At 66.7% G+C, this 44,943-nt stretch carries 38 protein-coding genes and 1 pseudogene (1 of these 39 running past the window's edge); 20 read left to right on the plus strand and 19 right to left on the minus strand.

What is annotated here, in order from left to right; genetic code table 11:
* Together xylB and QNJ30_18025 are read right to left on the minus strand one after the other, a co-directional pair.
* Window positions 1–36, minus strand: the 5' end (the start) of a protein-coding gene (gene xylB / locus QNJ30_18020; protein MDJ0945370.1) for a xylulokinase. Its footprint begins 1,488 nt before the window's first position; 36 of the gene's 1,524 nt are visible here — the first part of the coding sequence; its start codon is at window positions 34–36; its stop codon lies off the left edge, out of view.
* 7 nt (window positions 37–43) lie between these two features.
* Window positions 44–817: an SDR family oxidoreductase gene (locus tag QNJ30_18025; GenBank protein ID MDJ0945371.1), complete on the minus strand. Its 774-nt coding sequence runs from the start codon at window positions 815–817 to the stop codon at window positions 44–46.
* Between the two features lie 132 nt (window positions 818–949).
* On the opposite strand from QNJ30_18025, the gene QNJ30_18030 reads away from it, so the two are divergent.
* Both QNJ30_18030 and QNJ30_18035 read left to right on the plus strand, forming a co-directional pair.
* Window positions 950–2,278 (plus strand): glutamine synthetase family protein, encoded by a 1,329-nt coding sequence (locus tag QNJ30_18030; protein MDJ0945372.1) that lies wholly within the window; start codon window positions 950–952, stop codon window positions 2,276–2,278.
* Window positions 2,279–2,371: 93 nt separating this feature from the next.
* Complete coding sequence (locus QNJ30_18035) at window positions 2,372–3,247, plus strand: hypothetical protein (GenBank protein ID MDJ0945373.1); 876 nt, start codon at window positions 2,372–2,374, stop codon at window positions 3,245–3,247.
* Window positions 3,248–3,269: 22 nt separating this feature from the next.
* On the opposite strand, the gene QNJ30_18040 is transcribed toward QNJ30_18035, so the two are convergent.
* The 4 genes from QNJ30_18040 to QNJ30_18055 form a co-directional block, all read right to left on the minus strand.
* A complete protein-coding gene (locus tag QNJ30_18040; protein ID MDJ0945374.1) occupies window positions 3,270–3,446 on the minus strand; it encodes a hypothetical protein in 177 nt (58 codons plus the stop codon).
* Window positions 3,446–3,667 (minus strand): ribbon-helix-helix protein, CopG family, encoded by a 222-nt coding sequence (locus QNJ30_18045; GenBank protein ID MDJ0945375.1) that lies wholly within the window; start codon window positions 3,665–3,667, stop codon window positions 3,446–3,448. Before QNJ30_18045 ends, QNJ30_18040 begins: the two co-directional genes overlap by 1 nt.
* Window positions 3,668–3,812: 145 nt before the next feature.
* A complete protein-coding gene (locus QNJ30_18050) occupies window positions 3,813–4,301 on the minus strand; it encodes a YtoQ family protein (GenBank protein ID MDJ0945376.1) in 489 nt (162 codons plus the stop codon).
* 74 nt (window positions 4,302–4,375) lie between these two features.
* Entirely contained in the window at window positions 4,376–4,882 is a 507-nt protein-coding gene (locus QNJ30_18055) for a GNAT family N-acetyltransferase (protein ID MDJ0945377.1), read from the minus strand.
* An 89-nt stretch (window positions 4,883–4,971) separates the two neighbouring features.
* Between QNJ30_18055 and QNJ30_18060 the strand changes: the two genes are divergently transcribed.
* Window positions 4,972–5,616: a glutathione S-transferase gene (locus QNJ30_18060; GenBank protein MDJ0945378.1), complete on the plus strand. Its 645-nt coding sequence runs from the start codon at window positions 4,972–4,974 to the stop codon at window positions 5,614–5,616.
* Window positions 5,617–6,045: 429 nt separating this feature from the next.
* Here the strand turns inward: QNJ30_18060 and QNJ30_18065 are convergent, their stop codons facing one another.
* Together QNJ30_18065 and QNJ30_18070 are read right to left on the minus strand one after the other, a co-directional pair.
* A complete protein-coding gene (locus QNJ30_18065; GenBank protein MDJ0945379.1) occupies window positions 6,046–6,837 on the minus strand; it encodes a DeoR/GlpR family DNA-binding transcription regulator in 792 nt (263 codons plus the stop codon).
* On the minus strand, window positions 6,834–7,499 hold the full coding sequence (locus QNJ30_18070; GenBank protein ID MDJ0945380.1) for a hypothetical protein: 666 nt from the start codon (window positions 7,497–7,499) through the stop codon (window positions 6,834–6,836). The genes QNJ30_18065 and QNJ30_18070 overlap by 4 nt, the downstream gene beginning before the upstream one ends.
* Before the next feature lie 253 nt (window positions 7,500–7,752).
* On the opposite strand from QNJ30_18070, the gene QNJ30_18075 reads away from it, so the two are divergent.
* From QNJ30_18075 to QNJ30_18100, 6 genes are all read left to right on the plus strand, one after another.
* The gene (locus tag QNJ30_18075; protein MDJ0945381.1) at window positions 7,753–8,889 is read left to right on the plus strand and encodes a PotD/PotF family extracellular solute-binding protein; all 1,137 of its coding nucleotides are present in this window, start codon (window positions 7,753–7,755) and stop codon (window positions 8,887–8,889) included.
* Between the two features lie 85 nt (window positions 8,890–8,974).
* Window positions 8,975–10,030, plus strand: coding sequence for an ABC transporter ATP-binding protein (locus QNJ30_18080; GenBank protein MDJ0945382.1), 1,056 nt, complete (start codon window positions 8,975–8,977; stop codon window positions 10,028–10,030).
* Window positions 10,027–10,938 carry an ABC transporter permease gene (locus tag QNJ30_18085; protein MDJ0945383.1) on the plus strand — a complete coding sequence of 304 codons (912 nt, stop codon included), beginning with the start codon at window positions 10,027–10,029 and terminating at the stop codon, window positions 10,936–10,938. Before QNJ30_18080 ends, QNJ30_18085 begins: the two co-directional genes overlap by 4 nt.
* On the plus strand, window positions 10,935–11,741 hold the full coding sequence (locus QNJ30_18090; protein MDJ0945384.1) for an ABC transporter permease: 807 nt from the start codon (window positions 10,935–10,937) through the stop codon (window positions 11,739–11,741). Before QNJ30_18085 ends, QNJ30_18090 begins: the two co-directional genes overlap by 4 nt.
* Window positions 11,738–12,775 (plus strand): 2-oxoglutarate and iron-dependent oxygenase domain-containing protein, encoded by a 1,038-nt coding sequence (locus QNJ30_18095; protein MDJ0945385.1) that lies wholly within the window; start codon window positions 11,738–11,740, stop codon window positions 12,773–12,775. The genes QNJ30_18090 and QNJ30_18095 overlap by 4 nt, the downstream gene beginning before the upstream one ends.
* Before the next feature lie 177 nt (window positions 12,776–12,952).
* Entirely contained in the window at window positions 12,953–13,384 is a 432-nt protein-coding gene (locus QNJ30_18100) for a hypothetical protein (GenBank protein ID MDJ0945386.1), read from the plus strand.
* 25 nt (window positions 13,385–13,409) lie between these two features.
* On the opposite strand, the gene QNJ30_18105 is transcribed toward QNJ30_18100, so the two are convergent.
* On the minus strand, window positions 13,410–13,925 hold the full coding sequence (locus tag QNJ30_18105; protein ID MDJ0945387.1) for a hypothetical protein: 516 nt from the start codon (window positions 13,923–13,925) through the stop codon (window positions 13,410–13,412).
* A 566-nt stretch (window positions 13,926–14,491) separates the two neighbouring features.
* Here QNJ30_18105 and QNJ30_18110 point away from each other — a divergent pair.
* Window positions 14,492–15,637, plus strand: a complete 1,146-nt coding sequence (locus QNJ30_18110) for a TAXI family TRAP transporter solute-binding subunit (protein ID MDJ0945388.1) — start codon at window positions 14,492–14,494, stop codon at window positions 15,635–15,637.
* 57 nt (window positions 15,638–15,694) lie between these two features.
* Here QNJ30_18110 and galE read toward each other — a convergent pair whose 3' ends face one another.
* The 5 genes from galE to QNJ30_18135 all read right to left on the minus strand — a co-directional run bounded on the left by galE (window position 15,695) and on the right by QNJ30_18135 (window position 22,177).
* The gene (gene galE / locus QNJ30_18115; GenBank protein MDJ0945389.1) at window positions 15,695–16,687 is read right to left on the minus strand and encodes a UDP-glucose 4-epimerase GalE; all 993 of its coding nucleotides are present in this window, start codon (window positions 16,685–16,687) and stop codon (window positions 15,695–15,697) included.
* 182 nt (window positions 16,688–16,869) lie between these two features.
* Complete coding sequence (locus QNJ30_18120) at window positions 16,870–17,814, minus strand: glycosyltransferase (GenBank protein ID MDJ0945390.1); 945 nt, start codon at window positions 17,812–17,814, stop codon at window positions 16,870–16,872.
* Between the two features lie 34 nt (window positions 17,815–17,848).
* Window positions 17,849–19,222 (minus strand): lipopolysaccharide biosynthesis protein, encoded by a 1,374-nt coding sequence (locus QNJ30_18125; protein MDJ0945391.1) that lies wholly within the window; start codon window positions 19,220–19,222, stop codon window positions 17,849–17,851.
* Between the two features lie 95 nt (window positions 19,223–19,317).
* Window positions 19,318–20,355: a hypothetical protein gene (locus QNJ30_18130; protein MDJ0945392.1), complete on the minus strand. Its 1,038-nt coding sequence runs from the start codon at window positions 20,353–20,355 to the stop codon at window positions 19,318–19,320.
* A gap of 262 nt (window positions 20,356–20,617) precedes the next feature.
* Window positions 20,618–22,177: a sugar transferase gene (locus QNJ30_18135; GenBank protein MDJ0945393.1), complete on the minus strand. Its 1,560-nt coding sequence runs from the start codon at window positions 22,175–22,177 to the stop codon at window positions 20,618–20,620.
* Window positions 22,178–22,675: 498 nt separating this feature from the next.
* Between QNJ30_18135 and QNJ30_18140 the strand changes: the two genes are divergently transcribed.
* Both QNJ30_18140 and uppS read left to right on the plus strand, forming a co-directional pair.
* Window positions 22,676–22,981: a hypothetical protein gene (locus QNJ30_18140; GenBank protein MDJ0945394.1), complete on the plus strand. Its 306-nt coding sequence runs from the start codon at window positions 22,676–22,678 to the stop codon at window positions 22,979–22,981.
* A 293-nt stretch (window positions 22,982–23,274) separates the two neighbouring features.
* Window positions 23,275–24,015 (plus strand): annotated as a pseudogene (gene uppS, locus QNJ30_18145) (polyprenyl diphosphate synthase).
* A gap of 121 nt (window positions 24,016–24,136) precedes the next feature.
* On the opposite strand, the gene QNJ30_18150 reads toward uppS, so the two are convergent.
* The gene (locus QNJ30_18150; protein MDJ0945395.1) at window positions 24,137–24,820 is read right to left on the minus strand and encodes a YjbF family lipoprotein; all 684 of its coding nucleotides are present in this window, start codon (window positions 24,818–24,820) and stop codon (window positions 24,137–24,139) included.
* A gap of 94 nt (window positions 24,821–24,914) precedes the next feature.
* On the opposite strand from QNJ30_18150, the gene QNJ30_18155 reads away from it, so the two are divergent.
* From QNJ30_18155 to QNJ30_18190, 8 genes are all read left to right on the plus strand, one after another.
* Entirely contained in the window at window positions 24,915–27,722 is a 2,808-nt protein-coding gene (locus QNJ30_18155; GenBank protein ID MDJ0945396.1) for an SLBB domain-containing protein, read from the plus strand.
* 228 nt (window positions 27,723–27,950) lie between these two features.
* Window positions 27,951–30,461, plus strand: coding sequence for a YjbH domain-containing protein (locus QNJ30_18160; protein MDJ0945397.1), 2,511 nt, complete (start codon window positions 27,951–27,953; stop codon window positions 30,459–30,461).
* A gap of 92 nt (window positions 30,462–30,553) precedes the next feature.
* A complete protein-coding gene (locus QNJ30_18165; protein ID MDJ0945398.1) occupies window positions 30,554–31,357 on the plus strand; it encodes a VOC family protein in 804 nt (267 codons plus the stop codon).
* A gap of 236 nt (window positions 31,358–31,593) precedes the next feature.
* Window positions 31,594–32,301, plus strand: coding sequence for a DUF1045 domain-containing protein (locus QNJ30_18170; protein MDJ0945399.1), 708 nt, complete (start codon window positions 31,594–31,596; stop codon window positions 32,299–32,301).
* Between the two features lie 161 nt (window positions 32,302–32,462).
* Window positions 32,463–33,020 carry an HD domain-containing protein gene (locus QNJ30_18175; GenBank protein ID MDJ0945400.1) on the plus strand — a complete coding sequence of 186 codons (558 nt, stop codon included), beginning with the start codon at window positions 32,463–32,465 and terminating at the stop codon, window positions 33,018–33,020.
* Window positions 33,021–33,258: 238 nt separating this feature from the next.
* The gene (locus QNJ30_18180; protein MDJ0945401.1) at window positions 33,259–33,636 is read left to right on the plus strand and encodes a response regulator; all 378 of its coding nucleotides are present in this window, start codon (window positions 33,259–33,261) and stop codon (window positions 33,634–33,636) included.
* A 297-nt stretch (window positions 33,637–33,933) separates the two neighbouring features.
* Window positions 33,934–34,446, plus strand: a complete 513-nt coding sequence (locus QNJ30_18185) for a hypothetical protein (protein ID MDJ0945402.1) — start codon at window positions 33,934–33,936, stop codon at window positions 34,444–34,446.
* A 42-nt stretch (window positions 34,447–34,488) separates the two neighbouring features.
* Entirely contained in the window at window positions 34,489–35,331 is an 843-nt protein-coding gene (locus tag QNJ30_18190) for a division plane positioning ATPase MipZ (GenBank protein ID MDJ0945403.1), read from the plus strand.
* 30 nt (window positions 35,332–35,361) lie between these two features.
* Here QNJ30_18190 and QNJ30_18195 read toward each other — a convergent pair whose 3' ends face one another.
* The 4 genes from QNJ30_18195 to QNJ30_18210 all read right to left on the minus strand — a co-directional run.
* The gene (locus tag QNJ30_18195; protein MDJ0945404.1) at window positions 35,362–36,957 is read right to left on the minus strand and encodes an SPOR domain-containing protein; all 1,596 of its coding nucleotides are present in this window, start codon (window positions 36,955–36,957) and stop codon (window positions 35,362–35,364) included.
* 18 nt (window positions 36,958–36,975) lie between these two features.
* Window positions 36,976–37,665, minus strand: coding sequence for a ParA family protein (locus QNJ30_18200; GenBank protein MDJ0945405.1), 690 nt, complete (start codon window positions 37,663–37,665; stop codon window positions 36,976–36,978).
* A 507-nt stretch (window positions 37,666–38,172) separates the two neighbouring features.
* A complete protein-coding gene (locus tag QNJ30_18205) occupies window positions 38,173–38,505 on the minus strand; it encodes a hypothetical protein (GenBank protein MDJ0945406.1) in 333 nt (110 codons plus the stop codon).
* Between the two features lie 489 nt (window positions 38,506–38,994).
* Window positions 38,995–44,943: cadherin domain-containing protein (locus QNJ30_18210; protein ID MDJ0945407.1), on the minus strand; the 5,949-nt coding region annotated here is incomplete at its 5' end.

Below are 44,943 nucleotides of genomic sequence, written 5' to 3' on the forward strand. Positions count from 1 at the left end.
GATGCCGAGCAGGTAGGTCCGTTTCTTGCACGCCATGCCTGGCCTATTCCGCGGTGACGTAGGCCGAGGCAATGCCGCCGTCGACCAGCCAGCCGGCGCCGGTGACGTAGCTGGCCGCGTCGGAGACCAGGAAGAGCGCGACCTCGGCGACCTCCTCGGGCTTAGCGAAGCGGCCCATCGGCATGTGGACCCGGCGCCGCTCCAGCTTCTCCGGCGTGTCGAAGAGCGCGTCGGTCATTGCCGTGCCGACCGGGCCCGGGCAGAGCGCGTTGGCGCGGATCCCGGCACGGCCGTACTGCACGGCGATCTCCCGGGTCAGGGCCAGTACGCCGCCCTTGCTGGCGGTGTAGGCGAGCTGCGGCTCGGCGGCCCCCATGTAGGCGACCAGGGAGGACATGTTGAGGATCGCGCCGCCGCCGCTGCGCCTAAGGGCCGGGATCTCATGGCGGCAGCATAGAAAGACCCCGGTCAGGTTGACCGCCAGGGTCTTGTGCCAGATCTCGAGCGGCGTGTCCTCCGGGCCCCGGTCCTCGGCCAGCATGATTCCGGCGTTGTTGAAGGCGATGTCGAGGCCGCCCAGCGCCCCCTCCGCGGCCGCGACCATGGCCTGGGCCGAGGCCTCGTCGGAGACGTCAACTTGAATCTCTGTCGCTTCCCCGCCCGCGGCCCGGATCTCGGCGGCGACCGCCTCGACGGCCGCCAGGTCGAGGTCGGCCAGCGCGAGCGCGGCGCCTTCGCGCGCGAAACGCCGCGCCGACTCCTGCCCGATGCCGGCGCCGGCCCCGGTGATCAGGGCCCGTTTGCCTTGCAAGCGCATGTCGCCTCCCGGGTTTTCCTCGAAGCTATCTTGCGCGACTTGGCGCTTGCAACATATTGTTTGGCACATGCCAACCTGGGCGCGCAGCGGCGCGCCGCAAGGAAAAAGAAACCGCAGGGCAGGGAGGGGACCATGGCCGGCGATCAGGTCACGACGATGATGGCGGCGTTGAAGAAGATGCAGGCGCGTTACCTGCGCTTCGAGCTGCCGGATCTCCACGGTACCAGCCGGACCAAGGTGGTCCCGATCGACAAGGTCGAGGCCTATGCCCGCAAAGGGCTGAACTTCTATGGCGGCACCATTGGCCTCGACAGCGCCTCCGGCGTGATCGGCGGCACCGGCGTCGCCGAGGAGGTCGCCTACCGCGACCAGAGTCTGATCCCCGATCCTTCGAGCCTGCGCCCGGTGCCCTGGCTGCCCAGCACGGCCAAGGTGGTCTGCGATGCCCAGTGGGGCCCCGGCGCGCCGATCAAGGCGACGCCGCGCAGCGTGCTGCGCGGCCTGCTCGAGGCGGCCGCCGAGCTGGGCTACGACGTCATGATGGGCCACGAGTTCGAGTTCTACCTGCTGGACCCCGAGACCAGGCAGCCGCTGTTCGGCGGGGTGCATATCTTCAACGCGACCCGGAACCAGTACCTGCCCTTCCTGGACGGCCTGCTCGACACCCTGCAGGCGGCCGGGATCGACGTCATCACCCACAACTGCGAATACTCGCCCTCGCAGTACGAGATCAACTTCGGCCCCGGCATCGGCTTAGAGGGCGCGGACAAGGCCTTCACCTTCAAGAACGCGATTAAGGAGCTGGCCCACCGCAACGGCCTGCTGGCCACCTTCATGTCCAAGCCGGCCAGCGACATGGCCGGCTGCGGCTGCCACGTCCACGTCAGCCTGATCAACCGAAAGACCAGGAAACCGGTCTTCTACAAGAAGGGCGTGCCCGACGGCCTGAACGACGAAGTCCGGGCCTTCACCCGCGGCATCCTGGATCACGCCAAGGCGATCCAGGCCCTGATCGGGCCGACGCCGAACTGCTACCACCGCCTGAAGCCGCACACCTTCGCGCCCTCCAACATCTCCTGGGGGATCGAGGACCGGACCGCCATGGTCCGGATCAAGGACCCGGGCGAGGCCAACTGCCACATCGAGATGCGCGCCGCCTCGGGCCTCTCGAACCCCTACCTCTCGGTCGCCGCGGTGATCGCCGCCGGCCTGCTCGGTCTGAAGGGCAAGGGCAAGCTGCCGGCCCAGTCCAAGGGCCCCTCGGAAGACGATCCCAAGCACGAGAAGCTGGCTGGCAGCCTGGAAGAGGCGCTGGACGCCCTGGAGGCGGACAAGCCCCTGCGAAAGCTGTTGGGCGAGGACTTCATCCAGCTCTTCATGGCGGTGAAGCGCGCCGAACTGGCCCGCTTCCGCAGCCACGTCACAGACTGGGAACGCAACGAGTACCTCGAGGTCTACTGAGCGGCCGGAACAGCACGCCACCTCGCGACCACTCTTTCGCCGCAGTGCCCGGACAGGCTGCCTCGCCGGAATGCAAAGGAAGGCCTGTTCGAAATGAGCAAGCGATTTGGCGTCCGTGCCATCTGCATCGCCGCTGGCGCTGCAGCCTGTGCCGGGCCGCCGGCCGTCTACGGGCCCTGCCGCTTCGACACGGCGTCGATGAGCTTTGCCGGGGACGCACAGGCGCAGGCCCGCTGCCTGCTGCGTCCGGTCGGGGTCTGGAAAGAGCTGGGTCCGGTCCACGACCGTCTGCCCGAGGTGCTGGAGCGGACAGTCGATGCCCCGCTGCCGCTCGGCAAGGCGGCATTTCGGGCCTATCTGGCGCGGCAGGGCCTGTCGGAGAGCGAGCTCGGCGGATCCCTGGACAGCCGGCTGTCGCGGTCGCAGGACGATGCGCTCTGGGGCGCGCCGGCGCGCTACTTCGTGCTGCACGATACCAGTGCGCCCTATTTCGGGGCCGCGCCCTTCCCGGTGGCGCTCGACCGGGACCCGCGGGTCAACCGGCTGGACGGCTACCGCAGCGCCGAGCCGGTGGCGCATGTCTTCATCAACCGCCGGGGCGAGGTCTATCTCGGGCACGACTTCCTGGAGCCCTGGCGGGCGACCAAGCTGGAGCTCAACCGGCACGTCGGCGAGCCCGCAAAGGGCCTCTTCCTCCATGTCGAGCTGGTGCAGCCCCGCCGGCGCCATCCCGACGGCGACCCGGACAACGACGCCCTGGCGCCCGACCCAGGGTTTTCACGCCTCCAGTACCGCCGCTTGGCGGAGCTCTACCTCGCGGCCTCCCTGCGCGCCGACCGCGGACTGATCCCGGCCTTCCACGCGGTGCTGGACAAGGGCTTCGAGGACGGCCACGACGATCCGCAGAACTTCGACCTCGGCGCTTGGGCCGCCGAGATCGAGGCTGTGCTGCGCGAGGCCGGCCCTTGAGGGCTGAGGCCGGTATTGACGATCAGGACTGGTCGGTCAGGCGCCCGGTTTGCGCGATTTCGACCATGGTCTCCAGGCGCACGAGACGCTTGTCGATGTCGATGGTGCGCGCGGAAAGGGTCTCGGTGGCGGCGTTGAGGCGCGTGACCTCGTCGGTCAGCTTCAAGACGTCCAAGAGGATGTCCTTCCAGCTCGCCATCAGACCCCTCTTTTGCTGAGAGCTTGCAGGGTCTTGCTGACGGCGAAGTTGGCCCGGCGCGTCGAGGCAATCGCTTCCTGAAGACGTTCCGCGACCAAGGCCATGAGGTCAAGAGAGTCCAAGGTCTCGGCATCCTGGGAGTCGAAGGATTCAATCGCTTGGCGCAGGATTTCGGAAGCCGAGGTGCCGCGTTCGGCCGCTATGCGTTCAAGGCGTTTCACGGTTGCCGGAAAGATAAGGAACTACTTCCCAAGCATTTTCTCGACGACCGCCAAGGGACACCTCCGAGATCGAGCCGCTATCAATCATGCGCATACACATCAGTATACACACTCTGGGTGAAACTATTAACGCTGCGGGCCGCGCCTATTCCGCCGCCAGGCTGCCGCTGCGGCCAGGGAGTTCGCCGCGGATGACGTAGGCCAGGGTGCGAACGACCTGCTCGGGGGTTGCGCAGACGGCGAGGGCGGCGGCATCGACCTCCTTCAGGGCGTGGTTCAACGCGGGATCGTGGAGCGTGATCAGGGCCTTGCCCTGGGCCGCTGCCACACCGGCGTCGAAGGCGGCGTTCCATTGCCGGTACTTGTCGCCGAAACGGACCACCACGACGTCGGCCTCGCCGATCAGGGTTCGGGTCCGGATGGCGTTCATCGCCGCGCCCTTGCGGTCGTGCCAGAAGGTCTTGTCCTCAGCGCCCAGGATCACGGCGCCGCAGTCGTCGCTGTCCGCGTGGACGCAGACCGGCGCGTCCATGCGGACCGGGAGGCCGGCCTCGCGAACGCCCTCGGCGATCCGGGCCCGCCAGTCGCTGTGGATTTCTCCGGAAAGGTAGACCTTCCACTCACGCGCGCTCATGACCTTGTTGTCTCCCTTTGAAAGCCGATTAAGTCGAGCAAGACCTAATCGCAGCGCCGCCGCCGCGCAAGCGGCTAGGCCGGCAGAGACATCCGAACGATCTCTATCGGCGGCGTTTCGGCGCTGCCATGCGAGGAAAAGCCCTTGCCGGTCGCGACGAAGCCTCGCTGCTCGTAGAAGGACACGGCGTTGAGCAAGGATTCCAGGACGACGGCCCCCTCGTGGCCCTCGCGGGCCAGGCGGACCCCGATCCGCAGCAGCCGGCTGCCGATTCCACGGCCGGCCGCCTTGGGCAGGACGAAGAGGCGGGTGATCTCGCCGGGCCCGGCGTCGACGTAGCCGACGACCTCGTTGCCCAAGTCGGCGACCCGGATGCGCCCGGCCTGAACTCCTTCGCGGTAGGTCTCCGGGCTGCAACCCTGCATCCAGGCCGCGACTTGCGCCGGGGCGTAGTGCCCCTTGGCCAGGCCGGCGAAGGAGTCCCGGGTGATCTCGCAGATCGCCGCCAGATCGGCGGCGCGGCCGGGTCGGATCAGCAGGTCCGTCATCGACAGCGGATCCCGGGTCGAAGGGCTGCGCATTCGGGCTATCCTCTGCGCAGGTGCTTGAGAAGCCCTGAGGAGTCTGGGCCCGTTCCGGCACCAGGTCCAGCGCGCGGGGGAGGATAGGCATGCTCACGCTTTGGGGTCGGCGCAGCGCCTTCAACGTGCAGAAGGTGGCCTGGCTGATCGGCGAGCTGGGGCTCGCCCATCGGCAGGTCGAGGTCGGCGGCGCCTTCGGCGGTCTGGACGATCCAAAGTTCCTAGCTCGGAACCCCCATGGCCGGGTGCCGGTGATCGACGACGGCGGCAGGGTGGTCTGGGAGTCCCACAGCATCCTGCGCTATCTGGCCGCCCGCCATGGCAGCGAGGCGCTCTGGCCGCACGATCCCGGCCTCCGTTCCCTGGCCGATCGCTGGATGGACTGGGCCCAGACCACCCTGCAGCCGGACTTCATGGATCTCTTCTGGGGCTTCTACCGCACGCCCGCGGCCCAGCGCGACTGGGGGGCGATCCGGGCAGCCAAGGCGCGCCTGGAGGCCCACTACCGCGTGCTGGATCGGGAGCTCGCCGAGCGGGACCATTTGGCCGGTCCGGACTTCACCCTGGCCGACATACCTGCGGGTACGACGCTTTACCGCTACTTCGCGCTGGAGATCGACCGGCCAATGCTACCAGGCCTAGCGGCTTGGTACCGCCGGCTCTGCCAACGTCCGGCCTACCAGACCCATGTCATGCAACCTTTTGATGAGCTGCTGGGCCGACTCGACTACTGAAACCAGGCTGTGGATAACCTTGTCCCCGGTGTCTTGCAGCCCTGAATTTTTTCCTTCGATCTAACGAGACCGTCGGAAAAACCCCTTTATCCATCTGTTTTAAGGCCGATATATCGCAGGCATATTTTGTGCTCGCGTCGGGAATAAACCTTATGTACCATTGTTTATAGAGTGAAGTTCGTCGCCGGACAGATTCTTTTTGGGGTGTTTGGTCAGGGTATTGTCCGGTACCGGACTGGCGAAGGGCGCTTCCAGGAGGGAGGCGCCCTTTCGCTTGTCCGGGCGTGATCGCAGATCCCGAGAGCCGCATTGCCCGAAAGGCGAGAGCCACCGCTCACCGCTGTCAAACCATCTTCGCCCGATAGGCCGGCTTTGCCATATGACTGGCGTTGTTCGACCAGACGTGAAGGCGTCTGATCGGGAAGTGCGTTAGGCGGCCAGGGTTACCTTCACCCCGGCGGCGGCCAGGGCCTCGGCCAGGGCCGCCGGCGGGGGCCGGTCGGTGATCACGTCGGTCAGGCTGTCCAGGGGCGCCACCACCTCCAGCAGCGGAACCTGAAACTTGGCGTGGTCGACCAGGAAGACCCGCCGGGCGGCCCGCTCGAACATCGTCCGCTTGATCCAGGCCGCGTTGGAATCGACGTCGGTGATGCCGCCGCTGGTCAGGCCGCCGGCGCTGGTCAGCGCCACGTTGGCGTGGAAGCGACGCAGGAAGTCGCAGGCGTCCTGGCCGTAGACCCCGTCCTCCCGCGCCGCATAGCTGCCCGGGCAGAGGATGACCCGGATCCGGTCCCGGGATCCGAGGCTGTGGGCGATCTCGAGGCCGTTGGTGATCACTGTGATCTCGGGCTGCGCCAGGGCGAGCTGGCGGGCCAGGTGAAGGGTGGTGGCGCCGGAATCGATCATCACCACGTCGCCTGGCGAGACCATCGCCGCCGCGACCCGGGCGATGCGCTCGCGCTCCGTCACCATGGCGGTGCTGCGCTCGTGGACCGCCGGCTCGCGGCCCATGGGTGCCGCCGCCCCGCCGTAGGTCCGTGCCACCAGTCCGCGGCTCGAGAGGTCGTCGATGTCCCGCCGCACAGTCTCGGTCGAGACCCCGAAGACCTGGGCCAGGTGCGAGATGCGCACGGTCGGGTTGGAGCGCAGCTCGGCGATGATCCGCTCGTGTCGCTGGGCCTTGACCAGGCGCCCGCCGCGGCGCTGCTCGGGGCCGCTCATGCGCAGGCGGCCACGATGTCTTGGATCTGGGAGTTCAGCGCTCCCTTGCGCGGCGAGAAGGAGCCGTCGAAGGCGGCCGAGCCGATGGTGAAGGCGTCGGCACCGGCGTCGCCCAGCTCCCGGATCCGCTCCGGCGAGTTCACGCTGCCGGCGACCACCAGCCAGCCCCTGGTTGCCCCGCGCGCGGCCCGCACCAACTCGAGGGGATCGGCGTCGGTCGCCCGGTAGGCCAGCAGGTCGACGCCGGCGCAGCCGATCTCCTCGAAATGTCGGCAGTGCGCGGCGATGTCCTGGGGCGAGCCGCCGAGCTCGGTGGGATGGCCGAGCGGCCTGCCGGGAAAGGGGAAGTACTCGATGCCGCTGCCGTCCAGGACCTCGAGAATGGCTTCGGCCTGGGTCCCGCCCATGACCCGGTCGACACCGATGTCGAGCGCCGCCCGGGCCGAGGTCAGGCAGGCGGCCTCGCTCTCGCTGACGACCTCCAGGTAACTGGTCGCGCCGCTGTCCTTGATCCGGCGGTTGAGCTCCTTCAGCGTCGGCCGATCGGCGCCAATGTCCTTGAAGCCGATGTGGCGCAGGCCCGCGTGCCGGATCTGCTCGAAGACCTCCAGACAGTCCTCGACCGTCTGGTCGGCCCGGGTCAGCATGAAGATGAACTCCATCGCTCGGCTTCCCTGTGTCCCCGGACGCGGTCCCGCCTTTGCGGACCCGCAGTCGCGGATCGTGGCTTTGCGTTCTTGTTGCGCCAGTTATCGCAGATAAATGTGGTAGACACAACAATCCGTGTTGGAATCACCACGTAAATCGTGGTACTTTCATCACAAGCAAAAGGCAGGCTTGCGCTTCGTTCTGGCGGGCGCAGGATAGCTGTCAAAGGTCCGCAAGCGACCTCAGTTGAGCAGGGAGACCGACACCATGAATTTCGACCGACGGGACTTTCTCGGCCTGTCCGTGGCCGGCGGCGCCTTGGCATTGGCCGGCCCCTTGGCTCGCAACGCCAGGGCGGCGCGCGAGAAGGAGCTGAACATCCTTTGCTGGGAGGGCTACAACTCCGACGAGGTGCTGGATCCCTTCCGGCGCCAGACCGGCGCCAAGGTCTCGGCGGAAAGCGGGACCTCGGATCCCGACATGATCAACAAGCTGCGCGCCGGCGAGGTCAACGTCTGGGACGTGATCAACGTCAACCAGCCCTGGGCGCGCGAGCAGATGTGGCCGGAAAAGCTGATCAAGCCGCTCACCAAGGAGCGCTTCGAGCCCTTCTTCGGCGACATGATGGCGCCCTTCGACAAGGGCTACAAGTGGTCCTACGCCGACAGCGGGGAGCTGATCGGCATCGTCCAGCGCTTCGGCCCCTTCAACTTCGTGGTCAACACCGACAAGGTGAGCCGCGCCACGGCCGAGGACGAGGGCTTCGACCTCTTCAACGAGGCCTCCAACGCCAAGAAGTATGGCATCCTCACCTACGACAATTGGAACATCTATCACATGTGCGTCGGCGCCGGGGTCGACCCCTTCGCCAAGCACAGCCAGGCCGAGATCGACGCCTTCGAGAAGATCGCGCGGGCCTGGTTCAAGGGCGCCAAGCTGCTGACCGACGACCTGGTGGCCATGAACCTGGCCCTGATCAACGGCGAGATCGACTTCTACCTGACCGGCGGCACCTACACCGCCTCCCCGGCCCGCCTGGACGGCGCCACCAACATCCGCGGAATCACGCCCAAGCGCGGCCCGATGAACGGCAAGGGCGGTATCGTCTGGGTCGAGGTCACCTCGGTGGTGAACAACCCGCAGGTCTCGCCGTTGGCCGAGGACTTCTTGGCCTACGTGCAGGAGCCCGAGGCCTGCCACGCGGTGGCCTTCGCGGAAGGCACCTACAACCCGGTAACACAGATGGGCAATCCCAAGGTCTTCGAGCGCTTCAGCAAGGACGAACTGGACGCCATCCAGTGGGACAGCCTGGAAGAGGAGATGGCCAACTCGGTCGACTACCAGATCAACCCCGACTACGAGGTCATGGACAAGATCTACAACGCGGCCAAGCGTGAAGCCTAGACCGGTTTGATCGGGGGGACGGCAGGGGAGGGCCGCCTATGGCGGCCTTCCCTTCATTTCGCGGCGGCGGGGAGAAAGCCTAGCGATGCCTGAGCCTATCCTGCGGCTCGTCGGCGTGAAGAAGCGCTTCGGCAGCTTCGAGGCGGTGCGGGACATCGACCTCGACATCGTCGAGGGCGAGTTCTTCACCATCGTCGGCCCCTCGGGCTCCGGCAAGACCACCCTGATCCGCATGCTGGCCGGGCTCGAGGCGCCGAGCGAAGGCGACATCCTGCTGCGCGGCGCGCGGATCAATGAGCTCTCCGCCAACCAGCGCCCGACCTGCATGGTCTTCCAGTCCCTGGCCCTGTTTCCCCACAAGACGGTCGGTCAGAACATCGAGTTTCCCTTGAAGATGCGCGGCGTCGACCCGGAAGCGCGCCGGACCCGCTGCCATCAGCTGATGGACCAGCTACGCCTGCCGCGCGACTTCTACGGCAAGTCGGTCAAGCAGTGCTCCGGCGGCGAGCGCCAGCGGGTCGCCCTGGCCCGGGCCCTGGCCTTCGACCCCGAGATCCTGTTCTTCGACGAGCCGCTCTCGGCCATCGACTTCCGGCTGCGCAAGATGCTGGAGAAGGAACTGAAGGACATCCACAAGGACACCGGCAAGACCTTCGTCTACATCACCCACTCCCTGGAGGAGGCCATGGTGATGTCCGACCGCATCGGCATCATGCGGGCCGGCAGCCTGGTCCAGGTCGGGGCGCCGGACGAGATCTACAGCCGGCCGGCCAGCCGCTTCGTCTCGGAGTTCATGGGCGAGGTCAACGTCCTGGAGGTCGAGGCGAACGGGCAAGGGCTCTACTGCGCCGGCCTTCAGACCGTCCTCCAGGCCCCGGCGGCGGAGGGCTTCGAGAGCGGATTCCTGGTGATCCGGCCGGAATACCTGCGCTTCCTCGGCGAGGGCGAGAGCGCCGACAACCGGGTCGAGGGCGTGCTCTACAACGAATACGCCCTGGGTTCGCGGATCCAGTACCAGGTCCGGGTCGGCGGCCAGGTCTTCATCGTCGAGAAGCTGCGCGAGCAACGCTACCGCGGCGACCTGGACGACCGGGTCACCATCGGCTGGGACGCACGCGACAGCGTGCTGGCGCCGGAATGACCGCCCTTGGCCAGGACCTGTCGGTCTCCGCCGCGCCGCCGCGCCGCGGCGCCTGGCCGGCCTGGCTGCGCAGCCCGGGCGTGCTCTGCGCCCTGCCGATGCTGGTCTTCCTGGCGCTCAGCTTCGCCGCGCCCCTGCTGACCGTGCTCGGCTACAGCTTCCTGCCGCCGCGGACCTTCGACTTCGGCCAGGGACTGACCCTTGAGAACTACGCCGACGTCCTGGCCGAGAGCTACTACTTGTCCTTCGCCAAGTCCCTCGGCCTGGCCCTGGCGACCGTGGCCCTGCTGCTCCTGGTCTCTTGGCCGATCGCCTACGGCATGGCCAAGATTTTCGGGGCTTGGGCCAATTGGCTCACCCTTTTTCTCGTCATTCCGCTCTTCGTTTCTGAAAACATTCGGCTCTTTGGCTGGGTTCTCTTCCTGATCAAGGGCGGGGTGCTGCTCGGCGGCCTGGAGACCTGGCTGGGCATCGAGTCAGACGGCCTGATCTACAACGTCGGCGCCATCATCCTGGGCCTGGTCTACGTCTATCTGCCCTTCATGCTTTTCCCGATGGTCCTGGGCATCTCGATGATTCCCCAGGACGCGACCGAGGCCGCCGAGGACCTGGGCGCCTCGCGCTGGCAGGTCTTCCGCGAGATCGAGCTGCCGCTGGCCATGCCGGGCCTCCTGATCGGTTGCCTGCTGACTTTCATCCTTTCGTTGGGGTCCCTGGCCGAGTCCAAGATCCTAGGCGGCCAGGCGGTGATCATGATCGCCGACGAGATCGAGACCGCCTTCACTTTCGGCCAGAACTGGCCCCTGGGCTCGGCGCTCTCGGTGATCCTGATCGTTTTCTCCGGGACCCTGGTGATCACCCTGCTGCGCTGGCTCGACCTCGACCGCATCCTGGGGCGCCGGACATGACCCGGCGTCAAGCCAAGCGGCTGACCCACGGCCTGATCGCGGTCTGGACCGCCGCGATCCTGATCTTCCTCTACCTGCCGATCCTTTGCGTCGGCCTGGCCTCCTTCTCCAAGGCCCGCTACTTCCGCTTCCCGATCCTGCGCTACGACACCACCTGGTACGAGAAGGCCTTCTCCTCGCTCAGCGTGCGCGAACTGGTCTCCACCTCGCTGACCATCGCGCTGCTGGTCGCCCTGACCTCGGTCCTGCTGGCCTTCTTCGGCGCCCTGGCCTTTGCCCGCTTCGACTGGCGCGGCCGGCGGCTCTACCAGCGGATCATCCTGCTGCCGATCTTCTTCCCCCAGGCGGTCCTGGGCCTGGCCCTGCTGATCTGGTTCTCCTCGGTCGGGATCATCCCGGACTGGCGCACGGCGGTGATCGCCCACCTGGTGTGGATCACGCCGATCGTCACCCTCGTGATCTCGATCCAGGCCTACAGCTTCGATCCGGCCCTGGAGGAGGCGGCCTTCGACCTGGGCGCGAGCCGCTGGCAGACCCTGAAGGAGGTCACCCTGCCGGTCCTGGCGCCGGGCGTGATCTCCGGCGCGCTCTTCGCCTTCCTCTTGTCCTGGGGCAACTTTCCGCTGTCGCTCTTTACCACCGGCGCCGACCAGACCGTGCCGGAGTGGCTCTACGCCAAGATGGTCTCGGGCTATACGCCCCTCGTGCCGACTCTGGGGGCCTTGACGACCACCGGGGCGGCGCTGATCCTGCTCCTCGGTTACACCGTGTTCATGCTGACCAGACGGGTGCGCGGCGCATGACACCGCGGGAGAAGATCCAGCTGGCCCGAAGCCTGCGCGGCAAGAGGCTGGCCCTGGAGGCGGTCCCGGTCGTCGACTTCGGACCTTTCCTCGCCGGCGATCTCCGGGCGCGCCGGCGGGTGGCCGAGGAGATCGGCCGGGCCTGCCGCGACATCGGCTTCTTCTACCTGAAGAACCACGGCATTCCCGAGGCCCTGGTCGCGGCCAGCTTCGCCGCGGCCAAGCGCTTCTTCGACCAGCCGGCGGCGCGCAAGCGGGAGATCGCGATCGAGAACTCCGCCTGCCACCGCGGCTACTTCTCGGTCGGCGGCGAGAACCTCGATCCGGAAAAGCAGACCAAAGACGGGGACCTTAAGGAGGGAATCAAGATCGGCCGCGACCTCGGCCCGGCCCATCCGCGGGTCAGGCAGGGCTTGCCGCTGCATGGCCCGAACCAGTGGCCCGGCGGCCTCCCGGGCTGGCAGGAGGCGATGCAACGCTACTTCGATGCCCTGGAGGCTCTCGGGCGGCAGATCATGCGGGCCTTCGCGCTCGCCCTCGGCCTTGCGGAAGAGCACTTCACGCCGCTGCTGAGCGAGCCCATGACCACCCTGGGCCCGCTGCATTACCCGCCGCAGGGCGGGCGGATCACCGAGAAGCGGATCGGTGCCGGGGCCCACACCGACTTCGGCTGCCTGACCATCCTGGCCCAGGACCCGGTCGGCGGCCTGCAGGTCCGCAACGCCGCCGGCACGTGGATCGACGCGCCGCCGATCCCCGGGACCTTCGTGGTCAACATCGGTGACATGATGGCGCGCTGGACCAACGACCGCTTCGCCTCGACCTATCACCGGGTGATCAACGCCTCGGGCCGGGAGCGCTATTCCATGCCCTTCTTCTTCGACCCGAACTTCGAAGCCGAGGTCGCGGTGCTGCCGACCTGCTGCGGCCCAGACGATCCGCCGAAGTACCCGCCGACGACCGGGGGCCAGCACCTGCTGGACAAGATCAACGAGACCTTCGAGTACCATCGGGAGAGGCCCCAGCCTCGCTGACGCCGCGCAGCGGCAGGACCCGATCGCGGCGGGAATCGTCTCTGGGGACTTGACCGGACCTGGGCATCGGAGCGAGGTTTCTGGCCGGTCGGCCGCCGGCACCCCGGTGCCCCGGATGTCGGCCGACGGCAACAGTGTGATCGCGAGGCCGCGCAGCCTCGCCGCAGGGGGCAGATCTTGGCTCAAAAGGAGGTTCGCGGCGTCGTCCCGGTCAATCCAAAGCTGCTGCAGCGCGGCAGCCCTTCCGATTATCACGAGTTCATCTTCCAGTGGCTCTGCTACGAGCTCGAGCTCCTGGGCGCCGAAGGGGCGCTGACGCCGGAGCGCCGGGCCGCCGCCAAGCGCCTGGTCGCCTATGTGGAGCGCCTCTCCAGCCGGCACGTCGGCTTTGGCATCGTCCTAGCGACCCGGCGCTACCTGCCGCACGCCCGCTTCGACTGGCTACGCTTCGAGAAGGAATTCCGCAAGATCGTCCTGCGATCCCTCGACGACCTCAACGCTAAGAAGAGCCGTCTCCTGCGTGACGGCAATCCGGACGATTTCGTCTTCCACGCGGTGCGGGTGCTGCTCGACGAGGCGACCCGCGAAGCCGTGGTTGCCTGGGAGTAGCGCGCGCCGTGGCGGCTCGATGGTGTCAGCTGTCCTGGTCGTCGGGCCAGTCGCGCATGCGCGCCGTCTTCGGCTTCGGCGCGGCCCAGCCCTCGCAATGCCGCAGTTCGTGCTCGAGCAGCTCCTCGTCGCCCTTCGGAACCGCGACGATGCACCAGGGCCGCTGGCCGGCCCTCAGCTCGTGGTCCCTCGGCACCACCGAACAGGCGTGGTAGGGCGACAAGGTCACCACCGAGAAGACCGCGGAGACCGGGGAGCGCGTGCTCGCCAGCTCAAGGCACTTGCCCCAGGCGGTCACGGAATACTCGTAGAGCGTGATGTCCATGTTGTTTCGGTCGCGCGGCTCGGCGATACCGGAGATCAGGCGAGCCCTCGGCCCTTCCGTCAGGGGCATTGGTGCGACGCAGGCCGTCAGCGCGATCAGACCGGCCATCGCGAAGGCAGTCAGGCTCATGGTTGCAGCGCGGCGGCGCTCTGGAACCACTTGGTCGGAACGGTCGGTCTGTGTCGAGGACTCTCCCTGGATCGAATGGTCTGCCATCTCGTAGTCGTCCCTTCGGTCGCGTCGATCGAACAGCGGAGGACGACAAAGCCGTAGCTGGCTCGGCTTCGTCGTTGCCGGCCGAATGTTGGAAGGAGGATGGTAAACAAGTCTTTTACGCGCCCTTGACGCTAAGGGATTACCACCTCAGCGACGCGATCCTGCTTGTACGATCTCGGTGAGGATAGCGTGTCGAAGAAGTGTCGTTGGCCCAGCGGGATAGCCGCCGAAGGCGCTCTCAAGGCCGCGGCGCGCCGACTCGATTCAGGTTTGGGCCGCGTTTCCTGCACCATCAGAGCGTTGGAAGTCCTGGCATTTCAATTCATGAGGGCTGTGTCGGGTCGCTCGACGGTTGTACAGGCAGCCCCTGTGGGCGGTAGCGGAACGCGGCTCGGATGATCACAGAAAACAAAGAAACTGGGCCAAGTTTACCCTAAAGGAACTACCTCTGACGCGAATTATCCTTTGATTAAAAATCCTTAACGGATTGCTAGGGCGGATAGATATTGTTCTCGGGGATCTTTCTCCTAAAATGACGCGCGTTGGGTCGCCCACCGGAGGTTGTCGTGAATCTTTCCCGAGTCGTTACCGTCGCCACCAAGGTCCTTGGCATTCTCGCCCTATCCGCTCTTCTGACGCCCCAGGGCATGGCGCAAAACAGTCTGACCGAAGCCAAGCAGGAACGGAACCGAAGCACGGTCAGCGTCATAGGTGGCGGCATCTCCGGCACCTACATCCGCTTCGCCACGGACTTGGCTAACGTCTTGGACGACACCGAGACCAACCAGCTTCGGGTCTTGCCGATTGTCGGGCGGGGCGGCGGTCAAAACGTGCTCGACGTGCTGTTCCTGAAGGGTGTCGACATGGGGATCACCCAGCAGGACCATCTGACCTTCTTCAAGCAGGAGAATCCGGCGGTCTACGGCAGTGTCGACCGCTACGTGCACTACATCACGAAGCTCTACAACGCCGAGTTCCACCTGGTGGCGCGCAAGGAGTTCAAGAAACTCGACGACCTGCGCGGCAAGACGGTCAATTTCTGGAAGCCCTGGAGCGCCACCGACATCGGGGGCCGGACGGTCTTCAAGCTGATGGGTATCGACGCCAACATCATCAACATCGACACCCAGCTGGCGCTGGAGAAGATGAAGACGGGCGAGGTCGCCGCCACTAGCCTGCTCGCCGGCGCGCCGGTCAAGGGCTATAAGGACCTCCTTTCCGAACAGGGCCTGCATTTCATCGGCGTCGACCCCAGCGACCCCAGGTACAGCAGGCTCCTGGAAGTCTACCTTCCGGCCTCGCTCAAGCACGAGGACTATCCAGGGCTGATTCCCCAGGGCGAGGCGGTGCCGACCGTGGCCAGCGGTGCGGTTCTGGCGGTCTACAACTGGCCGGAGAACACGGCCCAGTACCGCAAGCTGTCGCGTTTCGTGAAGAAGTTCTTCGACAACTTCGAGAAGTTCCGCAAGGAGCCGCGGCATCCGAAATGGCGCGACATCAACCTGGCGGCGGAGGTGCCCGGCTGGACGCGGTTCAAGCCGGCGGAGGAGTGGCTGGCCACGAACACCAAGGCGCCGACCAGCGAGCTTAAGACCGCCTTCAACCGCTTCCTGGCCAGCTTTCAGCAGTCTTCCGGCGTGCAGAACATCTCGGACCAGCAAAGGGAGCAGCTCTTCGAGGAGTTCGTGCGCTGGTACAACACTCAGCGCTAGCGGGGCACTGGCCGCGCCTGCGAACCTTGAAACGCACGCTGCGAGCGGCCCGCTGAGCTAGGGATCACCGGCGAGCTTGCGTTCCCAGGCCAGCGCGTCGCGCACGATACCGTCGAGGTCTTCGTGGCGGGCCTGCCAGCCGAGCTGCTGGCGGATCATCGAGGCGTCGGCGACGATCTCGGCGACGTCGCCGGGCCGCCGCGGACCGCTCCGGACGTTCAGGGCGAAGCCCGCGACGCGTTCCACCGACTCCAGGACCCGCTTGACCGAGTAGCCGCGGCCGTAGCCGCAGTTCAGGGTCAGGTTCCGGCCGTTCTCCTCGAGGTCCCGAAGGGCCGCCAGGTGGGCGTCCGCCAGATCCGTCACATGGATGTAGTCGCGCACGCAGGTGCCGTCCGGCGTCTCGTAGTCTTCGCCGAAGATCTCCATGGAGGGCCGCTTGCCTGCCGCCACCTCGCAGGCGACCTTGATCAGGTGGGTGGCGCCGGGGGTCGACTGGCCGCTTCGTCCCTTGGGATCGGCGCCGGCGACGTTGAAATAGCGCAGCGCGGCATAGGACAGATCGTGGGCGGCGGCAACGTCGCGCAGGATCCACTCTGTCATCAGCTTCGAGGTCCCATAGGGACTGGCCGGCAGGGTCGGCGCGGACTCCGGGACCGGCCCGTCTCCGACGCTGCCGTAGACCGCCGCGGTCGAGGAAAAGACGAAGCGCCCCACGCCGGCTTCGACGCAGCATTGGATCAGGCCGCGGCTCTTGCAGGTGTTCTGCAGGTAGTACTTCAGGGGATCGGCGACGGATTCCGGGACCACGATGGAACCGGCGAAATGCATGACGGCGCCGACACCGCGGTCTCGAACCGTCTTTGCAACCAACTGCGGGTCGCCGATGTCCCCCTCGACGAAGGCGGCCGCCGGGGCCACGGCATCGCGACGGCCGGTCGAAAGGTCGTCGACGACCACGACAGGGTAGCCGGCCTCCAGCAAGGCGAGGACCACGTGGCTGCCGATGTAGCCCGCGCCGCCGGTGACCAGGACCGTATCCCGGGTCATCGGCCGACCCTCGCCGCCCGATATCCGGCGCTCCGGACATGACTCCTGCCGCCGGCCTCTCTCGCGTCGCGGCCGCCCGCGCCGGCAAACCCTGAGCCCGCCGGGCGAACTGAGATTTCGAAGGTCGTTGCGCGGCGCGGCGCGGCGGGAACGCAAAGGTCTTGCCGTGGTCGCATCGTCGGCTATCTCCTTGCTTCTCGGTCAGCGATCAGGGTCTCGAGGTGCGCCTCGACGCCGCTGTCGGCGATCACCCTCGGCCAGGTGAAGGGGCAGGGGTCGGGGACCGCGCTTTCTGCAATCTCTTCCGGCTCCGGCGCCGAGGCGAAGGTGTCCCCGGAGGTCACCGTCGCAAGGATGTTGTAGCGCCGTATCGTCGCCAAGTTCATCGGGCTGTCGTTTGCCAGGATGGGCCGCCCGAGGGCCGCATATTCGATCAACTTCGTCGGGGTCTGAAAGCAGTGCGGACGGTGTGACGGAAAAAAGCTGATCGCGACCTTGCTCTTCATCACGAGATCGAAGGCTTCGGCTTGCGGAACCCGGCCGGTGAAGACGACGTTCTTCCGGTCCATGAACTGCCGGACGATGTTCTCGTCGGCGGGACCGATCAGCAGAAACCTTCGGCCGCGAGGATAGCGGCGGAGGAAGGACTCGATCAGCACGTCGATCTGCCGTTCCCTGGACACGGTGCCGATGTAGACGAAGTCGTAGTCGGATACCTGCGGCGCCGATCGCCTGGCATTCTCGACCAGCGCCGAACGCACGCCCATGTCCAGGAAGAGCTCCGGCACACCGTCGGAGAATCCGATCAGGTCGCTCATGACCTCGTTCTGGATGATCCGCAGGTCTGGCTTGAAGTTGAGGAGCTTCTTCAGTCGGTCCTTGAGCGGGGCGAGCGCGCCGACGGACAGGGACCGGTAGTCGTGGATCGTCGCCAAAGCCGGTGGTGCCGGTCGGGGATAGAACCCCATGATGACCCAGAGGATGGTCCGAGCCGGGTCGCCTTGCCTCCTGTACTGGCTCAGCGAAGACTCCCGTATCTCGTAGGTGCCGGAGAAATAGTCCCGGTAGCCGTCGATATCCGGGTAGATGGCCTTGCCATCATGTATGAAGTTTATGATGTAATCCATTGATCAGGAGCCTTTATCCGTCCTGATTTCAATCTTATCGCGTTTGTACGACGACTCTCCGCCGGGCCTTAAGGAGGCAGAGTACCGTCGGGTCGATGGCGAGGTGGCGGATGGCGAAGCCCCGGATCCACATCGCCAGGGCGACCTGGCCGAGGGCGCTTCCGATCGCGGCGCCGAGCGGGCCCAGGACGGGGATCAGCAGGACCTGCGCGCCGACCATGGCCACCCGCGTGATCCCGAGAATCTTGAGGTGCTTGGTCTCGTGCCCGGTCATCGTCAGCAACACGGTGGCCGGCCCTGACAGGATCTGGATCGCGAAGCCGGCGGAAAGGACGGCGAGGATCACGTGGCCCTCCGCGAAGCCGGAGCCGAAGAGGCCGAGGATGAGGTCTCCCGCGAAGAACACGACGAGGAGGCCAAAGCCGGCAGGCAGGAACAGCAGCGCGCAGATGGTCCGGCAGATCTCCTGAACTTCATGGCGGTCGCCGGCGTGATAGGCCCTGGAGATCATCGGCGCGGTCAGCACGTTGGTCGTTGCGAAGAAGATGATGAACATCGTGGCGACCTTGAGGGCGACGAAGTAGGTTCCGGTTTCCTCCGGGCCGTAGTAGAGCCCGAGCACGACCACGTCGGAGCTTTGGCTCAGGATGCCGAGCACCCCCAAGCCCCAAAGGCCAAGACTGACGCTGCGCCAGCCGGGGATGTCCAGCTCGGCCTCGACGCCCGGCGCCTGGCGCTGCGCTTCGCGGAGGATCTTGATCGCCTGCGGGATCAGGAGGATGAGCCACAAGGCGCCCGATATCCAGAGAACGAGCTCGGCCGAGAGCCGCAGGCTGCTGCCGATGAGGTAGAGCAGCACGATGACCATGAAGCCGCGGTGGAAAATCTCCGTCGGCAGCATCGCGCGGGCGACGTATCCCAGGGCGCGCATCGCGGCACTCTGGAAGGCGGAAAGCGCGGCGGGGATGGTGAGGAACGCGGCGGCATAGAGGTAGCCGATGTCCAGTTCGGGCTTCGCGAGCTTGGCGAGAAACAAGGTCGAGAAGGCCAGGCAAAAGATGGCGCCGGTCCCGAGCAGGACCGTGACGTAGCTTCGGACTAGGGCGCCCTTGGCGCGGGCCGGATCCAGCTTGGCCTGAAACTGCGACCAGAAGCGCAGCAGCGCCGTGCTCTGGCCGCAGTTCGCGACGATCCCGAGAAACACGGTGAGGCTGATCGCGAAGCCGTAGCGACCGTATTCCGCTTCGTCGACGCTGCGGGCGAGCAGGATCAGGAAGAGGTAGCTGAGGATGACGGCCGTCAGCTTGATGACCGCTGCCGTGCTGCCGTTGGTCAGGAAGTAGCGAAACAGCGAGACCGGCGCTTTCGGCGCCGCGATGAGATCGCTGTCTGCGGATACCTGCGTCATGCCTGGGTCTTTCATGTCATTCGCGGCCCGAGGGTGATCGGGCCTGTCGGATCTCTAGGGCAGGCCCATCCCGCAACGCCTGCGCCGGGACGCAGTCACGGGAACCTTGGCGTGGCAGACCTCTGACGGTCCGCCTGCGCCAAGCGTCGGCGCGGTAGGGTGACGCTCAGTACCAGCAGTGCGGCGAGGCCCAGACCTCCAAGCGAGGCCGCGGTCAGGAGAATCAGGGGCTCAAGCCCGCTCGGCTGAAGCGGAGGGACCGGTGCCTCCAGAAGGACGGCGCCGTAAGGCTGCTCGGTCTGGGACAGCATGAGCTCGCGCTCCTGGTCGGCGAGCAGCGAGATCAGGGACTCGCGATAGATGTCGATCCGTGACTGGCCCAGCCGATCCTGCAGATAGTTTATGTTGTTGCTCAGCGAGGCGTTGCGTTCCTCGCGCATCAGGGCGCTGGTTTCCTCGAACAGCCACAAAAGGATCTGCGCCAGGTGTTCCGGATCCTTGCCCGACAGGGACACCGAGCGCATGGCGCCCCGGCTCAAGGGCGAGACATCGAGATTCTTGCGCAGATAGACCTGGACCTCCTTGGCGCGAGGCGGCTCCCAGTCGGGATATCCGAAAAGGGACCGGGCCAGGGCCTTGGCCCGAAACGCCAATCCGCCCGGGCGGTTCCAGGCCTGGCGCTCCTGGTCCCAAAGAGGTGAGAACAGGATCCGGCCGACCTGATGCTTTTGCTCCAGGATCTCGGCCACCCTGTGGGTGTGAAGCAGGACGATGAATCGCTCGAACTCCTCCGGCTGTCCGCCGCCGAAACCGCTCAGCAGCGGGCTGTCGTCCGAGAAGCTGTAGCTGTTGCCGTAGAACTGTACCTTGTTCAGGGCATCGTCGGTGATCGGCGCAACGATCATGCTGGCCGTGTAGGTCGGGCCCTTGAAGTTGACGACCGTCAGGGCGGCCAGCAGTGCCAGGGCGCCGCCCGCCAAAAGGAAGTGCCAGTTCCGGAGCAGATCTTTGACGATCAGGTCGAGCCTCAGCCCCTCGCCGGTCGCAGCCTTGGGCTTCGGCCGGACCGGCTTTGGCGGCGGGGGCGGCGAAGCGCCGGATGGTCTGCCTGCCTTCAAAGATTCAATCGCCATGGGCTTGGTGTCCTGGAGGTGCGGTTGCGCGGACTTTCGACAACAGGATTCTGCGATCATCAATCATGCACAAAGAAAGTGCAATATAACTTCTAGCAAAAATTGGATTACCAAAGTAAGGGCCAATATTCGCCTCAGATATTGTTACCGTTAAGCCAACCGCCGACCCCTAGGCAGCCGCGCTGCTCGACTTCTTCCTGGCGGCCTGGAAAGCCTGGACGCCACCCGGTGGCGAGGCCGCCATCCGGTCGGCACTTCGGCGCTAGGAGTGAGCGCGGCCGCGACCGAGCAAGAGCCGAACCGTCTTGAGCAGGATGACGATGTCGGTCCAGAGGCTCCAGTTGCGCAGGTACCAGCCGTCCAAGCGCGCCCGGTCTGGGGGCTGGGCCCTGCCTCGACCGCTGATCTGCCACAGGCCGAAGAGACCCGGCCGCGCCGTCAGGTAAGTGTGAAGGTTGCCGCCATAGTCGCCAACCTCGCGGCGCAGCAGCGGTTGCGGACCGACAAAGCTCATGTCGCCCATGAGCGCGTTCCAAAGCTGCGGAAGCTCGTCGACCCCGGTCAGCCGGAGGAGGCGACCAAGCGGCGTCAGCCCGGGCGCGCCGGCTTCGAAGGCGGCGTCCCCAAAGGCCGGCTCCTCCCCGGAAAGCTTGGCATTCGCGCTTGCCGGCTCTTCCAGGGAGCTGCCGTGCGTCGTCCGGAACTTGATCAGCCGGAAGATCTTACCGTGACGGCCGATGCGCTGCCGGGTGACGAAGACCGGGGCGCCGTCCAGGCAGCGTATCAGGACGGCGGCCGTCAGGAGGACCGGCGAGGTGACGATGAGGGCGCCTGCAGCCGTAAGAACGTCGAAGCAGCGTTTCAGGAAACGCCACTCCGGCCGCATCAGTCGGTTCTGCATCCAGACCAAGGCAAGGTCGCGCTTCAGCAGCACCTGCGTTGCCGCACCCTCGACCGCGAGCCCCACCGTCGGAAGCGCCACGCCGACCGTCGGACAGAGGCTGGCCAGGGTCGGCACCAGCTTGTCGACGGCGGCAAACTGCTCGGGCGGCGGCGCGATCAGGATGACGTGGTCGCGGAACCGCAGGAACAATGCCGCCAGGGGATCGTCGGTGACGAGGACGGGCACCTCTCTGCCGGCGACGACGGCCGTCTCGGGCTTGTCCTTGGAGTCCGGCTCCGACAGCTGGAGGATATGGGTCACGTCAAGGCCAAGGTCTTCGTCTTGGGCGACCGCTCGGGCGACCTCCCGCGCTCGCCCGCCGCCGCCCAGGACCACTGCCGGACGGCGCCACAGGCCGCGCCGTTCCAGATGGCGGCGCAGTCCGAGACGCCCTGCCAGCAGGAGCGCCGCCACCATGATCCACATTGCCAGCAGCGCCGGAAGCTGCAGGGCGCCCGGCAGTCCCTGCCAAGACGCCAGGGCCTCGGCCGCGACCAGTGTGCCGGAAACGAAGGCGAGGTCCCCGAGCCGGTCCCAGGACGAGCGGCGCCGGAGATAGTGGCCGCGGAACCAGAAGTACCACACCGCCACCGCGGCCCCGGCCAGCGCGAGGACCGACGACAGAGCGACGGCTTCGCCGGACGGAAACGGCTGTTGGAGTTGTTGGAAAGAGCCGGCCGGCCAGATACCCAGACCGCTCCAGTCGATCAGCTGCAGTGTAGGGCGCGCGAGCCCGAGGCCGCACGCAATAATCGCAAAGTCCGCCGCCAGGATCTGCCAGTCGACCTGCGCACCCTTGGTGCTTACGGATCCTTTCGGTGCTTTGCGAAGGCTGGTGGCCGAAGCCACCCCCGCCAGAGTCCTTCGCAACTCGGCCATCGTCCGAGCCCCTCCCTGTGTAAAGTCTCATCCCCCAATGAGCCATCTTTTTCTTTTACGGAAAATTAGCACTAATGCTTCGGCTTGTCTCCAATGAATCTTTCCGGATTGAAGAATTTATTTCCGAGGCCAATCTCAAAAGAGCTGCGAAGACAGCTCCCCTTACGCGGGCAGTTTTGCCGCGGTCGGCTCCGTAGTTTCGAGGGGTTAGTTCGGTGGCGACAGAGTTGGAATGAGTCTAACGCATTGAATAGAGACGAAAGTGCTCTCGGGATTCGGTGCCACGTCCCACATACGACGCGGCCCAAACCGGCGTTTTCCCGCAACGACCGGAAGGCTCTTGTATCACTCAAATGGGGTATAGGCGCGCCGGTCTCGCGTTAACCATAAGCGTGCCTGGGCAATAAACATTGCCCCCTGGTTAACGTTTTCACTTGAAATCGGATAAAATTGTGGGCAACTTAGTTCCGGAGATACCTTTAGAGGGGGCTCAGGATAATGGTTAACAGAATTTTGCTGTCGGGCTTTGCAGCCGCTGCTTTGGCGCTGGGTCCGGCACTGGCGATGGCGCAGGATGCCACGGTGAAGAAGGGCAGCCTGGAGGCGGCGGGTTCCGGGTCGGCGGCCACCGTGCAGCAGGCTCAGGATGTTTCCGATGGCGAGTTCGAAGGCGCATTGATTGCGGCGCCCTTCGTCGTCGGCGGCGGCGTGGCGGCTGCCTTGCTCCTCGGCGACGGCGGCAGCGGCGGCAACAACAGCTCGTCCACCACTTCGACCTCGACCTCGACGGCGACCTCCGACTGAGCGGTCGAACACACCGGTAACGGATCGAGGCCGGGCGCCTGAAGCGGTCGCCCGGCCTTTGGTGTTTGCATCAGCCCCGCCGCCTGGCCGGCGGCGCCGTCTTGCGACCGGCGCCCGAGCCTCGGCGGCTTTTCGACACCGCCTTAAGGCCTTGTTAACTCCGTCCGTGAAGCCTTAGCGGCGACGGGGGACGACGGGTGACATCGACAGCGGCAGACAAAGACGGCGACGGGCGGACCAGGGTCTATCCACCGGATCGGAGCAACGGGCAGGGCTCCGAACCGCGCGCCGCGCCCCGCCATGTTGGCCTGATCATGGACGGCAATGGCCGTTGGGCCAAGGCCAAGGGCCTGCCCCGTGTCGCCGGGCACCGCCAAGGGGTCGAGGCCCTGCGCCGCAGCGTGAGCGCGGCGATGCGGCTGGGATTGCGCTATTTGACCGTGTACGGCTTCTCGACGGAGAACTGGCGGCGCCCGACGGAGGAGGTGCAGCACCTCATGGCGCTCCTGCAGCGGTTCCTCCACAGCGAGATCGGGGCGCTGCGCCGTCAGGGTGTCCGGTTTCGGGCCCTCGGCGATCGGGAGCGGTTGCCGCCCGGGATCGGCGAGCTCCTGGCCGAAGCGGAAGCCGCTACGGCGGCCCAGGAGCGGCTCGATCTGATCGTCGCGTTGAGCTATGGCGGTCGGCAGGAGCTCCTGTCGGCGGCCCGGCGCTTGATCGCAGCCGTCCTGGAGGGAGGGCTGGCGCCGGACGAGATCGACGAGACGCGCTTCCGCGGCGCGCTCCAACTGCCGGATGTACCGGATCCCGAGATCATCATCCGCACCAGCGGCGAGCAGCGCCTCTCAAATTTCCTGCTTTGGCAGGCAGCCCACAGCGAGCTGATCTTCGTCGACTGCCTCTGGCCCGACTTCGGCGAGCCGCAGCTCGCAGCGGCCCTCGAACTCTACAGGCAGGGTCCGGGAGCTGAGATCGGAGGGTCTGCGCCGCGGGGCTGCGGGCTCGACAGGCTCCTGAAGGAGAGGGCGGGCTGACCGCCCGGAACCGCGTCGCATCGGCGCGTTGCAATCCAAGCTGCAGACGCGACCCACAATTTGACCGAGGGAGTCCGGCGCCGGCTCGCGGCGGTCGCCGCCGAGACGCTCGCTTCGAAGGTTACCGGGCAGGGGGCTTGAGCAGCTCCATAACGACCGGCGGCATGTCGGGGTGGAAGTACTGGACGCTCTTCCAGACCAGGCCGTACTCGGGGTCGATCCAATAATCGTTCTCGAACCGCCAGTCGATCTCCCGGGCCCGGCAGGTCTCGCGGATGTGCCGGGTGTCCCACTCGAGCTCAGCGATCACCACGGCCTCCGGCCCGAGGTCCTTGAAGCGGGAGCCGATCATGATGCCGTAGCGACTGGGCGCGTCGAGGTCGAGCAGCCGCCGGAACGCGGCGGCGGAAGCCCCCCGTGCGCCAGTGCCGAGCCCGGGTAGGGGGTCTTCGTCCAGGAGCCTGCTGCGGCGGAGGTTGCCTTGCAATCCCGCCGTCTGGACCAAGCGGCCGCCGCGGGTGACCAGGCTTTTGCGGTCCGCCGTGATCCAGTGATAATTGCCACCGTTAACTTTTCCCAAAATAATTAATGATCTAGGCCCTTTGCCGATCTTGGCGGCGATAGAAGCATATGGTATAGAATTGACCTTATCTCGACTTATGGGGGCTCCTTCTTGACCGCCAATAATTAGGCCGAAACTTTCGCTCGCTGATTCAACAGTTTCCGAGCAGGCCGAAAGAAAGAAGCTTGAAACGGTCAACAAAGCGTGGCGTCGGGATAGGGAGAATGGGGGGGAATTGGTCATGTTTCTACATGGTCCGAAGTTCTGGCGATCGGCTAATGGTAATGGTGCTTCCCGCGTCGCAAGGCTGATACTTAGCTTCGCCATATTGGCGGTCTTGCTTCCTCCTGTCGACTACGCGATCGCGCAGTCGATCAGCGATGAACTGAGGCGCCTCGATCCCTCACTGCAGCAACGTTTCGGCGGGACTCAGCAGCCCCTGCTCAACGAGACGACCAGGGAGATCGTCTCGCCGGTCGACTCCCTGGAGCTAGAAGGCCGGGTCGACACTCAGCTCGGCTACCCGATGCTGCCTGAGGAGCACTCACGCCTCGAGGAGGACTACGCCGAGCGGATCTCCGTGCAGGCGCCGGAGTTCGGCAAGAGGCCGCTTGAGCAGTTCGGCTACGGGCTCCTGGGCAGCATGTCGGGCCTGCAGGAGCCGGGCACCGGCGGGGCGATCAACGACAGCTATCGGCTGGGCATCGGTGACGAGCTGATCGTCACCTTCCGCGGCCAGAGCAACGAGAGCTATCGCACGGCGGTCGACCGCGAGGGCCAGATCTTCCTTCCGAACATGCCGCCGGTGCCGGCGGCCGGCCTCAGCTTCGGCCAGTTCCGCGAGGAGCTGGAACGCCAGGCGGAAGTCACCCTGCTGCGCACGGACGTCTTCGTCTCGCTGGGGCGGGTGCGCAATTTTCCGGTCATGGTGCTGGGCCAGGTCAGGCAGCCCGGCGTCCACCGCATGACCGGCGTGGCCAGCGTCTTCGACGCCATCGCGGCGGCCGGCGGAGTCCAGAAGTCCGGCTCGATGCGGCACATCCAGCTGATCCGTGGCGGCCGGTCCTTCGGGGTCGACCTCTACGACCTGCTGCTGACTGGCCAGCTCGACGAAGACCTCGCCCTGATGGAGGGGGACCGGGTCTTCGTGCCGCCGATCGGCAAGACCATCGGCATCGCCGGCGACGTCCAGCGTCCGGGGATCTACGAGGTCAACGGCCGGGCCGACGACATGAGCGTCGGGGAAGCCGTCGACATGGCCGGCGGCACCTTGCGCCCCTCGGGCTACCGCTACCTCGTGATGACCTCCGACGTGGAGGGCGGCGACACGGTGGTCGAGGTCGAGGATCCGCAGGGCGCGCCGGTGCGGCGCGGCGACATGATCCTGGTCGCCAAGATGGGTTACTCCTGGGAAGGCGCCTTCTTCGTCGACGGCCACGTCTCGGTGCCGGGCCCGCGCTCGCTGCGCTGGGACCGGACGGTCGGCAGCGTGGTCAACGCCTCGGACATCCTGCGCGAGAATCCCTACCTGCTGTTCGCGGCGCTGGAGACGACGGATCCCGTGACCAAGGCGCGGCACCTGGTGCCCGTGGACCTCGGCCGTATTGCGGCCGGGCAGTCCGACGTGCCGCTGAAGCCCAACGATCGTCTGATCGTCCTCGGCATGGACGACATCCGGTTCCTGTCGTCGGCGGCGGTGCAGGCGGTGATCAACGGCGAGAACCCCGATGAGGTCATCGCGGGCGAGCTCCTCGGCGGCGTCGGGATGCGGGGCGGTGCTTCGGACGGCGGCAGCCTCTCGGCCCGCGACCTGCGCGAGAGCGAACGCTCCGGCTTCGCCCCCTCCGAGCTCGGCCGCGTCGGCGTGGATGCCCGGGGCAGCTTGGCGCGACCTGCCGGCTTGACCGCCGGCTCCGCCCTCGGCAGCGAGACCTCGATCTCCGGCTTGACCGGCTGCAAGGGCCTCTACAGCCTGGCCTCGGTGGTCTCGCGCAGCCGCTCCGAGCGTTTCGCCAAGGCGCGGCTCTTTCTCAATCCCGAGACCGAGGACGCGGTTCCGGTCAGCGGGCCCTGTCCGGAGATCTTCGACCGCTATCCGAACCTGCTGCCCTTCGTCCTCGACTACGTCGTCGCGGTCCAGGGCGAGGTGCGCATTCCGGGCGTCTATCCGGTCGCCCCTGGGACCTCGGCCGGCTCCGTGGTGCCGGTCGTGGGGGGACTGACTCCTGCGGCCGACCTCGGTCAGATCGAACTCTCCCGCTTCGAAGTGACCGAAGACGGCTCGAGCCAGGCCTCGGTGCGCAATACCATCGACGCCCGCAAGGAGTCGCTGGCCAGGGTGCCGCTGCAGCCCGGAGACATCGTCCGCTTCAATCCCCGCTTCTCGCAGCGTGACGCCGGCAGCGTGTTCCTCTCCGGCGAATTCAAGCGGCCCGGCGTCTACACGATCCGGCGCGGCGAGAGGCTCTCGGAGATCGTGGCGCGGGCCGGCGGCCTGACCATGGAATCCTATCCCGAAGGCTCCGTCTTCACCCGGATCCGTGTGCAGGAGCAGGAGCGACGGGCGTTCCAGCGGGCGGCCCTCGACCTGGAGTCGGGCCTCGCGGAGGCTTTGGCCAGCGGCAACATCCAGCAGAAGGGTGACACCGACCCGCAGGCGGTGGTGATGGCGGTGCGCGATCTCGCGACCCGGCTCCGCCAGACCGATGCCGTGGGGCGGGTGGTCGTCGAAGCCGATCCCACGGTGCTGGATGCACGCCCCGAACTGGACACGATCCTGGAGCCGGGCGACCGGCTGCACGTGCCGAAGCGGCCGAACCACGTGACGGTCAGCGGCGAAGTGCTCAACCCCGGAACCATTCAGTTCCGCTCCGGGAAGGCGGCAGACGCCTACATCAAGGCGGCCGGCGGCACCCAACAGGCCGCCGACGAGGGCCGGATCTTCGTGGTCCTGCCCAACGGCGAGGCACAACCGCTCCAGGTCTCGTCGTGGAACTACGACGCGGTGCAGATTCCCCCCGGTAGCACCATCGTCGTGCCGCGCGATCCGAAGCCGTTCGATTTGACGGCGTTCTCGGTGACCGTGGTGGACATCCTCAGCAAGCTGGCAATCTCGGCAGCCTCGCTGGCGGTCATAAACAGATAGGCATGTTTTCGCAGGCATGTTCTCGCAGGGGGGACTCAATGGGCGATGGGGGGACACAGCCCCGGCCTTGGGCGGCTTGCTAAAGCCTTAGGCGTCACGTTCGTCATTCTTGTCGAACTGCATGCGACCTGTGCCCGGGCGGAGCCGGCTACGGCTGCCTCGGATCAGGCTCAGGACGAAGCGCAGGACCGTGCCCCAACCCTTGATTGGGCGGATGACGAGCAGGATGTGCTGAGTAACGCCGAGTACTTGGAGTACACGCCGTCGATCAGCGATTTCGGAACCACCGGGCTGATCCAGATGCCCAATGCCCGCTTCCATCCGGAAGGCGAGCTGCACCTGGGCGTGTCCCACGTCGACCCCTACACCCGTGGGTTCTTCACCCTGCAGATCTTCGACTGGCTGGAGGGGACCTTCCGCTACACCGACGTCAGCAACCGCCGATACAGCAACAGTCGCGAGTTCAGCGGCAGTCAGAGCTATAAGGACCGCAGCGTCGATCTCAAGATCCTGATGCTGGAGGAAACCAAGCATTTCCCGCAGATCGCGGTCGGCCTGCGCGACATCGGCGGCACCGATCTCTTCGGCAGCGAGTTTCTGGTCGCCAGCCGGCGCTACTACAATTGGGACTTCACCCTTGGCGTGGCCTGGGGCAATGCCGGCAGCCGCGGCCATGTCTCCAACCCCTTCGGGCTGATCTCGGACAGTGCCAAGGAGCGCGGCGACAACTCCGGGGCGGGCGGTCTCGGCTTCGACTTCTTCCGCGGCGAGGAGATCGCCTTCTTCGGCGGGATCGAATACCTTGCGCCGGTCGACGGCCTCAGGTTCAAGCTGGAGTACGACAGCAACAGCTACCAGGACGAGCCCCTCGGCAACGAGTTCGACGTCGCTCTTCCGCTGAACTTCGCCGTGGAATACGAGGTCTTTCCCTGGTGGCGGCTCTCCGCCGGCCTCGAGCGCGGCAACCAGTTCATGGTGCGCACCAGCCTTAGCGCCAATCTCATGACCGACAAAGGACTCCCGAAGTTCGACCGGCCGGCGCCCAAGGTGGAGCCGCGGCAGGTCGACGTGGTCGGCATGGATGGCCCGGTCGCCGCCCAACAGGCGATGCTGACCATGCCCGAGGCCGTCGACCGGACGCTCACCGTGGAGCGCCTCTTCAAGGATTTCGAGAAGCTCGGCGTCACCGTGTCCGACATCGAGTACGAGGATGCCGACGCGATCCTCCGGGTCCCGGTCGAGGCGCCGCGACCCAGCGCCTCGGCGCTGGCGACGGCCGCCCTGCAGGTCATCCGGGCCGAGCTGAACGGCCCGGTCGAGCGGGTCCGAATCGTCGCGACACGCGAGGACGAGGACTATTGGGAGATCGTGCTCGACAAGGACGAGCTCCTGCGCTCGGTGAGCCTGACCGGAAGCCCCATCGCGCTGGTCGAGCCGCCGGATCCCACGTGGCTCGGTCTCTTCCCGGAGCCGGAGCCGACAACGGCCGCCTTTTTCGAGGACGCCGAGCCGGCCGACCCGAAGGAGCAGCTGCGCCGCGTGGCCGAGCAGGTCTTCGCGGAACTGGAGCGGCAAGGCTTCGAGGGCGAGCGCTTCGACATGCAGGGGTCACGGGCGACCGTGCACTTCTCCCAGGACCGCTACCGCAATCCGGCGCGCGCGGTGGGCCGCGGCGCTCGGGCCGTCGCCGCCCATGTGCCGCGGCACATCGAGGAAATCAGCGTGGTCCTGACCGAACTGGGCGTGCCGGTCAGCCAGATCACGATCATGCGCAGGGACCTCGAGAATGCCCTCCAGGACAAGGGCAGCACGGAGGAGATCTGGCAGAACGCCGTGGTCGAGGCGCCTTCGCTCGAGGGCGGCGAACAGGGAATCGAGAACGAGGACAGCTTCCCGCGCTTCACGTGGTCGCTGATGCCGCGCATGCGGCAGCAGATCGGCGGGCCGGACAACTTCTTCTTCTTCCAGTTCTACGGCCGGGCCTCGGCACAGGTCCAGCTCAGCCAGGGCCTCACCGTCAGCGGTGCCGTGGCGAAGGACATCTACAACAACTACGACGACCTCAAGCTCAAATCCGACAGCCGCCTGCATCGGGTGCGCAGCGACATCGCCCGCTATCTCCGGGAGAGCGACGTCTGGATCGACGACCTTCATCTCGACTACATCACGAAGCTGGCGCCCGAAGTCTATGGCCGCGCTTCGGTCGGTATCTTCGAGCTGATGTTCGCCGGGGTCGGCGGCGAGGTGCTCTACCGGCCCCAGGGCAAGCGCTGGGCGGTCGGGGTCGACGTCAACTACGTCAAGCAGCGTGACTTCGACGGCCTCTTCGGCCTCCAGAACTACGACGTGGTGACCGGTCACGTCAGCTACTATCACCGCTTGCCGTGGTACGAGATCCTGGCGACCGTGCGCGCGGGGCGCTACCTGGCCAAGGACTGGGGCGCCACTCTCGAGCTGTCGAGGACCTTCAACAACGGCGTCACCTTCGGCGTCTTCGCGACCAAGACGGACGTCTCGGCCGACAAGTTCGGCGAAGGTAAGTTTGACAAAGGCTTCTTCGTTTCGATTCCCCTCGACCTCTTCTTCACCCGCCACAGTCGCCGGTACAGCGGCCTGACCTATCGCCCGGTGACCCGCGACGGCGGCCAGCGCCTGGACATTCCCAAGCAGCTCTACGGCTTCACCGAGCCCAGCAGCGATCGCGAGGTCCTGCGCGGATGGAAGGAGTTGCTGGAGTAGCGGCGAGAGGCGGGGGCCGCACGGCAAGAAGCGACAATCGGTCGCGGGCGGAATCCGGTAGACTGTGCCTTTCGGCCCTCTGGATTGCGCGCATGTTCACGCATTTCACCCTCGGCACCAACGACCGGCCGCGCGCCGAGGCCTTCTACGCGGCGGTCACGCCGCCGCTCGGGCTGAAGCTGGTCAAGTCGGTCGAGGCCTTCTTCGCCTACGGAGTTGAAGAGCAGGCACCGCCTTTGTTGGTGATCAATCCGCCCTTCGACTCCTTGCCCGCGACCTGGAGCAACGGCTTCCACATCGCCCTGCTCGCCCGGGACGCCGCCGCGGTGCAGGCCTTTCATGCGGCGGCGCTGGCGGCCGGCGGCCATGACGAGGGCGCGCCCGGGCTACGGCCGGCCTACGCGGCGGACTACTATGCCGCCTACGTCCGCGATCCCGACGGGAACAAGCTCCAGGCGGTCCACTACCGGAATGGCCGCAAGGCCGGCCCCTGCGGCGAGGTCGTCTCGCACATCACCCTGGGCAGTAACGACCTGGAGCGCTCGAGGGGCTTCTACCAAGGTCTTCTGTCCGTCCTGGGCGTCCAGCGCCTGTCGGCGGAGGAAACCCCGGGCGAAGACCTCGCCTTCGGCCTGCCGGGGACGCGCCTGCCGATCGTGTTCATACAGAAGCCCTTCGACGGCCGTCCGGCCACCTGGGGTAACGGCGCGCACGTCTCCTTCGACGCCCCGAGCCATGCCGCCGTCCGCGCCTTCCACGAGGCGGCCCTGGCCCTGGGCGGCAGCGACGAGGGCGCGCCCGGCTTGCGGCCCAGGTACCACGCCGCCTACTACGCCGCCTACGTCCGCGATCCCGACGGGAACAAACTGCAGGCCTATTGCCGCAAGTCCGAATAGCTGCGCCGTCAGGTCTCACGTTTTCAACGGCTTGGCCGACCGGCCCCCAACTGTCCCGTCGAACCGGCCGCTAAGCCGCAGGAATTTTGAGGACATTTCGGGGCCGGCCTCAGGAGCGCCGCACGGGTGCGGGAAACCTGGCTTCGAGGGCGTTTCCTCGCCTCTTTAGGGCTTGCGCCATCGCGCTTCGAGCCCCACGTTCGCCGAGGAAGCTCATGGTCCGGAAGGGACCCGGAATGGATGCCTCGAAGCGGCCCCGGTTCGCCATTTTCTTTGCGCCCTCGAAGCTGGATCCGCTTTGGGCCCTTGGGGCGGCATGGCTCGGTCGCGACGCCCGGAGTGGCTATGCGGTCGCCCGACCGGACCTGCCCGGGGGCTCAGCGGAACGTCTGGCGGCGGTCACCGAAGCTCCCGCATTCTATGGCTTTCACGCCACTCTGAAAGCGCCCTTCTTTCTTAAGAAGGGCCTGTCTCTGGGCGCTTTGGAGGAACGCTGCGGCCGGATTGCCGCCGAGATGGAGGCGGTGCCGGCCGTTGTGCTGGAGGTGTCCGAGCTAGACCGCTTCCTGGCTCTGAGGCCACCGACCCGCTCGGTGGCACTGCACAGCCTGGCGGCCACCTGCGTCGAATCCTTCGACGACCTGCGCGAGCCGCTGAACCCCGAGGTACGCCAGCGCTATATGGAACCGGGGCTGACCGAGGTGCAGGCGGCGCTCCTGGACCGCTGGGGCTATCCTTACGTCATGGAAGAGTTCCGCTTCCACATCACGCTCACGTCGCGGCTCTCCGAGCCCGAGCGCGCCGAAGTCGGGTCCTGGGCCCGCGATCACTTCGGTCCCGCCCTGGTGTCGGCGGTGACGGTGGACGGCATTTCGCTTTTCGCGCAGCCGGACGGGGGCGCCCCGTTTCGGGAGATCGGCCGCTACCCCCTGGGCGCCCGCTAAGTCGCTCGAGGATCCGGACTCACGCTCTTCATCGGGCCCTTGTCGGGGGCCCTTTGCCATGGCGGGGGGCTTTCATAAGCCGCCGCGTCTGCTGGCATCAAGGCGGCGCCTTGCCTAAGCTGGCCCTCGGCGGCGGTAGCATCGAGACGAGGAGGCAGGCAATGGACCCGGTGGAACACCTGATGCAGGTCTTTGCCACGGAGGGGTCGCAGCGCTACGGCGGCGAAGAGGTCTCGCAGCTGGAGCACGCGCTGCAATGCGCCGTCTGGGCCCAGGCCGCGGATGCCGAGGCCGGGCTGGTGGCGGCCGCGTTGCTCCACGATGTCGGTCACCTGATCGGCCGAGAACCGGAGGAAGACGGGGCCGAGGCCGTGGACGGCCGGCATGAGGAACGCGGCGCCGACCTGCTCGCCGCGTGGTTTCCGCGCGAGGTGACGGAGCCGGTGCGCCTTCACGTGGCGGCCAAGCGCTTTCTCTGCTCGAGCGATCCGGCCTACTTTGACCGCCTTTCGGAGGAGTCTAGGCGTAGCCTGGAACTGCAAGGCGGCGCCTTCAACGAGCGCGAGGCGGCGTCTTTCATCGCCCGGCCATTCGCCGACTCGGCCGTCAGATTGCGCCGTTGGGACGAGGCGGCCAAGGTGCCAGGCGCCGCGACGCCCGCCCTGGACAGCTTTCGGCCGCTGCTTGCCTCTCTGATCAGCCAGGGCGGCGACGCCTGACCTCGTCGCGGCGTGCAAAAGGCGGAGCGCGCGGACGAGGCAAGGCCGGGATTCGCCCTCTCGTCTATATCACCTAAAAGATACTTCTTCGGAGTCTGTGAAGGAATCTCCATAACCTGCTGCTTGACAATGATATTCCCTATGAGGATCATGAACCAAGCAACCTAGGGTAGCGGTTCCTGGTTGTTTGGCTGGCTGGCAGGGGCGAAGACGGTGCGGCCCGTCTTCGCGATACGGGGTGCGAACGCCTAGACTGCTCATCATCGACGACATGCCGGTGTTCTCCGCCTATGTCCGTGACGTCGCGGTGGGGCTGGACTTCGATGTCCGGGTCGCCCGAAACGCGGAGGACTTCCGGGCGCTGCATCGGGAGTTTCTTCCCGATGTCGTCAGCCTGGATATGGTCATGCCCGACGGCGACGGCCTGCAGCTGCTCAACTGGCTCTGCGGCCAGGAGTCACGGGCCTGCGTACTGATCCTGAGCGGCTACGGGTCGAGCTTCATCGATGCGGCCAAGCGCTTGGCCGAGGCCAAGGGCCATCGCCGGGTCGAGGCCCTGCGCAAGCCGATCGACGTGGTCGCGCTGCAGTCGGCCTTGATGTCCCTGGCCGCCTAGTCGCAGGTCCCGCTCCGGGTCCCGGGCCCCTCGCGGCGTGAATTCCTCTCCACTCCGGCACTCTCGGTTTTTCGCCGGCCCTCAAAAAGGTAGAATATCGCCGCGAATCGCGAGCCAGGCGGCTGGGGAAGGGGGGCTTCCCGTCAGCCCGCGGCCGGGATGGACGTGTGGTCCCTCCGGTCTCGACCGACCATCGGACAGCTTCGCGAGACGGCGCCCCAGACCCTTGGGCGGCCGGAGTCTGGGACCGAGGAGCGACGAAGCGCGCCCTGGGACCGGAAAAGGCCGGAGTGAAGGATGGATGACGCTTTGACTTGGGGAGATCTGATCGCCGCCCTTCAGGAAGTTGCCTCGGGCGACCGCAAGCTCGATGCCCTGGTCGCCTATCACTGCGGCGCGGTGGGGCGGGATACGCATCAGATGGTGCGCCTCCTGATCGACGAGGGATCTTCCTGGGATCTGGTCTTCGAGCTGATGGAAGGCGAAATTCCAGCTTTCACCACTTCGCTGGACGCTGCGGTCCCGGGTGAGAACATCGTCTGTGCGATTTTCTCGACCAAGTACCAGCGCTGGGCCGCGGTGCATCGTGGCGAAGACGGCGCAGAGATCCTCGCCTGGGCAGCCAACGAGGTTCTGGCGCGTCGGGTCGCGGGCCTGCGGGCCACCCGCGAGCAGGCCGAGGCCGCGAAGCAGCGGCCGGAGCTTCCGGGACCCGAAGCCCGCCCACAGCCGACGGCGCCGAGACGGTCCGATTTCCACCTGCCGGAGCTGGGCGCGGCCGACGAGGAGGAGTGGAAGATCCTCTTCTGAGCAGGTTGGTGGGGGATCTCGACCGGGGGGCAAGCGGGAATCGTGGACGGATCGCCTCTGATACCGGACGAAGAGGGCCGGCGGCCCTACGCCCTGGTCCTGGGCAACGAGAAGGGCGGCTCAGGCAAGTCGACCACGGCGATGCATGTCGTCGTGGCCCTTTTGCGCCTGGGCTACCAGGTCGGCAGCATCGACCTCGACGCCCGGCAGGGCAGCCTCTCGCGCTATCTCGAGCACCGTCAGCGCCAGGCCGAGCAGACCGGGCTGGACCTGCCGCTGCCGAACCATCATCGGGTCTTCGGCAGCGAAGAGGCCAGCCGCCGCAAGGCCGAGGCCCAGGAGCGCGATAGCCTGCGGACCGCCTTCGCGACTCTCTCAGGCTGCGATTTCATGGTCATCGACACGCCTGGCAGCGACAGCTATCTGTCGCGGCTCGGTCACCTCAATGCCGATACGCTGATCACGCCGATCAATGATTCCTTTCTCGATCTCGATGTGATCGCCGAGATCGACCGTGAGCGACGGGAAGTGCTGGGCCCCAGCGTCTACAGCCAGATGGTCTGGCAGCAGAACAACCAGCGAGTCGTGAACGGCCGCAGGCCGATCGACTGGGTGGTCATGCGCAACCGATTGAGCCATATCGAGCCGCGCAACAAGCGCGATATCGGGATCCTGCTGGAGAAGCTCGGCCAGCGCATCGGCTTCCGCCTGGCGCCCGGCTTCGGCGAAAGGGTGATCTATCGCGAGCTCTTCTTGAAGGGCATGACCGTGCTCGACCTGCCGGCGGGCGAGGGCGCGGAGATGGTCAACAGCCACCTGGCCGCGCGGCGCGAAGTCGGCGACCTGCTGCGCAGCATCGGCCTGCTTCAGGATCAAGAGGCCTGAGACCGCGGGCCCGGCGCGGGCGAAGCCTCGTCAGGACTGGTGCCGGCTGATGCGGGTGCGCGGCGGCGCGCCCTCGTCGGCGTCCCTGAGCTTGACGACCAGGCACTCCTGCCTCTGCCGGCGGAACGCGGCGCAGAAGCGGCGGGCCGCCACCAGGGTCTCGAAGCTGCCGGTGCGGACCCGGAACACAGCCCCGCGGCCTTCCAGGTCGGCTTCCTGGACCGTCAAGTCCCTCTTTGCCAACAGTTCGGGATGGGCCTTGCGCAGCTTCCGCCATTCGGAGGCGGCGCCCTCGGCGCTGTCTGCCGAGGCGAGCTGGACCACGTAGGGCGGCATGTCTTCGCCCGGGGAGACGGCAGTACCGGCCGCCGGCTTTTGCGGCGGCAAGGGGATTGCAACGGGGGCCTGTGCGGACTTGGAGCCGGCCTCCGGCTTCCGCAGCCGGCCTTCCTGGTCGCGCGGCGGCCGGTCACCGGCACCACCTCCCGGATCGCCTGCCGCTGGCGCCTCGCTTTCGGAGCCCGCCGGGCCCGGCAGGGTCACCGTTCCCTCCACGGTCTTCACGACCAGACCGAACTCGTGCGGCCCCCCGCCCAGGGGCTCTTCCGGCAGCAGCACCCATTGGCCGAAGGCGTCGGCCCGGGCGACGCCGATCGGAGCTCCGTTGTGCAGGACGATCAGCTCGGCTCCGGGCGCCGCCAAGCCGGCGATGACGGCCGAACCGTCTTCCTCGACCCGCACCACGTCGACTCGAGGCGCGGGAACCCCGGGTCCGGTCCCGGACGGCGGCTGATCCTCCGTCATGACCGCCTCCTTGCCCTCCGCACCCCCGAGGACGCGCCGCGATTCAGCGGGCGCCTGGTCGCTGCCCTCTACCGGAGCCGTGGGTTCGCCGGCCGCCTTGGCGCGATCGTCGCTGCCGGAGACAACGGGCTCTGCCAGGTCCGGCGAGGAGCCGGGCATCGCTGCGTACCAGCCGGCGAGAATACCTCCGGCCAGGAGCAGGAGGGCGGCCGAGACCCTGGCACGGGGCGTCCAGCTGGCCGGCCGCCAGAGCGTCGCGACCTGCCCCGTCCTCTCCTTGACTTGAGCCTGGGCCGGCAAGGTAATCGGCTCCCAGTCCTGGGACGATTCGCTGTCCGGCGTCTCGATCTCCGGCGTCTCCGCGGGCGCGGCTGGATCGGCGGCCGCCTCCGCGGTCTCCGCCGTCTCGGCGGGCGCAGCCGCCTGGCCTTGGGCGCAACGGAGGATCTCGTCGAAACTTTCGGAGACCTCGTCAAGCAGGCGGAACTTCAGGATGCTGGCCGCCGGGGCCGCCTCCGTTTTCGCGCCGGTCTTGGCTTTGGACTTGGTCCGCTTTTTGCCGTCGCCGGGCTCCTCGGCGGCTGCGGCGCTTTCCTCGACCTCGCCGTTGCGGCCCTCGGCCAAGGGGCCAAGGCTCGGGCCCGGCGCTTCGCCCCGGATCGCATCGGCCTTCGCGTCGTCGGGGCCGGGCGCAGCCTCGGTTTCCGTGGCTTCGAGGGCGACCACCTCGGCCTTGTCCTTGCGCCTGTCACCGGCCGGGGCGGCGCGGCCCTTGCGGGCGAAGAGGTCGTCCGGGAAGAGCTCGAGATTCTGTGAGGTCATCGCTTGGCCGTTCCCGGGCTATTCGGCGGCGAAGATCGCCGTGGATTGACTGCGTCTCGGCAGGGGCGGGAGTTCGAGCTTCGGCGCTTCGCCCTCGAGGCGGTCCGCCAGGTAGCCCCACAGCTCTGCGATCTCGCCTGCGGCCCGCTGGGCGCCGGGCAGTTCCATCACGGTCCGGCCGTCGACCATGCTGGCCGCAAAGTCGACCCGCTGGTGAACGATCGAGGGCGCGAGCGGGCCGTGCTGCGACAGCACCTGGATCGCCTCGTTGGTGATCTTGGCCCGCGGCGCGGCACCGTTGATGACAAAGATCAACGGCTTGCCAAGGTGCTCGACGAGCTGGACCGTGGCCCCGATCGAACGCAGATCGTGCGGGCTGGGCCGGCTTGGGATCAGCACCAGGTCGGCGCAGCGGATGACTTCTCCGACCGCGGTGTCGAGCGACGGCGGCGTGTCGATGAACAGCAGCTTGATCTGACGCTCGCGCAAGCGTCCGACCGCGTCCGACAGCTCATCCAGGCTGGTCTGGACGTAGTAGGGCGTCTCGCGTGTCCTCAGGTTCCACCACTTGGCCAGGCTGCCCTGCGGATCGACGTCGATCAGGACGACCGGCCCGGCGCCAGCGAGCTCGGCCTGCACGGCCAAATGCCCCGCAAGCGTGGTCTTGCCAGAGCCGCCCTTTCGGGAGGCAATCGCCACGACCTTCATCGCCAAGTTCTCCCACTCCCCAGGCCGCCCTTTCGGTCCGGGCAGTTCAATAGTCGCGCCCGCAGCCTGAAACACAAATACCAGATATACGTCCCCGCGAAACGCACCCTACTATATCGAGTGGGAGAGCGGAAGACCGTCAGGGTTAATTTTTCGGAGAACAAAAGTCTCCAGCAAGAAAGAGAACCTATTTCAAAGTATTGCAGTGTTTCTTCGCAGTGACTTGGCAGGAAAACCGACGCTCTCTAACTTGCAACAGAAGGCCGTGCCTCGAAGTGGGTCGCGATGTGTGGTTTGCCGAGCGATCCGGGGCCCAGCCTGGGTTTTCAGGCTTCGCGAATCATCCAGACGCGGTGAGTGACGCCGTCGCCACAGCCGCGCACGAGGCTAGATTTGGTGAGAAGATCAGTCTCTAAAATATTTCTATAGAATATTTTTTGCCTCAGCGGCGCGAGAAATAGTCAATGGGCTCCGCCGCCGGCAAGTTCCGAAGGCGGATCTCAATCACTACCAATCGACCCAGTCGACGGTGCGGAGAAAGGCGTCGTCGCCGCCCGGTTCCTCGATACACTCCTCGGAGCGCGGTGCTGGTTCCAAAGCCTCGTTGCCGGCCGACTCGGCCTCGGATGCGAGTATCTTCTGTGCCCAGGACGCCGTCGCCTTGGACAGCGTCGAGGGCCCTGCGGCCAGGGCGTCAGCCCAGCCGTCGCCGGCGGAGGGCAGCAGAGCGCCCGCTTCGCTGATCACCAGGAGGTCGTTGGCCTCGTCCAGGACCACCGTTCCATTCTGCCGTCCCGCCTCGCGCGCGGCTGGCGCCGTGGCTTTCTCGGGCTCAGGCAAGGCTCGTGTCGTCGGATCGGACTCCGAGCCGCTGCCGCCTTGCCAATCCGTGGAAGCCAAAGGTCTTGGCGATTGGGGCGCCACCGCCATGTCGGTGCCTGCACCCACCGCTGGCGCGATCTTCTGAACCCCCTGCGCCAAGCGAATTCTCCCCCTAGCAAAATCCGGTCCAACAGAGCCTCAGGCCGGCCTTACCGTCTTGGCCTAAGACAGACGTCAAGATCTGAAAAAATCACTGTCTTATTTATTATGACCTTAGTCTGATTAAAGATTTGCTTATTTGAGGATTTATATTTGCTCGCGCAAAGTAAAAGCTTGAAGTCGTCGTGCCGTTTTTGTCAGCAATAGGAGATGTTTTGAGGGTGCAGCCGCCCTGCCGCATCGGGTACGGCATGGTAAGGCGGTCGCATTGGGGGCAAATCGCGGGGAGGGCTGTTTCGGCGGGGCTGCGGAGGAGGGAGGTGGCCCCGAAGCCGGCCTCCGCCCCGCTTACCATTCGATCCGTTCGATCCCCTCGAAGGTCACCTCGGAACCGTCTGCGAGGGTGATGGTGCCGGCGGCGTCCTCCGAGAGGTCGAGGAAGTCGGCGCCGCTGGATTCGACGGTGCCCTGGTCGATGACGTAGGTCCAGCCGGCCGTGGGCGTGCCGCCCGAGGCGTTCTCGAGCTGGATCACGTCGGTCCAGCCGCCCTGGCCGCCCGAGACAAGGTCGTTGCCGTTGCCCTCTGCGAAGATGAAGAGATCGCTGCCGCCTTCGCCGTAGAGCCGATCGTTGCTGGCGCCGCCGTCCAGGGTATCGTTGCCCTCGCCACCGAAGATCGAATCGACGCCGCTGCCGCCGTCCAGGCTGTCGTCGCCGGCCCCACCCTGGAGCAGGTCGTTGTCGAGGCCCCCGTTCAGGCTGTCGTCGCCGTCGCCGCCCAGCAGGACGTCGGCTCCGCTGCCGCCATTCAGGATGTCGTCGCTGCTACCGCCGAAGAGGGTGTCGGCGCCGGCGTTGCCCGAGAGCGTGTCGTCGCCGGCGCCGCCGTAGATCGTGTTGTCGCCGGCGTCGCCGCTGAGGATGTCGTTGCTCGAGAGGCCGAGGCTGTCCAGGTTCTCGTCGTTGGCGACGATGTCGATCGTCAGAGTATCCGTGGTGGTGGCGGAATCGCCGTTGGCGGCTTCGGTCGACGTTGCCGTCACGCTGAGGTCAACGTTGCCGGCAAAGCCCTCAGGCGAGGTCATGGTCAGGTCGGCGAGCTCAGCGGGCGTGACTTCTGCGACCCCGTCGATGACCGTCACGGGCGAACCGCCACTCTCCAGCAGAAAGCCTTCTGGGATGCCGGCGATCTCGATCGGATCGAGGCTCTCCGAGCCGTCGGTGTCGGTCAGGACGACCGAGATCAGGCTGGAGAGGTCGATGGGATCGCCGGCGGCCGTGCCGCTGGACTCGGCGAGCTGAATATCGTCGACATAGGCGCCGCGGCCGTAGGGATGAACGGCGCCGACGTCCTCCATGATCAGCTGAATGTCGCCACCGGTGCCGAGGAAGCTCACCGAGTACCCGGTCCAAGTCAACTGGGAGACCGTGTTGCCGTCCCAGTCGACGGCCAGTGTCTTGAGCGTCGTGCCGGTGCTGACGTCGACCACCCGGACCTGGAAGTCCATGTAAGATTCGAATCCGGGCCGCGGCGAGACCTGGAAGGAGAGCTCGTAGGGCGTGTCCATCGTCGTCGAGATGGTGCGCTCGATGCTGCCGGCGTCTGGGAAGCTGCCGGCGCTCTGGTTATTGATCTCGATGAACATGTCGCCGTCGGCGGCGCTGCCGGCCACGTCGTTCTCGTGCCAGAACTCGATCTGATGACCGGCCGAAGGACTCCAGCCGTCGACGGTGCCCGGGTCGAAGCCGCTGCCGCTCGCGCCGATCTCGAAGGTCGACTGGAAGACCGAGTTGTCAGCGACGGCATCGGTAACCGTCAGGGCGGGCGCGTCGGCGACGGCGTCGACCGTGATGCTCATGGTCGCCGGCGCGCTGCTGAAGTGTCCGCCGTCGCTGACCCGGAAGGTGAAGCTCGGATCGGCATCGGAGTCGGCCGCCGGCTGGAAGGTCAGGTTGCCGGCATTGATGTCGGCGGCAGCGATCCGGTCGCCCGCGCCAACGGCCACCCCGTTCAGCAGCAGGCTGCCTTCCGAGGGCAGGGTCGAGACCTCGACCTCGACGATGGCGTCGCCCTCGGCGTCGCTGTAGCCGAAGTCGGAGAGACCGAAGGTCACCGTCGTGTCCTCGTCGGTCGACACGGTGCTGTCGTTGCTGACCGGCGGCTCGTTGAGGTAGGAGACGGTGACGTCGATGGTCTGGACGGCATCGGCCGTGTCGCTGCCGTCGGTGGCGGTCGCGGTCACGGTCAGTTGGAAGCTGCCGCCGAAGTCCTCGGGCGGGAAGAGAGTCAGCCCGGGCAGGTCGGCCGGATCGACCGTCCAGGAGCCGTCGCCATTGTTGGTGCCGGCCGAGAGCGCGGCACCCGTCGGGACTCCGGAGATCACCACGGTGAGGCTCTCGGAGCCGTCGGTGTCGACCAGCGAAGAGGCGATGTCGAGCTCGACGAAGTCGGGATCGATGATGTCGCTGCCGATGACCGTGGTGGTGGTATCCAGGGTCAGGTCGACGTTGTCGAAGCGGATCTCCGTGGTCTCGTCGTTGTAGGTCTTGAGGTTGTTGTAGCCGCCGAGGGTCAGGGTGTACGTGCCCGGCGCTAGGGTGCCGAGGTCGAGGGTGGCGGTCTGCCAGCCGGTGTCGCCGCCGCCGTTCAGCTGGGTGATGTAGTCGTTGCCGCCCTGACCGATCAGGGTGCCGTCGAGGCTGGCGAGGACCTGGCTGAACTCGTTGCTTTCGTAGGGATCGGTCTGGATCATGCGGTAGCTGAAGGTGACCGTGCCGCTCGAGCTTTCGGTGACCGTGAAGCTGGTCGAGAAGCCTCCCGACATGCCGTTGATGTCGGCGTTGTCGATGCCGCCCAGGATCATCGAGAGACCGCCGCCGCTTTGCCCGGCGCCGGCGCTCCAGCCGCCGTCGGCATAGCTCGGCGCGCTGGTGCCGCGGAAGCTGTCGTCGGCATAGGTGAAGCCGCCGGCGTCCGAGCCGAAGCCCTCGTTGACCGGGTTCTCCTGAACCGGGGCGGTGGCCGAGAAGTCGAGGGTGAAGCTGCTGGCATCGCCGGCCGGCGGCTCGACGATGAGGTTGGCCAGCTCGCCCGATCCGAGGGTCCAGGTGCCGTCGCCGTTGTCGGTGCCGGCCGAGAGCGTGGCCCCGCTTGGCACGTTGGAGACGGTGACGACCAGCCCCGGGTTGCCGTCGAGGGCCAGGATCGAGGCCGGGATGTTGACCTGGGCCGAGCCGTCCTCGGTGCCCGAGGCGGTGCTGGTGACCGTCAGGTTCGGGGTGTCGGCCACAGGATCGACCGTGACGTCGATGGTCTGCGGGCCCGAGGTCTCGACCGTGGAACCGTCGTCGGAGGACGCGGTCACGGTGAGCTGGAAATCGGCGTCGCTGTGCAGCGGCGGGGTGATGGTCAGACCGCTGGTCTGGCCCGGGGTCAAGGTCCAGGTGCCGTCGCCGTTGTCAGTGCCGGCCGAGAGCATCGCGCCGCTCGGCACACCGGAGATCAGCACGGACTGAGCCGCCCCCGGCTCGAGGTTGCCGAGCGTGATGCTGAGCGGGATCCCGGTGTCCTCGTCGCCCGTGACGTCCGCAGTGACCACCGTGGGCGCTTCGTTGATGTCGCCGATGGAGATGGAGAAGGCCTCGGTGTAGGTGTTGCTGGCGCCGTCGGTGACCCGGACGGTGACGTCGTGGCTGGCGGCGGCCTCGTGGTCGAGCAGGGATCCGTCGGCAACCGTGACCTGACCGGTCGAACTGTCGATGGCGAACCTGCCGCCGGCGTCGTCGGTGAGGGCGTAGCTGGCGCTGTCGCCGACATCCGGGTCTGTGACGGCGACGCTGGCGACCGAAGTGCCGTCGGCGCTGTTCTCTGCGACCGAGCCGCCGGTGAGCGCCAGGTCCGTAGGGGCCTCGTTGACGTCGCCGACGGAGATTGTGAAGGTCTCGGTGTAGGTGTTGCTGGCGCCGTCGGTGACGCGGACGGTGATGTCGTGGGCGGCGGCGGCCTCGTGGTCGAGGAGGGATCCGTCTGCGACGGTGACCTCTCCGGTGGTGCTGTCGATGGCGAACCTGCCGCCGGCGTCGTCGGTGAGGGCGTAGCTGGCGCTGTCGGCGGCGTCCGGGTCTGTGACGGCGACGCTGCCGACGGTTGTACCGTCGGCGCTGTTCTCTGCGACCGAGCCGCCTGTCAGGGCCAGGTCGGTGGGGGCTTCGTTGACGTCGTTGACGGTGATGGTGAAGGTCTCGGTGTAGGTCAGCCCGCCGCTGTCGGTGACCCGGACGGTGATATCATGGGCGGCGGCGGCCTCATGGTCGAGGAGGTTGCCGTCGGCAACCGTGACCTGACCGGTCGAACTGTCGATGGCGAACCTGCCGCCGGCGTCGTCGGTCAGGGCGTAGGTCATGCTGTCGCCGGCGTCGGGATCGACGCCGATGGCGACATCGACGACGGTGCCGTCGGCTGCGTTCTCGTCGACCGAGGTCCCGAAGAGGATGTCCGTGGGCGCTTCGTTTATGTCGCCGACGGAGATGGAGAAGGTCTCGGTGTAGGTGTTGCTGGCGCCGTCGGTGACGCGGACGGTGATGTCGTGGTTGGCGGCGGCCTCGTGGTCGAGGAGGCTGCCGTCTGCGACGGTGATCTCTCCGGTGGTGCTGTCGATGGTGAAGCGTCCGCCGGCGTCGTCGGTGAGGGCGTAGCTGGCGCTGTCGCCGACGTCCGGGTCGGTGACGGCGACGCTGCCGACGGGGGTGCCGTCGGCGCTGTTCTCTGCGACCGAGCTGCCGGTGAGCGCCAGGTCCGTAGGGGCCTCGTTGACGTCGCCGACGGTGACGGTGAAGGTCTCGGTGTAGGTGTTGCTGGCGCCGTCGGTGACGCGGACGGTGATGTCATGGGCGGCGGCGGCCTCGTGGTCGAGGAGGCTGCCGTCTGCGACGGTGATCTCGCCGGTTGTGCTGTCGATGGCGAACCTGCCGCCGGCGTCGTCGGTGAGGGCGTAGCTGGCGCTGTCGCCGACGTCCGGGTCTGTGACGGCGACGCTGCCGACGGTTGTGCCGTCGGCGCTGTTCTCGGCGACCGAGCCGCCGGTGAGCGCCAGGTCCGTAGGGGCTTCGTTGACGTCGCCGACGGAGATGGAGAAGGTCTCGGTATAGGTGTTGCTGGCGCCGTCGGTGACCCGGACGGTGACGTCGTGGCTGGCGGCGGCCTCGTGGTCGAGCAGGGATCCGTCTGCGACGGTGATCTCGCCGGTTGTGCTGTCGATGGCGAACCTGCCGCCGGCGTCGTCGGTGAGGGCATAGCTGGCGCTGTCGCCGACGTCGGGGTCTGTGACGGAGACGCTGCCGACGGGGGTGCCGTCGGCGCTGTTCTCTGCGACGGAGCTGCCGGTGAGCGCCAGGTCGGTCGGGGCCTCGTTGACGTCGCCGACGGTGATGGAGAAGGTCTCGGTGTAAGTCAGCCCGCCGCCGTCGGTGACGCGGACGGTGACGTCGTGGCTGGCGGCGGCCTCGTGGTCGAGGAGGCTGCCGTCTGCGACGGTGATCTCGCCGGTGGCGGCATCGATGGCGAACCTGCCGCCGGCGTCGTCGGTCAGGGCATAGCTGGCGCTGTCGGCGGCATCCGGGTCTGTGACGGCGACGCTGCCGACGGTTGTGCCGTCGGCGCTGTTCTCGGCGACCGAGCCGCCGGTCAGGGCGAGGTCTGTGGGGGCTTCGTTGACGTCGCCGACGGTGACGGTGAAGGTCTCGGTGTAGGTGTTGCTGGCGCCGTCGGTGACCCGGACGGTGATGTCGTGTGAGGCGGCGGCCTCATGATCGAGGAGGGATCCGTCAGCGACGGTGACCTCTCCGGTGGTGCTGTCGATGGCGAACCTGCCGCCGGCGTCGTCGGTCAGGGCATAGCTGGCGCTGTCGCCGACATCCGGGTCTGTGACGGCGACGCTGCCGACGGTTGTGCCGTCGGCGCTGTTCTCTGCGACCGAGCCGCCGGTGAGCGCCAGGTCGGTCGGGGCCTCGTTGACGTCGCCGACGGTGATGGAGAAGGTCTCGGTGTAGGTGTTGCTGGCGCCGTCGGTGACGCGGACGGTGATGTCGTGGCTGGCGGCGGCCTCGTGGTCGAGCAGGGATCCGTCGGCGACGGTGATCTCGCCGGTGGTGCTGTCGATGGCGAAGCGTCCGCCGGCGTCGTCGGTGAGGGCGTAGCTGGCGCTGTCGCCGACATCCGGGTCTGTGACGGCGACGCTGGCGACCGAAGTGCCGTCGGCGCTGTTCTCTGCGACCGAGCCGCCGGTGAGCGCCAGGTC

The sequence above is a fragment of the Kiloniellales bacterium genome (genome assembly GCA_030066685.1).
GTDB lineage: Bacteria > Pseudomonadota > Alphaproteobacteria > Kiloniellales > JAKSBE01 > JAKSBE01.

Coding starts and splice junctions, on each gene's coding strand:
- QNJ30_18025 (MDJ0945371.1), bottom strand. CDS start 817: ATGCGCTTGCAAGGCAAACGGGCCCTGATCACCGGGGCCGGCGCCGGC.
- QNJ30_18030 (MDJ0945372.1), top strand. CDS start 950: ATGGCCGGCGATCAGGTCACGACGATGATGGCGGCGTTGAAGAAGATG.
- QNJ30_18035 (MDJ0945373.1), top strand. CDS start 2,372: ATGAGCAAGCGATTTGGCGTCCGTGCCATCTGCATCGCCGCTGGCGCT.
- QNJ30_18040 (MDJ0945374.1), bottom strand. CDS start 3,446: ATGGCGAGCTGGAAGGACATCCTCTTGGACGTCTTGAAGCTGACCGAC.
- QNJ30_18050 (MDJ0945376.1), bottom strand. CDS start 4,301: ATGAGCGCGCGTGAGTGGAAGGTCTACCTTTCCGGAGAAATCCACAGC.
- QNJ30_18055 (MDJ0945377.1), bottom strand. CDS start 4,882: ATGCGCAGCCCTTCGACCCGGGATCCGCTGTCGATGACGGACCTGCTG.
- QNJ30_18060 (MDJ0945378.1), top strand. CDS start 4,972: ATGCTCACGCTTTGGGGTCGGCGCAGCGCCTTCAACGTGCAGAAGGTG.
- QNJ30_18065 (MDJ0945379.1), bottom strand. CDS start 6,837: ATGAGCGGCCCCGAGCAGCGCCGCGGCGGGCGCCTGGTCAAGGCCCAG.
- QNJ30_18070 (MDJ0945380.1), bottom strand. CDS start 7,499: ATGGAGTTCATCTTCATGCTGACCCGGGCCGACCAGACGGTCGAGGAC.
- QNJ30_18075 (MDJ0945381.1), top strand. CDS start 7,753: ATGAATTTCGACCGACGGGACTTTCTCGGCCTGTCCGTGGCCGGCGGC.
- QNJ30_18080 (MDJ0945382.1), top strand. CDS start 8,975: ATGCCTGAGCCTATCCTGCGGCTCGTCGGCGTGAAGAAGCGCTTCGGC.
- QNJ30_18085 (MDJ0945383.1), top strand. CDS start 10,027: ATGACCGCCCTTGGCCAGGACCTGTCGGTCTCCGCCGCGCCGCCGCGC.
- QNJ30_18090 (MDJ0945384.1), top strand. CDS start 10,935: ATGACCCGGCGTCAAGCCAAGCGGCTGACCCACGGCCTGATCGCGGTC.
- QNJ30_18095 (MDJ0945385.1), top strand. CDS start 11,738: ATGACACCGCGGGAGAAGATCCAGCTGGCCCGAAGCCTGCGCGGCAAG.
- QNJ30_18105 (MDJ0945387.1), bottom strand. CDS start 13,925: ATGGCAGACCATTCGATCCAGGGAGAGTCCTCGACACAGACCGACCGT.
- galE (MDJ0945389.1), bottom strand. CDS start 16,687: ATGACCCGGGATACGGTCCTGGTCACCGGCGGCGCGGGCTACATCGGC.
- QNJ30_18120 (MDJ0945390.1), bottom strand. CDS start 17,814: ATGGATTACATCATAAACTTCATACATGATGGCAAGGCCATCTACCCG.
- QNJ30_18125 (MDJ0945391.1), bottom strand. CDS start 19,222: ATGACGCAGGTATCCGCAGACAGCGATCTCATCGCGGCGCCGAAAGCG.
- QNJ30_18130 (MDJ0945392.1), bottom strand. CDS start 20,355: ATGGCGATTGAATCTTTGAAGGCAGGCAGACCATCCGGCGCTTCGCCG.
- QNJ30_18135 (MDJ0945393.1), bottom strand. CDS start 22,177: ATGGCCGAGTTGCGAAGGACTCTGGCGGGGGTGGCTTCGGCCACCAGC.
- QNJ30_18140 (MDJ0945394.1), top strand. CDS start 22,676: ATGGTTAACAGAATTTTGCTGTCGGGCTTTGCAGCCGCTGCTTTGGCG.
- QNJ30_18150 (MDJ0945395.1), bottom strand. CDS start 24,820: ATGACCAATTCCCCCCCATTCTCCCTATCCCGACGCCACGCTTTGTTG.
- QNJ30_18165 (MDJ0945398.1), top strand. CDS start 30,554: ATGTTCACGCATTTCACCCTCGGCACCAACGACCGGCCGCGCGCCGAG.
- QNJ30_18170 (MDJ0945399.1), top strand. CDS start 31,594: ATGGATGCCTCGAAGCGGCCCCGGTTCGCCATTTTCTTTGCGCCCTCG.
- QNJ30_18175 (MDJ0945400.1), top strand. CDS start 32,463: ATGGACCCGGTGGAACACCTGATGCAGGTCTTTGCCACGGAGGGGTCG.
- QNJ30_18185 (MDJ0945402.1), top strand. CDS start 33,934: ATGGATGACGCTTTGACTTGGGGAGATCTGATCGCCGCCCTTCAGGAA.
- QNJ30_18195 (MDJ0945404.1), bottom strand. CDS start 36,957: ATGACCTCACAGAATCTCGAGCTCTTCCCGGACGACCTCTTCGCCCGC.
- QNJ30_18200 (MDJ0945405.1), bottom strand. CDS start 37,665: ATGAAGGTCGTGGCGATTGCCTCCCGAAAGGGCGGCTCTGGCAAGACC.